The organism is Nocardia australiensis, from assembly GCF_020733705.1.
GTDB lineage: Bacteria > Actinomycetota > Actinomycetes > Mycobacteriales > Mycobacteriaceae > Nocardia > Nocardia australiensis.
In genome coordinates this window covers 228,097-285,767 of record NZ_JAJFZM010000002.1, presented here as the reverse complement: position 1 = coordinate 285,767, position 57,671 = coordinate 228,097, and the positions used below count along the sequence as shown (strand labels likewise).

Sequence of the window (57,671 nt, the reverse complement as noted above, 5' to 3'; positions counted from 1 at the left end):
GATCATCAGCCCCATGCCGATGCCCTTGGCCACCGCCTTCTTGGTCAGGATCAGCGCGGCGCCGCCGCCGAAGGCCACCAGCGCACTAGCCACCGCGGCCGTCGCGAGGACAGCGTTATCGGTAGTGGTGTCCACCGCATTCAGCAGCACGAAGAAGCCGGCGACGGCATTCACCACGATGAACAGCGCCGCTCCGGTCACCGCCATCCCGGCGATCAACGCGGTGTCGTTGCGCCGCGCCGGCGGCTCGGGCTGCCAACCAGGCGGCGGTGGGGGCATGTTCATGCCGCAACCTTTCGTCGTAGGACAACGTCGTAGTGCCCGCGCCGATAGCCCGCTGTCAACCGGATCACGACCAGCACCAGACCGGGCAGCAGAAACCATTGCGGGCGTGTGAGATTCAGCCACACGGTGTCGTTCGCGCGGGTGAACTCGACCAGAAATCGGAACACCGCATAGGCGCTGACATAGAGGGTGAACAATTCACCGGGCGCGCTGACGCGCCCACGCGCCCACACCAGCGCCGCGAACGCCGCGAGTTGAAAAGCGATCTCGTAGAGGAAACTCGGATGCATCGCCACGCCACTCACACACCCCGGGCACGAGGGCACCGTGGCGGGTGCGTGCACACCCCACGGCAGCTCCGTCGGTCGACCTGGCGCCTCGGTGAGATGGCAGCCGATGCGCCCGACCGCCATCCCCAGCGCCACCGCGGGGGCGAACAGGTCGCCGGTGCGTTGGGTGTACCCGATGATCCGCTTGGCGATCAACACACCGGCGTACGCGCCGAACAGCCCGCCGAGCACGCTGCGCGCCCCGAACATCCAGCTCTCGAGCGGGTCGAGTGTTTCCGCGATGCCCGACAGCCGCATCCCGATCGCACCGCCGACCAGCGCCCCGGTGACCGCGACGAGCGATTCCTCGCCTAATGCGCCGCGGCGCCTACATTCCAGGACGAACACGATCGCCGCGACGGCGACACCCACCGCCACGAAGAACCCGTGCGTCGGAATCCCGAAGACCAGGTTGGGCACCATGTGGTGAGACTAATCGGCGCGGGACGCACACGACATGAGTGGAACTACGCGTCGGGCAACCGAAGTCGGCTTACAGGCGGCTTCGAGCTGCCACTAGACCCGATCAGACCGCGAAGATCGGGCAGGTTGCCGATCCGCCGCGTCGCCGGACGCTGCGGTGCGTCGGTCTGCGGCGTCGCCGGTTTCGCGCAGCCGCGCCCGCATCTGATCGGGTGTCTTACACCCGGCACCGGCGGTAAGCATGCCCTGGTAGCTCGCGACGGTACCGACGACTATCGGTGACGCACTGGAGGTGCCGCTGAAGAAGTCGCTGTACCAGAGGTTTTCAGCGGCGCCACCCTACAGGTCACCGTAACCGGTGCTGGTCATCTCACGGCCCCCCTCTGCACGTCGATGCGCGAACCGTAGTTGAAGAAGGCGAGACGCGACCGCGCCGGACCGGCCTGTGGGGTCCAACGGCGGGAAAAGTCACGCTGAGCCAGTGAGATGACGAGTGACGCGGTGCGCACCTCGACCGGAGACCAGGAATGATCGTGGGTCCGGTCGAGGCGCCGGCATCGGTCGCCGCGGGTTCTTGCTGGCAGTCAGCCCTCGGCTACTCGAGGTCCTAAGCTTCTGGGATTAGATCCGCTACCACGGGATCAAGCGCGAGTTTCCGTGTCTATTTTCGGTATTCGCGGAATGTGGCACGCAGGTCGTCGACGATGAGGTCCGGTTCCTCCATCGCCGCGAAGTGACCGCCTCGATCGAATTCCGTCCACCGCACGATGTTGTGGTTCCGCTCAGCGATGCGGCGGACGGGGATGCCGAGGTCCTGCGGCAACACCGCCACAGCGACCGGCACATCGGTCTCCGGCTCGGGCCTCCCCCACGTCGCGGCGCCCTCGTAGTAGTAGCGCGCCGACGAGCCCGCGGTGCCGTTGAGCCAATAGATCATGACGTTGGTCAGCATCGCGTCACGATCGACGGCGTCTTCGGGCACGTCGGTCGAGTCGGTCCAGTCCTTGAATCGTTCGACGATCCACGCCAGCTGACCTACCGGGGAATCGGCTAGCGCGTAGGACAGCGTCTGCGGGCGAGTGGCCTGCAACATCGCATACGCGCCGAGTTCGTACTGTGCGCGCTGAGCCTGCTGCAGTGCGCGCTTCTCGGCAGGATTGTCGAAGTCGGCCGTCTCAGGAGTGACGGTGGCCGAGGCGATCATCGTCACGTGCAGCGCCACGACGTGCTCGGGATCGATCACCGCCAGTTCACGCGAGATGGCCGCGCCGGTGTCTTCCCCGTGTGCGGCGTAGCGGTCATAGCCGAGCCGCTGCATCAGTTCGGCCCAGGCCCGCGCGGCCCGGCTCGTCGACCAGCCGACCGCGGGCCCGGACAATCCGAATCCGGGGATCGTCGGCACGACAACATCGAACGCGTCCTCGGCACGGCCGCCGTGCGCAACCGGATCGGTCAACGGACCGATCACGTCGAGGAACTCCACGATCGATCCCGGCCACCCGTGGGTGAGGATCAACGGCATGGCGCCGGGCACCGCGGACCGGACATGGATGAAGTGCACATCGTGACCGTCGATTTCGGTGCGGAACTGGGGGAACGCGTTGAGTCGAGCCTCCTGCGCCCGCCAGTCGTAGGTGGTCCGCCAGTACCGCGCCAGCTCCTGGGTGTAGTCGAGCGGAATGCCCTGCGCCCAGCCGACTCCGGTGACTCCGTCCGGCCAGCGGGTCTCCTCCAGTCGCCGATGCAGATCGTCGAGCTGGACTTGGGGGACGTCGATACGGAAGGGAGTGATCTCTGCGCTCATGAGAACGACATTATCGAGTGGCTAGGACAACCACCGCCCTAGCTCTGCGGAAGAATACGCAGAATGTTCGAAACTTCGGCTCGCCTCCTCGAACTCCTGGCGCTCCTGCAGACACCCCGTGTATGGACCGGCGCCGACCTGGCCGAACGCCTCGAGGTCGATGCACGAACCATCCGCCGCGACATCGACAAGCTGCGGAATCTCGGCTACCCCGTGCACGCGGTCGCCGGAGCGGCCGGCTATCGCCTGGGCGCGGGAACCAAGCTGCCCCCGCTGCTCTTGAACGACGATGAGGCGGTCGCCGTCGTGGTCGGGTTGCGCACCGCGGCGGGCGGAACGATCACCGGCATCGAGGAGAGTTCGCTGCGGGCACTCGCGAAGCTGGAGCAGATCCTCCCGGCCCGGTTGCGTCACCGAGTTTCGGCGCTCCAGGCGGCGACCGTCAGCTTGCCGGCAGGCACGCCGTCCGTGGACGCGGACGTCCTCACCACGATCGCCGCCGCGATCCGCGACCACGAACAGCTCCGCTTCGACTACCGCACCCACGACGGTTCCGAGATCCAGCGGGCGGCCGAACCGCATCGGCTCGTGCACACCGGGCGGCACTGGTATCTGGTCGGCTGGGACGTCGAGAAGAAGAATTGGCGCACCTACCGTGTCGACCGCCTCCGCCCGCGCATCCCCAACGGGCCACGATTCACCCCGCGCGAGGCGCCTGAGGTCGACCTGGGCGGCTGGGTGTCCCGCGGGGTCAGCACCGCCCCCTATCGCTACCAGGTGCGCATCACCCTCGAGGTATCGGCCGCCGTCGCGGCGGACCGCATCCCGCCAACCGTCGGTGTCATCGAGGCGATCGACGATGGGCACTGTCTGCTGCACACCGGCTCGAACTCACTCGACGAAATAGCCGTCTACACCGGACTTTTCGGCTTTGGATTCCACGTGCATGAACCACCCGAACTCATCGACCACCTACGCGCGCTGGCGCACCGCGTCACCGCGGCCATCACGCCCCGCGACGACGCACCCGGTTCGGCTGACCGCCCATCATGATCCGCACCCCGACGAAGCGTGGGCCGAAAACGATCTGTGCCCCAACCACAAGCCACTCTGGGCGTCATCGCGAATCCGCGGTCGATGGCGTATCGGATTGCTGAGTAGTCGTCGGGCCACTATTCGATCGCAATGTACCCCTCTGGTCGGATCGTCCGGCGAAGTTGAATCGCGTTCCGGGACGGTGCAATTCGAGAAGAATGATGTCCCCGCGCCCAATGCGTCCGCGGCGGTGCGGATCGCGGCCGCCAGCTCAGTTGGGCGACACCGGAACTCGGCCCGCCTCAGGTACGCCGACCACGGTGCCACGCCAGCGGGTAACGGTCAGGATCTCGAGCGCGCCCATCACGATCAGGCACCCGCCGGCAACTTTCGCCATGTTCTCCAGCGAGTCGTAAGGAACGACGATCAGCGCGATTCCGAGCACCACAGTGAACAGGCCGAAGAGTTCTTGTTTGCCGGCTTCGAGCTGCTCGTCGGTCCACACCGCGACGGTCGCCTGCACGACCCCACGAATCGTCCAGCCGAGTCCGACCCACATACCGAGCAACAGCACCAAATCGCCGCTGGTAAAACACAACAGAGCCAAGAACCACGAGAGCACCCCGCTGACGAACACCAGGATGCGCAGCGCCATCGCGAAGCGCGCGCTGACCGCGACGATGACCTGAAGCACCCCACTGAGCACCAGATACAGCCCGAACAGCAACCCAGCGATATCCACCGATTTGTGTGGCCACATCGCGATGATCGCACCAAGTACCACTGTGCAGCCACCGACCATCACCGCCGCAGGCCGGGCCCTTCGGGTAGGCACGCCGCTACGCCCCGCGCTCTCGTTTTCGAGCATAGCGACATGATATGACCACAACACGCGGATAACCCGAGGTTTGCCTTACATGCCGTGTCGGCGATGCCGTGTCACCGAACAGGCGCTCGGAGTCCGGAAGTCAGGAACACCCCGCGCGTCTCGCCGCCGCCAGGTAGGTGCCACGGAGCCGTGAGCCTTCTCGGCTGGCTGAGTCGAGCGGTTGGTGGTTGCAGAATGCGAGCAGGATGTCGGGGATGAGGACAGGTCCGCGTGGAGTAGTGCTAAAGATGCATGCATGCATGATGCGACGAATGATCGGCCGCTGGTCCACCACGTCGAGTTATGGATGGACGACTTGGCCCTCGCCGAACAACAGTGGGGGCCCGTACTGACCGCCCTCGGCTGCACACCGTTCCAGCGTTGGGCGAACGGCCGCAGCTGGCGGCTGGGTGGCAGCTATGTGGTGATCGAGCAGTCGCCCGCGCTCCGGGCAGGTGGCCACGACCGGCTCAGGGCCGGGATCAACCACTTGGCGCTGCGGACCTCCGAGCCGGCACAGGGCGCCGAGTTGCCTTCGGTGGCACTCGCGGCCGGCTGGCAGGAGCGGACCGACACCGGGCGGGCACTGCACCTGGTCGACGGCCAGGGTTTCGAACTCGAACTCGTCTACGACGAAGCCGAGCCCCCCGCCCCGACATCCGCACCCGTGAATCCCGCCGGATAGCGGCCCACCTCGGACTGACGAGGCGGCAACGGCGGCTCCTGCAAGACCGGTCCCGGCCTTGCAGCGAGCAACCTCCGACACGCCGACCAACCTCATCAGCAGCCAAGCCAAGCATCAACCACCCCAACACGCAGCCGGAACCACCGAATCACCCGCTACCAGGCGACATCTCGAACTTCGTTGGATTTTCGGCGATTACTACCGGGACCCCGGTAAGAACCCGCCGACGGCGAACTGGCCGAGAAGATTCCGCCGACGCAGCAAAAGTGACCGGTTGTTCTCGCAGTTTCGCCCGCGCCGCAGTCACACAACGGTCGCGAGAGAGTCACCATGCCACGCGGACCCGTCTATCTGAGTGTCGAGCAAACGGTCAATGGCATATCACCGGCGAACGCCGAGAGGGCTCCATGATGCGCTAATTGTAAGTCTGTCGGTGCGGCAGATCGATGTCAGTCGGGTGCGGGTGTGTGTGACGCGGATGTGCCTCTGGATTCGGCGAGTAGCGCGTCGAGCTGGAGTTCGGCGCGCTCGGCGCGGGTGAGGGTTTGGGCGCGCGCCTCGTTCAACGCCTCGATGCGGTGTGCGGCTTCGGTTCTCGCCTTCTCGATAGTTGCCGTTGCCTCGGCGCGTACCGCGCCAAGCTCGACCGCAGTCGCGCGGCGCGTGTCAACCAGTTCGGCGCGAGCCGCGTCGAGTTCGGCTCGCACCCTGCGCCATTCGGCACGTGCCTCGTTAGCTGCTTCGAGTCGTTCGGCCGCCGCCTGCTCGGCCCGCTCGGCCACACGCTCGGCATCGGCGGCGCGTTGTGCGGTGAGATCGCGTTCGGAATGCGCTGTGGCCACTCGCGCGGCAGCCTCTCGCCCGGCATGCGCGATCTCGTTATCCGCGCGCTGCTGAGCCTGCTTTATCTGGTCGGCCGCCTCCTGCCGTATCCGCTCGACCTCCTCAGCGGTCTCGCGTCGCACCGTGCGGACCTCGGCCTCCGCCTCGCGGCGCGCTGCGAACACATCGTCAGCCGCTTGACGTGTGGCTCGCTCCACTTCACGCAAGGCGTCGTCGCGGGCGACATCCGCCGCGCCGACCAGTCTTTCGGCGTGCTCGGCCGAATTCGCCGCGTCTTCGGCAACCGATTCCGCGTCCGTTCTGGCTTCCTCAGCATCGCGGCGTGCCTGCTCGGATGCCACCGCCGCTATCTCGGCCTCGGCGATCCGGCGCGCGGCATCCGCCTGCACGGCTTGGACCTGCGCTTCGGCAATGGACGGGTCGGCCAGCGTGGACAGCTCGGCGACGGCGGAATTGAGGGTCGCACCCAATTGATCTGCTAGTCCACGGAATTGGGTGAGCAGTTCATCGGCGCGCAGTCGGGCTACTGTCACCGGCCCCTGTTGCGTCACAGTGACGGTAGCGGCCGAACTCTCGGACTCCTGCTGCTGCCGTTGACGTTCCCGCCAAGCGCGCCATCGCGTGTGCTCGGGATGGTCGCAGTACTCCGAGGGGCGACCGGGCCCGTTCCCGCGAACGCTGGGTCGGGAGCAGCCCGGATAGTTACATGCAGTGGACACCTTCGTATCGTAGCGTTGTTTTCGTCATTTCCAACGTATTAACACGAAACGAAACCTGCAGCGCCCCAGGAAAGCTCGCACATAGCGTCGCCGCGCTGACCGCCGATAAGTGAACCTTATCGGCGGTCAGATCCCGGAGCCTCACTGAAACTCGGCGCCTTCGTTTCGTTTACGTTTGGTCACAGTGCACGTAACGTAACTACAACGGAACTACGTGAAAAGTGGGCAGCCTGGTACTGTCCTGTCTCATGCGAAGGGGACTGCCCCGGCTTCGGTTGACTCCTGACCTGAAGAGACCATTCGGTCTCTTCCGTGAGAGGATGCACGACCATGCCGAAGCCTTACCCCGAAGAATTCCGTCGTGATGTCGTCGCCGTGGCCCGTAAAGGACAGTCCACGTTGCGGCAGGTCGCGAAGGATTTCGGGATATCGGAAAGCTGCCTGGCGAACTGGTTGAAACAGGCCGACATAGAAGAAGGCAGCCGTCCCGGCGTCACCAAAGCCGACACCGAAGAGCTGCGTGAGCTGCGTAAACGGTTGAAGTTGGTGGAGCAGGAAAACGAGATCCTGCGCAGGGCGGCGGCGTTCTTCGCCCGCGAGCTGCCCCCAAAATGAAATACCCGCTGGTCCTCGACCTTGCCGACGACGGGATTCCCGTCGCGGTGACCTGCCGGGTGTTGGGTTTCTCCAAACAAGCTTTCTATAAATGGTGTAAAAACCCTGTCTCGCAACGAGATCGGGATGACGCACACTTGATCGACGCCGCACTCGGCATTCACGCCGACGATCCGGAATTCGGCTACCGATTCATCGCCGACGAACTCGCCGACCTCGGCTACGAGGCCGGGGAGAACCGGATCCAGCGGCTGTGCTCGCTGCACGGTATCTTCAGCTGCTTCGCTAAGAAGCCCGGCCTCACCAACCGGCCGGGCCCTCCGGTGCACGAGGACCTCGTCGCCCGGGATTTCACCGCCCAGCGGCCCAACCAGGTCTGGTTGACCGACATTTCCGAGCACCGTACCGACGAAGGCAAGCTCTACATCTGCGCAGTCAAGGACGTGTGGTCCAACCGGATCGTCGGCTACAGCATCGACGAACGAATGACCGCATCGCTGGCGGTGGCGGCGCTACGCAACGCCATCGCCCTGCGGTCGCCGGTCGACACGATCGTCCATTCCGACCGCGGCAGCCAATTCCGCTCCAGGAAATTCTGCAAACTATTGTCCAACAACGGGTTACGCGGCTCCATGGGCCGGGTAGCCGCATGCGCGGACAACGCCGCCATGGAATCGTGGTGCGCGCTGCTGCAACATAACGTACTCGACAGAAAGCGTTGGGCCACAAGAGAAGAACTCCGGCTGGCTATGGTCGTCTGGATCGAACGGACCTACCACCGACGCCGCCGCCAACGGGGCCTCGCACGACTGACCCCGATCGAGTATGAAACCCTGAACCAGGCCCTACTCGCGGCCTGAAACCCCCATTACCCGCGAGTCAACTGATCTCGGGGCAGTCCCAGCAGAGGTCGAACGTAGGTGAGCGAGACGTCACTGACTCACCGTCCACGCGCCGTCGACGGTGAGCAGTTGACCGCTGATATAGGACGCCAACGGCGACAGTAGAAACAGGATCGTCCATGCCATCTCTGCTGGATCGCCCATGCGGCCGAGAGGGATTCGGTTGATGACCTTCGTGCCTGCCTCGGAGTCGATGAAGCCGCTCATCCGAGGTGTGTCGGTCATTCCCGGCGCGATTGCGTTTGCTCGAAGCCGTTGCGCATGGTGGACGGCGAGGTGGCGGACGTAGCCCAACAAGGCGGCCTTGCTGGTTGCATACCAGTCGTTATCGGTGCCGATGCGAGTGCCGACGACCGATGCGGTCATTACCGTGGCCGCGTCCGCGGGAGGTCCGACCGCCATCCAGTCCGCGGTCAGTCCGCGAACACTGCCGACGCTGATTCGCACTGCGTCGTCGAAGTTGAGGTCAATATGCGAGGAGGGTCCTGCGTTGTTCACGAGGTATCGAGGGACGCCGAGGCTTGCAGCGGTATCGGATAACGCGGCCTGACGACTTGATTCGTCTGTGACATCGACTAGTTGGGTGTGTACGCGGGACGCGAAGGGATGTTGTTTGGACGAGGCATGTAGCTGTGTGAGGCCGTCGCTGTCTCGATCCCATGCGGACACGTTCAGTCCAAGGGCCGCCGCAAATAGGGCGGTTGCGCGGCCGATGCCGCTGGCTGCGCCAGTGACGATGATGGCGTCATCGGGCTCGAAGCCCAACGCTATGGCGGACGGATCAGTCAGCGGAGGCATGCGGGGTCCTTTCGCGCAGTTCGCGTTTCGCGATCTTTCCCGAGGGGTTGCGGGGCAGGTCGTCGACGAACTCGATTTCGCGCGGCACTTTGTAGTTGGCGAGTCGTTCGCGACACCAGGCGATGAGTGTGTCCGCATTCGCAGGGGACGAGTTCGTGACGATCCAGGCTTTGCCCACTGCCCCTAGCCTCGGGTCGTCGATTCCGATCACCGCGCAATCGTGGACGCTGGGGTGCTCGTGCAGGACGCTTTCGATCTCCGCTGGGTAGACGTTGAAACCGCCAGCAATGTACATGTCTTTGACGCGATCGGTGATGGTGAGGCACCCATGTTCGTCGATGTGCCCGACGTCGCCGGTGTGCAGCCATCCGGCGTTGTCGATGGCGGCTTGGGTCGCTTCTGGGTTCTCGAAGTAGCCGACCATCACGTACCGGCCACGCAACAGAACCTCACCGTCGTCTCCCACGGGTAGCTCGGCGCCGTCGTTGTCGACGACGCAGATTTCGATACCGGGTATGGCGGGGCCGGTCGTTGTTGCCATGTGCTCGGGGTTTTCGTTCGGCCGCGATTGGGTCGCCACCACGCATTCGGTCAATCCGTAGGCTTGCGCGATGGTGTCGATACCGAGGACGTCTCGCATGTCACGGAATAACGACGGGGGCACCGAGGCGGCCCCTGCGATCGAAAATCGCAGGGAACTCAGGTCGTATGCTGCGCGGTCGCGGTGATTGATCAGCGACAGGAACATCGTCGGAACACCAGGGAGTACGGTGATTTTTTCCTGATCGATGAGTCGGAGCAGTTCAGTGGGTTCGAACTTGGCGACCGGGTAAATCGTGCATGCCGCGCTGAGCGCGGCGATGATTCCTGCTTTGTATCCGAAGGCGTGGAAGTACGGATTGACAGTGGCGTACCGGTCGTTCGGGGTGAGTCCGGCGCCGTGTGCCCACGCGGCAGCGACCCCAGTGGTTTGGAAATGGGTACTCATCACGCCCTTGGGAATCCCAGTGGTTCCCGACGTGAACAGGATGTCACTGAGAGAGTCCGGAGTGACAGTCTCGATGAGTGCGGTGATGTCCGACGGGGCGTGGCGGTCAGCGCCGCGGAGGAACTCGCTCCAGCCGAGGGTGGCGTGGTGACCTTGCGATCGAGTGTCGACGATCGTCGACAATGCCGGGAGAGCGCCGGCGGGGTCGAGGGCGTCGCCGTCGCACGCCTCGAGCAGCATCGTCGAGTAGTCAGTGCCGAGGAAGCCGTCGGCGAGTACGACGAGTTTTGCGCGCGAGCGTTGCAGGATGGTTCGAACCTCGGCGCCGCGATAGCGGGTGTTGAGGGGCACGGGAACTACGCCGACGAGGTGGGCGCCGAGTAGCGACACGATGAACTCGACGCTATTGGGCAGCCAAATGCCCACGCGGTCTCCGGAAGCGACGCCACGATCGAGGTAGGCACCCGCGATACGACGCGCCGCGGCAAGGAGTTGGGAGTGGGTCAGCGTGATGCTGTCGTCGGCGACGGCGACCGCGTCCGGGCATTGCGCGGCGTTCCTGTGCAGGATGGCCGGAATGGTTGATGCGGTCTGCATTACGCGCTCCTAACGCCGATCATCATCGCTACAAAGGTGGGGCCGTGTCCGGACACGGGATGGCGGGGATTGCGCGGCGGCTTCATTCCTCTCTCGACCTACCCAGGTAGACCTCTTGCAGAAGTGTGCTGTTGCGGTACTTGTCGGGAGGGCCGGAGGAGACTACGCGGCCGGAGTCGAGTACAACCACGGAATCGGCGACCTCGAGCGCGCTGTCGACGAGCTGCTCGACCACAATGACGGCGAGGCCGTCGTCCCGCAGGGTGGTTGCGGTCGCGAAGACTTCAGCTTGAATCGCCGGCGCCAGTCCGGCGGAAGGTTCATCGAGCAACAGGATCTGCGGTCGCGCGGCTAGGGCCTGCGCGATAGCGAGCATCTGTTGCTGACCACCTGAGAGTCCACCGGCCTTGTCGGACCGCTTGTCATGAAGGATCGGGAACCGTTGATAGGCCGTTGCGAGCGCTTCCTTGCGGTCACGTGACCGCAGCGACCAACCTTTGGCGGAGTAGGTTCCCAGTAGCAGATTCTCTTCGACCGTTCGTCCGCGAAAGACTCGCTTTCCCTCCTGGACGAGCGCGATACCGGCCGCGGCGCGTCGGTGGGCGGGCATGGTCGTGACATCGCGATCGTCGATCAGTACACATCCTGAACGCACTGTGGGCAGCAGGCCGGCAATGCCCGCCATGAGTGAGGTCTTGCCTGCCCCGTTGCGGCCGAGAACGACACAGAGTTCGCCCGCGGAAACAGTCAAATCTATGTCGCGGAGCACGGTGACGTCTCGGTATCCGCCAGTGAGGTGTTGCACCTTTAACGTGGTCATGCCCGATCTCCTGCTACACCGTGGCTGACACCGAGGTACTCCTGGGCGACCCGGGCGTCAGCGCGTATGACCGAGGGCGGTCCTTCCACGAGGGTCTGGCCTCTGGAGAGCACATGAATATGGTCTGCCAACCGCATGACGAGCGGGAAGTTGTGCTCGACCAAGATGATGGTTGCGCCTGCATCGCGAACCAATCCCAGCACGTGTTCCAGCCGGGTGAGGTCGGCCTCGTCGAGACCTGAGCCGACTTCATCGAGAAGCAACACCACAGGCCCCGCGGCCAGTGAACGAGCCAACTCCACCATGCGCCGGGTGCCCAGCGGCAATGAGTCGGCGTCTTTGTGCGCTGTAGTAGCTAAACCCAGTGTGTTGAGGAGTTGTTCGGCGCGCGTGGTGGCATCGCGAAGGCGTCGTCGGTAACCGGGTAACCGCAATACGGTCTGCACGAGGCTGGCCGGGTTGCCGGTGTAGGCGCCGAGGGCGACGAAGTCGACCGTTGACACACCACTGGGCATGATCGGTGTCTGGAAGGTTCGCTGGACTCCCGCGTGTGCGACGGCATCGACGCTGCGGGACGTCAGGACGGTCGTACTGGGTGCATCGCCCAGACTCACCGTGCCACTGTCGGGTTTCAGGAACCCGTTGATGATGTTGAGCACTGTGGTTTTGCCGGAGCCGTTGGTGCCTATCAGGGCCGTGATCTGGCCAGGCCGGGCGGTGAACGCGACGTCTTGGACCGCGTGGTTTCCACCGAAGGACTTCGACAGATGCTCGACGTGGACGACTCGGCCCGTTAGGGCGCCCAAACTCAATGGCGTGTCGGGAATGTCGTCGTCGGTACTTTTCCCGGGAACCGGCAAGAAGCGCGCGAGCCGGTCACGCATCAGGCCGACGATTCCGTCGGGCAAGGCGATGGCGATCACGGCGAGGAACAGTCCGTAGATGATGAGCTGGTACTGGTTGGCGGCGGTGAGCGAGTCTTCGGTGAAGTGCAGGACCGTCGCGCCCAGTATGGCGCCGTAGATCGACGTCCCGCCGCCGAGTACCGACGCCGCGAGCACGGTGATCGCGAGACCGAAGGTGAATGAGTCCGGTGCGACGAAACCGTCGAGCCAAGCGAAGAGTGCGCCGCCGAGAGCAGGGGCGACTGTGGATAGGGTGTAGACCTTCAGCTTGGTCCGATAGACCGAAAGTCCCAGTGCGCCCGCGAGTTCCGGGCTTTGTCGGAGCACCAGGAAGCTCGTTCCGTGCGGTGAGAGGATGACGTTGCGGACGATCAGGAACCATGCTGCGGTGACGAGCACGATGACGATGTAGTAGCCGTAGGCGCCGATCGGCGCGCCGACGAAGGTGGCACGGTCGACGGCCATGCCGTCTCCGCCTCCGGTCCACCGCTGGAAAATCTGGATCAGGTTGGGCACGATCAACACGAGAAAGAACGTGACCATTGCCAGGGGCCAACCTGACAAACGAAGGCTCGGCACGCCAGTGAGCAGGCCGACTGCCACGGCGACGACCAATACCACGGCAATGCCGACGAAGAGGTCGGTCTGTCCGAGCGACATTCCGGCGAAACCTGCTACGTAGGCACCAATGGCGTAGAAAGCGACCTGGCCGACGGCGAGTTCTCCGGCATAGCCCAGGACGAGGTTCAGTCCGGACACCATCAGTGCGAGAACCGCGATCAACATGATATGTCGAGCGCCGACGGCGTTGATCAGGCCGAAGTAGGGCCCGATCAGCAAGATCAGCAGCAGCGGCACCGAAAGGTAGGGCGATAGTCGTCGAAGTGTGTGCATGTCAGACCGCCCTCTGCGCCGGTGCCCCGAAGAACCCGCTGGGCTTGATCAGCAAGATGACAAGGAGCAGAACGAAGATCATGACCTGGGAGTACTCGGCTCCCAGGTAACGGGCTGCTACCGCACCGATCAGTCCGGTGACGATGCCGCCGATGAGTCCACCGAGTTGGTTGCCCGCGCCGCCGATGACCACCGCGACGATTCCGAGGACCGCGAGGGAATGTCCGAGGTTGGGGTCGGCGTAGGTGTTTCCAGCCACGAAGAGCCCGAGTCCACCCGCGATCGCGCCGGAGAGGGCGAAGGCGGCCATGCCGATGCCTTGGGCGTTGATTCCGCGAGCGGTGGCCGCATCGGAGTCTTCCGCGCTTGCCAAGGCCCCCAATCCGATCATGGTGCGCGAGGTCATCAGGTGCAGCCCGATGGCAACGAGTACTACGAGCGCCATGATCAGAAGGTCGTTGGGGCGAACGAGGCCGCCGAGCAGCTCGATCGTGTTGCCACTGAGCACGGTCTCGACCGCTTTGGGTTGGTCACCGTAAACCACGATGATGGTCCCCTCGATGACTTGGCTGATACCGATGGTGACGATGAGAGCGGTGAGGTGCCGGTGCTGGGCGATCAAACGGCGCAATGCGAAGAGTTCAATTGCCGCACTGAGCAGGGCCAGGGTGAGAGCACCCAGCAGGACCGCCACCGGCCACGGCATCCCGACTTCTACCGTCAAGACGTGCGCCACATACGTCGCCGCAGCGAGGATGAAGGCGTAGGCGAAGTTCACGATTGATGCCGACAACAACACGATGTTGTAGCCGACGGCAACCAGCGCGTACAGACTGCCCAGTACCAGGCCCTGCCAGACGGTGGTCATGAGCGCTTCCCCGGCACGTACATCCCCTGAGCGTCGAATGCGCCGGGATCGACATAGACGAACATTTGAGATGGGGCGGTAAGAAAGTGGTTCTCCGGTGTGAACCGGTAGATGTTGGGGCCCTTCGAATCTGTCACCCACGGTGTAGCGCCCGCACCGTCGACAGGGAGCTTGTACAGCGCCTTGATGAGGGATTCAGTGTCGGTCTTGCCGCCGTTGTGCGCGGCGGCGTAGCTCACCAGCTGGACCGTTGCCGCTGCAACCACGGGCATTCGCACTCCGGTCTCAGTCAACGACTGCCCTTCGGGGGTCTGTTTGACCTGCGCGATAAAGGTGCTCATTTCGGCGGGCGTTCGGCCCTCGTCGACCGTCCAGTTCGCCTGGATCACTCGCACACCCTCGAGTTGGGCCGGCGAGAAGTTGTGCACGAAGGGATAGGTGGCAGAAAGCTGCGTGGAAAAGCTCGGTATGGTCCAGCGCATACCCGCGCGGGAACGGATGATGTATTGCGCTGGGGCTCCGTACCCTTCGAAGATCAGCGCATCTGGGTGCCCGGCCTGCAACTGCGCAAGCTGGGGTGTCACATCCAGCGCGTCCGCCGGGAAGCCCACCGATTGAAAGTCCAGTCCTGCTGCCTGCAGGTCGCGGCGGTATCCGGCTTCGGTGGCTCGACCGGTGGAATCGTTGGAGTAGATCATGGCGATCTTGGTGAAGCCGTGCGAGCGTGCGACATCGACGAACGGCGGGATGTAGGCGGCCGTAGGCTCGGCGGTCCCGAAGTGGTACGGGAACTTCGCCGGATCGTTGAGCTGCGCCGCCACCGTGGCACCCATACTGAGAATGCCCGAGCGGGTCGTGATCGGGAGCAAGGACAGGGCGACCGCCGACGACCCGCCCGGATAGACCAGGCTCGGCGCGGAACCGGAGTTGATGCGCTCTTGCAGCGCACTCACCGCTTTGGTCGGATCGTTCTGGTCGTTGTTCACGTCGAGAACTACCGGTCGCCCCCCGATCCCACCCGCGGCGTTCGCCGAGTCGACCGCGACCCTCATCCCGGAGAGCAGTCCCCGGCTCAGTGCGGCCGACGCCCCGGTCAAGTCGGCAGTGAAGAACACCCGGAACGGGCCGCCCGATTCGGCCTCTTCCCCGAGTCTCGGGCCACCGCATCCAGCCACCACGATCAGTGCCAGCAACGCCGTTATACCGGTCGAGCTGCGCAAACAGCGAACCATCCAGCATGCCTTTCCTTTGCCCACCAAGTGCTTGCTTGGTGGCTACCATACACATGGGTGAACTTCGTGTTGGGAAAGCAGGAAAACAGGTCCGAGTCAGATTGTTTGCAGCCTGACGAACACAGATGTACGGCCCGGGCAGGCCGCTCAGCAGGGCGGTCGAGATCAAGTGAAAGGTATGCAAATCAGATGGATGCCCACTTACAAACGTTTTCGACCAGACTTCCCGAGAAACTGATCAGAGATGTCAAGGTGTGCGCGGCTCGTAATCAGCTCACAGTCCAGCAGATAGTCGACGAGGCGCTCCGAAGCTGGCTCGAGCTGCACGAAGAAGCCGAATCTGATTCCTCGCGATCGGCTTGACGCGAATCGCTTATACGAGCCCCGAGTAGCCAACGGTACAACAATTATCCGCGACCAGGAGAAAGTCCGTTTCGAATCGGGAACTTGGGGCCCTGGGCGGTGACGGTGATAGTCCCAACTGTCATCCGTCACTGCCCAGGGAGTTCCATTGAAGACTGCGTTCAGCGGCGACCTCGACATGGCCAACAACATTCTGGGCCACTTTGTCAGCTTTCTATCATGCCCAGAATGTGTTCTTTATTTATTGCTGGAAACCCACATTGATGAATTACAATAGCTGTTGCCAGCAGTCAATGTGATGTGTTGTCATATCTTGCGTGAGACAACAAGGGCGCCAGCTTCTCTCCATTAATGCGCCGCAGGTCGACGCCAAGGTGCAGATTCATTTCGAATCAGATGATGACTTGCGTGATTATCTTTCAGAGCCTTTCGCTAGTCGTGGATTCCCGCATGTCGATGTTTCTTGGTACGCACCACCCTGGCCGAAGTACGTCGATCGGTCGCACATTGTTGATCGCGGCACACACCCCCACCCGGGATCCGATCCAGGTACCGTCGGTGCCGAAATTATCACCGCCCTCGGCAACGACTACGCCATCCTGCATCCCGCGAGCGCGGCCACGCTGCTCCCGGACTGGCATCTAGGGTCAGCGATCCTTGCGGCGACCAACCGCATGCTGGTCGAACGCTGGCTGGATGCCGGCGAGTACTGCGAGCATTTCCGCGGCACCATCCGTGTCAACACCCGCGACATCGAGGGCGCCGTCGCCGAGATCGACCGGTGGGCTGACCATCCTCGGGTCGCACAGGTGGGTATTGCGCTGCAATCTCTCGACCCCTTCGGAGCTGCCCGGTTCAAGCCCTTGTGGAGGGCGGCCTGCGATCACGACCTCCCCGTGGCGATCGCCATCGAATCGGGTATGGGTACGACCCACCCGTCGACCCCCTCCGGGCCCCCGCGAACTTTCCGCCACCACTTCCTGTATCAACCTCTGGCATTCGTGTGGCACCTGCTGAACATGATCGCCGAGGGTGTCTTCGAGGAGTTCCCGGACCTCGAGATCGTCTTCACCGACGGCGGCGCTGACATGATGACGCCGATTCTCTGGCGTTTCGACACCTTCGGCCGGCCACATCTGGACCAGACTCCCTGGGCTCCGCAACTACCGAGCCGCTATGTCGGCGACCACGTCTATTTCGTCCACGGCCTCCTCGACGGCCCGACGCACTCATCGATGGCGGCGGAATGGCTACGCATGACCGGTAAGGAGCATCACGTGCTCTACGGATCAAGTTATCCCGCATGGCACATGGTCACTCCCGACCGGCTTCCAGACGGGTGGACCGCAGCTCAAAGTGCCCGGGTGGCTGGAGGTACCGCTGCACGCTTGTACGGCCTACCGGCCATCGACCGGCGAGGCGACGGCATATCGGCTCGCGGCACCGAACCGAATGGAGCCCACCGGTGACGACGATCAGCGAGCGATCCACGCCCCCGCCCACCGCACTCACCCCGGTGCGGGTAGTCGACAACGATGTGCACCCGACACCGAGACTCGGGGAGTTCGATCAGTTCCTGGCTCCGGCGTTCCGAGAGCTCTACACGACCAGAAACCAGCTGGCGGGCAACCCCATCTACTACGACCCGCCGGACTACAACCGGAGTCAGGCAATGCGCACCGACGCCTTCCCCGACGACGGCAACTGCGCCGGATCTGATCCCGGCTTGCTGTTCGAACAGCTCATCCGTGGAGCGGGATCAGATATCGCGATACTGGCCCCGCTCATCACCGTCGGGCACACCGAGCAAGAAACCCAATACATCTGCGAAGGCCTCAATAGATGGCTCGAAGCATGCTGGCTGCACGACTCGACCAACTGGCACGGTCGCTACAAGGGATCAATCTCAGCTGCCGTTGATGACCCCATTGCCGCCGCCACCGAGATCGAACGCTGGGGCGATGATCCACGCATGGTGCAGGTCCTCATCAATGCCGAGCCCAAACCCGCGTGGGGCCACCCCCGATACGATGCCGTCTGGCAGGCAGCGGTGAACCACGGACTTCCCGTCGCTTGCCATCTCAACCGCGGCCAACATCATGACCTGCCGATGTCGCCGGTGGGATTCATGACCTACAACCACGACATGATGGTCGGCTACTCGATGCTCGCAGCCAACCAAGTCGTCAGCCTCATCTTCGACGGGGTCTTCGATAGATTCCCCACGCTCCAAATCGTGCTCATCGAACACGGATTCAACTGGATACTGCCGCTGCTGTGGCGCATGGACGCCGCGTTCGACATGAATTTCAAGGGACCCGAACCCCTGCCGCGCCGCCGCCCCTCGGAGTACGTCTACGACAACATCTGGTTCACCACACAACCGTTGGACTATCCCGACGACAAGATCGAACTTGCCAACGCGCTGGAGTGGATGGGCGCTGACCGCCTGCTGATGTACTCGTCTGACTACCCCCACTGGACCTTCGACGACCCTCAGTGGCTCGCCAAACACCTGCCGGCACGATGGCGCGAGCAGATCATGGCAACCAACGCGTTGAACGTTTTTCGGCTTCCGAAGCACCTTCCCGCCATCGCGAATCAGCGAAGGCCGATCTGATGACCACCACACCGGCTGTCCCTATCCACGGTCGCGAGCACGTCGTCGGATTGGCAGAAGAGCTACCGCCAGGCCACCGAATCATCGCGCCGATCGGGCGTCACGGGGTCGGCGTCTACAACATCGCCGGGCGGCTACACGCAATCGCCAACTACTGCCCCCACGAGGGAGGTCCACTGTGCCTAGGGCGCACCCGAGGTGTCACCCAAGCCCGCCCCGAGGCCCCCGGCGGTGCCGTCGAGGTGCGAGACGGTGAATTCGTCTACTGCCCGTGGCATCAGTGGGGCTTCGAAATCGCCACCGGCGAACCCGTCGTCGAACCAGGCGTATCTGTACCCGTCTACGCCGTCCGGATCGATGACGGCAAGATCATCGTTACGGCATAGGACGCCATCGACATGCAGCAATCCGAAGCACCACAACGGCTCAGCTTGCCCCGTGTATTGAGCACGACGCTGCGGTATGACAACGTTCGCGATCGCATCCTTTCAGGCGATCAACACCGCGAGTCTCACGACGCCTATCTCGCACACGGCGGATATGCACCCTTGGCGACGCGTGCAGCACTGCTCGAAGAGATCGACCGGGCCTGCATACGTGGCCGCGGCGGAGCCGGGTACCCCCTCGCCAAGAAACTCGCCGCGGTCCAGCGGTCATCGGGTGAAGTCATCGTCGTGGCCAACGGTGAAGAGGGCGAGCCGTCATCGGTGAAAGACCGTTGGCTACTGGCCCATCGGCCTTCACTCGTCATCGACGGCCTGTCGATCGCCGCCGCTCTGAGCGGAGCGGACACGGGATACATCTATGTCTCGGATCCAGAATGCGAGGCCAGTGTGGTGGAAGCCCGCACCGACTTTGCCCGTTCGACGACGCGACCCGACCTCGACCTGGAAGTGGTGCGGGTTCAGCGTACGTATGTTGCCGGTGAGGAGACAGCAGTCATCCGCGCGCTAGAGGGCGGACCGGCCCTACCCGCCGACAAGCCGCCCCGCCCGACCGAGAGCGGCGTTCACGAACGTCCGACAGTAGTGAGCAACGTCGAAACCCTTGCTCAACTCGCCTTGCTCAACACCCTGGGCCTCGAAGACTACGCATCCGTGGGCACCACAGCCGATGCCGGAACCCTACTGCTGACACTGACCACCCGAAGCGAAGCGCACCTCTGCGAAGTGCCGTTCGGCACCACACTGTCCGACGTTCTAGGAGCGATCGGATTGAACGCCACGAATTCCCCGGGACTGATTGTCGGGGGGTACTTCGGAGGCCTGCACACGCCGGCGATCCTCGGCACCCCGCTCGGGTACGCCGACCTGGCAGCGCGCGGCGCCGGCCTCGGATGCGGCGCGGTGAGCCTGCTCGACGCGGAGGAATGCCCCATAGCCGTCGCCAGCGCGATCATGGATTTCTTTGCAGAGCAGAACGCGGCACAGTGCGGCTCCTGCTTCAACGGCACCGCAGCGATGAGCCAGACGTTGCGCGCCCTGACCAACGGACAGGCAACCCACGGAGATGTCGACATCCTGCGGCGATGGTCCCGGGAACTACGCGGGCGCGGCGCCTGCGGCACGCTCGACGGCGCGACCACGGTCGCTGCCACGCTACTTCACCAGTTCGACACCCTGATCATCCAACACCTCGGCAGCGTTTGTGGCGCATGCGAATCCACCCGCGACGACTATCAGCCGGCGCCGTTCGCAGTAAGTCTCGCCCCCTGCGAACTGGCAGTCCACCTCTGACGAAGGCCACCACCCATGCGCATCAAACTCGACAAGACCATCTGCGATGGTTTCGGCCCGTGTGCAACGCATGCGCCGGAGGTCTTCTCACTCGACGACTGGGGCTACGCAGCGACCCGCAACGGTCGGCCGATCAGTGCCGACCACCGCGACGGCGTCCGCCGGGCCATCCTGGACTGCCCCGTCCACGCGATAAGCGAATTACCAGCTTCCACACAGTCGTCGCGTGCTAACAGCAGCAACGACTCCGCTGCGCACCGCCGGACATGGTCGCGCACATGGGATTCCACCGCCGAAGGTTGGGAACGCTTCGCCGCTGTCAACGACGAATTCTTCTCCGCCCACAGTCATCCCGACAAAGCCAAGGCGGTCGGGTTGCCAGGCGCGGTGGGCATGGGCAATTTACGGTTCCAGTATCAAAACGCCATGCTTGACTGCTGCGTTCCTCCCGACCTGCAAGTTGCCCGGTATCAGTGTCGTCTCACCGAACTCGACATCCTAGGTGACAGGCTCACAGCCTGGGCCGTACCAGAACCCATGGACGACGCCACCGCCGCGATCGTGGTCAGGATGGGCGTCCGCAACCAACGCGACGAAGAATGTGCGCCCGGGAGAGCGATTCTCACGCCCAGCGGCGCGCGGCCGTCAGAAGCCGCCGATCAAGGCACCCGGCCACCTGAGCCTGATGCCGCAACCGCCCGCCAACTCGGTATCGAACACTGGTTGCACCGCACCTCCGATCCCATTCACAGCTGGCCCATCGGAGCGAATGACGTCATGCGGTGGCGCATTGCGATCGCATGGGCCGCCCGCGACATCAACGCCGAATGGACACACTCACCGGCCGTTCCACGCCTGTTCAATCCATTCGCATGGAACCCGCACTACCGGCCCGCAGAGTTTCCGTGGATGCCGGCCGTAGGGGAAACACCAGGCACGCGGGTCCTCAACGGCGGCATCGATGTTCATTTCTACACCCCGATGGAGATCGGCGACACCGTGACCTGTAGCGCACGGCTGCTCGACTGCCGCATACGAAGCGGATCACTCGGGGAGATGCTGATCCTCACCGACGAACAGCGGTGGACAAATCCTGCCGGCGCCCTCATCAACAAGATCATCAGATCGACGATCTATTACTGATCAATCCACAGTGCAAGACATTTCAACACTCCACTGGCCAGCACCACCACTTCAACGAAAGACGGAGACCACCACATGTGCGGAATCGCAGGCATCGTCGACTTCGGCGCGACTGAACAACAATTGCGCACCCTCCTGCCCCGGATGGCCACCACGATGATCAATCGCGGTCCTGACGCAGCCGACAGCTGGATAGCCGACAACATCGCACTCGGACACACCCGCAACTCCGTCATCGACGTCGAGGGCGGAACCCAACCGATGATCGCCACCGACATCAACGGTCATCCGATCGCGGTCATCGACTACGTCGGAGAGGTCTACAACTTCCGCGACCTCGCGACCGAACTAGCCGCTCACGGTCACCGGCTGAACACGACGTCCGACACAGAAGTCGTCCTCCACGCCTATCTCGAATGGGGCAACCATTTCGTCGAACACTTGGACGGAATCTTCGGCTTCGTGATCTGGGACATCAGGAGCCAAACGCTGATCCTCACCCGCGACTTCATCGGCGTGAAGCCGCTCTACTACGCGTTCATCGGCGGCGGCATCGTCTTCGGGTCCGAACCCAAAGCCCTCATCGCCCATCCCGAGGTCAGCAGCGAGGTCGACCCCGCAGGCTTCCGCGCCATGATGACCTACGGCCGCCCACCGGGAACTACCACGTTCGCCGACCTGCATGTCGTCAAACCCGGCCACCTCATGACCTTCTCCAAAAACGGTATGACCGAGACACGATACTGGTCGATCCCGGTCGCCACCCACGACGACGACCTCGACACAACCATCGCCACCGTTCGATCGCTCGCGCGGTCAGCGGTGCGCCGCCAATGCGTCTCCGACGTGCCTTGGGGAGTGTTGCTGTCCGGAGGCCTCGACTCCAGCATGACCGCCGCCTGCGCGGCCGATGCATTCGGACCGGGACTTCCCTCCTTCACCCTGGACTTCGACGGTCACCTCGACCGCTTCCAGCCGACGCACCTACGGCCCGCCTCCGACCTGCCCTTCGCACAGGAAATGTCTCAGCACCTGAGTACCAGAGCACGCACCGTCGTTCTGGACAGCGCAGACCTGTCCAACCCGGTCGACCGAGCCGCGGTACTCCGCGCATGGGACGAGCCGATCGCCTACGGCGACTCCGATGTGTCGCTCTACCAGTTCTGCCGTGAGGTCAAAACAGATGCCACCATGGTGATCTCCGGAGAAGGTGCCGACGAACTATTCCTCGGATACGACTGGCTACAGAACGACACCCTCGACGACAGCACACTGCCGTGGTTCGAAACCGGAATCGAGGTCAGCGGCGCAGCGTCTCTGCTCGACGCCGACCTACTCAAGTTCATCGATGTTGAAGGCCACGCGCGCAAGGACGCCCAACTAGTACGCGACAGCATCGAACACTTGCCACAAGAGACCCCGGCCGACCGGCGCAATCGAGTCCGTATGCACCTGGCCCTCACCCGTTTCATCCCGCAACAGCTCGATCGCATGGATCGCATGAGCATGGCCTCCGCGCTAGAGGTGCGGGTCCCACTGCTCGACCGGAAGCTGGTCGAGTACGCCGTCAATATCCCTTGGGCGATGCAAACATTCGATGGTCGGGAGAAATCGATCCTACGGGCCGCGGCCGCGGACCTGGTTTCTCCGGGAGTTATCCAACGACGCAAGTCCAACTATCCGATGACCCAGGACCCGCAGTACGCACAGCTCCTCGAGAAACAGTTCGTCGATGTCGTCTCCGGGGGCTCACCTGTCACCGACCTGATGGACGCGCACGTTCTCGACAACCTCCGCTCCACCGATCGCGATCTCTCGGCCACCTACGGAAGCACACAGCTCGAACAGGTCCTACGACTCGACCTGTGGCTGCGGTCCGGCGTGAAACTTCGCGGATTCTGAGAAGGGGCGCTATCAGCCATGTGTGGCACCACCGGACTATTCATCGGCTGCGAGCGGGCACCAACCTGTGCCCGCCGCCTCATCCTCGACTCACTGACCGTAGAACCAGATGTCGCCGAGAACCACCCGTATCGAAGCCCGTTCGCCACGTGGCACGACCGAGCCTCCGTGCGCCGAGCGCCGCGACGCGTCGTCCAGCGACCCTCCGCAGACGCGTTCTACTTCGACCCTGAACTGGTTCCCGTCGCCACGCACCCACTGGTCGCTCGCCTACCGCGTCAGAATATCGACGAGTTGCTCATTCGACATCTCTACCGGTATCTACGGTTCACCGAGTATCTCGAGACGCTTGTCGTCAACCACACCGCGCTCGGTTTGGCAATGGGTACCGTGCTGCCCGGCCTTCCCCGCCAGATGCGTGACGACGCCTACCACGTGTACTGCGACGAGGCATACCACGCACAGTTTTCCGCCGACCTGATCAATCAGGTCGAACAACTCAGTGGGGTAGACGCCCCGCAGACCGAAACGCCACATTTCATGGTGGCATTCGAGCAGCTGGTCGCAACGCACGAACCCGCTGACAGACCCCTACTCGAGCTGCTTTTCGTCATCGTTTCCGAAACCCTTATCACCGGAACTCTGGCCTCAGTGCCCGCCAACGCCAATATGCCCGCGGCCGTCACTCAGGCGGTCCGCGATCATGCCATCGACGAAGGTCGTCACCACACCTACTTCGGGAACTTGTTGTCCCTGGTGTGGGCAGCGATGCCGCCAGATCAAATCAGCCGTGTCGGCCCAGCCATTCCCAAACTGATCCGCTGCTTCCTGGCGCCCGCAACTGAAGTCGTCGCTCGAGATCTCATGCAGGTCGGTGTAACTGGCCCCGGAAGCGTCCAGGTAATCGCCGATACCTTTCGTCCGGACCTGGTCGACGACCAGATCAGAATTGCAGCGCACCAAACTATCCGACACTTCAAGAGGGCCGGGGCGCTCGACGCTGCCATCGTGGAAGACTGCCTGCACCGCGACGGATTTCTATAATCGCCATGAGCACCACTCTGGCGCCAGCCAACGCATGGCCGACCAAGCTGCTCTTCGTGCCGCCGGGACTCATATTCGGCTCGTGGGCAATCCGTATCCCCGACATCGCGCACGCCGCGCACGTCACCACGTCTACAGTCGGCGCGGCGCTCCTCGTTCTCGCCCTCGGCACGCTCCTCGGCATGCCGGCCGCCAGCGCCGCACTGACGAGATTCAACACCAAGCCAGTCGCGGCGACAGTCCTTGCCTGCACCGCCGCGTCTTCCCTACTGCTCGGTGGGGCCGGCAGCGCCGCGACGCTCTTCATCGCGGCCTTCTTACTCGGCATCACCAGCGGCATCTACAGCGTCACAATCAACACGGCCGCCGCACACGCCGAAGATCGGCTCAGTCGGCCGGTTCTCACTGGCTGCTACGCGGCGTACAGCCTGGCCACCCTGGCCGCATCCATAATCGCCGGCCTTGCGGTGGGGGCCGCACTGAACCCCCTAGCCCACCTGCTGGTCGTCAACACCGTTACGCTCGTCGCCCTCGCGGGTGTCTTTCTCATTGATAATGCACCCCGCCCCGACGCCTTCCGGATTCCACGCCCGACCTCGCGAAAAGTATGGGTCGCCGCCGCAATCGGGTTCGCCGCATTGTTCGGTGAAGGGGTCATCACCGACTGGAGCGCGTACTTCCTGCGCGCTGAAATTCTTGGCTCCGCAGATGCGCGGCAGGCGTGGGGATACACCTCATTCGCCATCTGCATGGTCATCGGCCGGTCACTCGGGGCGACCCTCATCGCACGCATTGGCGAGAGACGACTTCTTCTGGCGGCCGTCGTCCTCGGCGTTGTCGGCGGAACGGCAGTAGCCGCATCACCCAACCTGTCGGTCGCCCTCATCGGCTATGCGAGTGCCGGACTGGGTCTTGCCAACCTGTACCCAATGACCATCTCGCTCGCCGCGAGAGCAGCAGCAGCACATCGTCAGGACGCGATCACCTCCGTCTCCTCGATTGGGTACCTCGGCCTGCTCCTAGGGCCCGCCACAGTAGGCCTCTGTAGCTCCGTCATCACCCTGCGCGGAGCTCTCCTGCTGCCACCGCTCATGCTCTGCGCGGTCGCCCTATGCATCGGGACCCTCGTATCTCACCGCCGCCGGTAACTGCGCCGTCGGAGGCGTTCAGTACCTTCAGTCTTGCTCACACGGTCGCACTCATCTGAGTGAACGTCTGAGATCTCGGTGCTGCGATGGCATGGTCGGGACCGATCGAGGTGTCGTGCGGATCTGAAGGTCGGAAGGCCAGGTGAGTGCAGGTCGGCAACGATCTGGGTGCTGGGTAGCGAATTCTGTTGCAACAGAACGGTATTAGTGTCGGCGCGGCACGCCCGGAACATGAAGAACTCCTGGTAGATCAATGGTTGTCGAGACCAGATGCACCAGGAGTTCGTGTGCCAGTTTGCCTACCTGCCTATGTTCGTCGTGCCCGGCCCATATCGGCGCGTCCGCCGATCAGGCACAGTCCTGCCCGGCATATCCATCGTCGTGCACCGACCAGCAGTGGACGGCGCTCGAGCCGTTGCTGCCACCGCCTGGCAACACCACGGGCAGTCTGCGATATCCAACGTGGACGTCTCGCTAGATCTGCTGCTCTGCTGCAGACCGACTGTGGGATGCCCTGAAGGTGGTTGTGTTGTCAGCGCGAAGCGAGAGGCTCGGGTGCTTCGGTGTCTTGTTGAGGGTGGGTAGCGGTGTTCTTCGGGCCGGCGGTGAGGATGAAGAGGAACAGGGCACCTATGACGGCTGTGCCGACCCACATGGCCTGCTGCCAGCCGTCGAGGAACGCCTGCTGCGCGGCGTGGACCACTTGCTGTGCGTGGGAGCCTGCGGTGTTTGCGGTTTCGACGGCATTGGCGATGCCCTCGCGTGCGATATCCGCAGTGTCCGCCGGGATGCCGTCGAGCTTGCCGTCGATGGAGTTGCGATAGCCGCTGGCAACCAGCGCACCGAGCAGGGCGACACCGAGTGCGGTGCCGAACTCGCGGGTGACGTCGTTGAGGGCGGAAGCGACGCCCTGTTTCTCCTGCGGCAGGGAGCTGGTGATGGCCTGTGTGGAGGGCGTCATCGCCAGGCCCATGCCGATGCCCATGGCGATGATGCCGGGCAGGATGGACAGGTAGCCGCCCTCGACGGAGGCGAACCCGGCCATTTGCGCCAGGCCGACGCCGCCCACTGCGATGCCGATCGCCATGGTCGTACGAGCACCGATGCGCTCGGCCAGCTTGGGGGCCAGGCCGGAGGTCATCATCATCGCCACTGCCATGGGCATCTGCGCGAGCGTGGCCAGCAGACCCGACCACCCGAGCACTGCTTGGAAGAACGGGAACAGGACCACCGCGATACCGGCTTGGACACCGAATACCACCAGCAGTGTGATCGAGCCGCCGGTCAGGCCACGCTCACCGAAGAGACGGACATCCAGCAGCGCGGCATCGTGGCGTCGTAGTTCCCACGCCACGAACCCGGCGGTGGCGATGATACCCACGGTGAGACTGATCAGTGTCGCTGGTGCGGTCCAGCCTCGTTCAGGGCCTTCTTGCAGGACGAAGATGAGACCGACGACGGCGACCACGGAGATCAGCGCCCCAACGGTATCGAAGGCGTGGGCCATACGGTCACGGGAGTTGGGCACGGCTTTGAGCGCGGTCGCGAGAGCTGCGATGACCAGCGTCACCGGAAGGACGAACAGCCAGCGCCAGTCGGCGATGTCGACGAGCAGCGCGGACAAGAACATGCCCAGGATGCCGCCGCCTCCGGCGACGCCGGTCCACACGCCGATCGCTTTACCACGCTGTTCTTCAGGGAAGGTCGAGGTGATCACCGCAAGGGTAATGGGCATGATCATCGCCGCGCCGATGCCGGCGAGCACCCGCGCCCCGAGCATGACCTCGGCGTTCGGCGCCAAACCCGCCGCGATATTGGCGACGCCGAAAACGGCCAGGCCAGCGATGAGCATGGGTTTGCGGCCGAGCCGGTCACCGATGGCGCCGAGCGGAAGCAGCAGAGCAGCGAGGGTGAGGGTGTAGATGTTGACGATCCACAGGATCGTGTTCTGCGAGGCGCTGAACTCGACAGCCATCTGGGTCTGGGCGACGTTGAGCCCGGACACCGAGGCGATTACAGCCATCAACGCGATGGAAACCGCGATCAGGATGGTGCGCAGCTGACCTGCATCCGGTGTGCCACCGTCGGTGACGGGGACCGAGGGCACGGGTTGGCTGATATTCATGGGGTTCCTCTCGAAAAGGGCATACCGAAGTCGGTTCCGGGGGCAGCGCCCGGTCAACCGGAGACTGGGCAATCGGTACGGACCCGCGCGACGAATGCGAGCCCGAACTCCTCAGGCCGTGGCCCGCGTCGCGGCCAGGGCCGCGTCGGTGTCCGCAGTGGCGAGCACGGCGTTGATGTGTGCACCGGCCAGTGCGCCGGCCGCTGCGGATGCGCCGACCTGGGCGGTCAGGTCTGTAGCGTTGCCGGCCACCCACACGCCGGGCACATCGGTGGTTCCGGCCATTGCGGAGGAGAACCGGCGGCCCATGTGGTCGGGCAGGTCCTCCATCGGCAACCCGAGTTCTTCCAGACCTGCGGTACGGGCCTGCATGCCGGTGGCAACCGCGAGGACCCGACGGGCGACGACCTGGCCGTCGGTCAACCGGACGCCGGCGAGGGTGCCGTCGACAGCGGTGACGACCTCGGCCACCGGCGTGTCGACGACGGTGATATCGCGGGCGGCGAAACGTGCGCGGGTGTCCTCGTCGAGGTCGGTGCCGCCGGTGAAATAGACCAGGTCCCCGGTGAGCTGGCGGAACAGCAGCGCATGATGGATCGAACCCGGCCCGGTGGCGATGATGCCGATGGGCTCGTCGCGGACCTCCCACCCGTGGCAATACGGGCAGTGCACCACACTGTGGCCCCAGTGCTGCGCCAGGCCAGGGATCTCGGGCAATACATCGCGCAGACCAGTGGCCACCAACAGACGGCGCGCGGTCACCGTGCGGCCGTCGGTCAGCGCGACGGAGAACCGCAGGTCACCGTCGGTAGAGGGGGTGGCAGGAGCGGCGGAAGCCACCGTCGCGTATACGACCCGGCCGCCGTAGTGACGTACCTGCTGCCGCCCTCGCTCGAGCAATTGCGCCGGCGGGGTACCGTCCAGCACGAGAAAGCCGTGCATGGCTTCGGCGGGCGCGTTGCGAGGGTCGCCGCTGTCGATCACGACAACCGAACGACGCGATCGGGCCAACATCAGCGCCCCGTTGAGTCCTGCGGCTCCCCCGCCGATCACCACGACGTCGATCTGGTCGGGCAGTGTGTCGGAGGTATAGGTGAAGGCGGACTCCGCCATATCGCAACCTTTCGTGCCTGGTCCAGCGGTTCTGGACGTCTGCGAGCGACCCTAACCTCACCTTGCAGAGCAGGCATAGAATGTTGCTTATGACGCAAGAAAATGGTGAATTGGACAGCCTCGTACGCAAACGCATCCGCGCTCTACGTGTGGCACAGGGTTGGTCCCTGGAAGAGCTGGCCGCCCGCGCGCATCTGAGCCAGTCCAGCCTCTCCCGCATCGAGAACGGCAAGCGTCGACTCGCGCTCGATCAGCTGGTCACCCTCGCCCGCGCGCTGGACACCACGCTGGATCAGCTGGTGGAGACCGCCGCCGACGATGTCGTCATCAGCCCGATGATCGACGCCGCACGCGGACTCATGCGCTGGTCGATCAAGAGCGAACCGGGTATGAGCGTCATGCGTCAACGCGTGACGCAACCACCACCGGACAATCCCGCGCGCATGCGCGCCCACCCCGGCCGGGAGTGGCTGGTCGTCCTGTCCGGCACCGCGATCCTGATGTTGGGCCACCAGCGCTTCCGGGTCGAGACCAATCAGGCCGCTGAGTTTCCCACCATGCTGCCGCACGCCATCGGTGCCGAAGGCGGTCCGTGTGAAATCCTCGGCATCTTCGACCGCGACGCCCGCCGGGGCCACCAACGCGACGGCGAAGGAGAGCGAAACGACGACTGCGCCTCGAACGGCTCCTGCGCCTGACTGCGGCAGTCACCACTTGCGCATGCGGCACCCTCGATCCTCCACTTCTTGCAGATACCGCAAGAATACTTGCCTATTTGGCATGGAGTTCTAGCGTGGTGGACATGACTCACACGTACTCGAGCCGCACCCACCACGCGTCTGCCCCTGTCTCGAACGACGCCGGCCAGACCGAGATCCTCGATTTGGACGCGGAAGTCCTCGCGGAGTCCACCGCCGCCATCGCCGCATGGCTGCCCCTCCAGGCAGCTCCGCGCTCGGTCGTGGACCTGGGCGCCGGCACCGGCGCCGGCACGTTCACCCTTCTCACGCACTTCCCTGACGCGCATGTCACGGCCGTCGACTCCTCGATCGAACACCTGCGACGACTGCGCAACAAGGCCTGCGCCACGGGGGTACTCGAGCGCGTGGACACCGTCGCGGCAGACCTCGACGCTCCGGACTGGCCCGACCTCGGCGTGCCCGACCTGGTCTGGGCTTCAGCCTCGATGCACCATTTGGCCGACCCCGTTCGGGCGCTGACCAAGGTCCACGACGCACTCGAGCCGGGCGGCCTGTTCGCTGTCGTCGAGCTAGCCGGGCTGCCGCGGTTCCTGCCGGAGACCGCCCCCACCGACCAGCCCGGCCTCGAGGAACGCTGCCACGCCACGACCTCCCACTTCCACGCCGAGCATGTGCCCCATCGTGGCGCCGACTGGGGTCCGATGCTGACCTCCGCAGGATTCGCTATTGAAAGCACACGCACCTTCACGGTCAGCATCGCGGGCTCGCGCAATCCAGGCGTCGGCCGCTACGCGCTCGCCGTCCTGCGGCGGTTACACCACCGCGTCGCCGACACAATTTCTCCCGAGGACCTCGCTGCGCTCGACCGACTGCTCGACACCGACAGCGAACACAGCATCCTTCGCCGCGACGACCTCGTCCTGCGCACCCAGCGCACAGTCTGGGCGGCACGCCGCACCAACTGACGCGTCCACATCAGCAACCCGATATGTCCGGTCCGTGGGAGCCGGTGAAAAGACCATCACACTGAACGGCTGTGCAGGCGGGCCGATCGCTACTCTTCGGTGAACCGTGAGTAGTTTTGTGGCGCCGATGGTTTCGTCGCCAGCTGCAATCACATCTCGGCTGCCACCGACCGGACTGCCTTTCACCCAGACAAATGAACACGTCCAGATCCCTTGCCGCCATGCGCCCCATTCGCAACCCGGTCCAGCGCGCACGCGCATGAACAGCAGGCACCCTCCCGGCTGTCAACAGAGCGGGCGACCGTTGCTCCGGTTGCGGCCCCGACACCTGACCGTCGCTGCCGCGCCCGCGTGTCTCACTCGAACCGCTATCGCCAGTACGGCGTCTCACTCGATCGGCTCCGTCCGAAGGACCACGTGAACTACAGTGCACGTGGGGATTTCGCGCGCATATCAGTGCGGGAAGGGTCGCGTTGGCAGCGATGGCCGAGCAACCATCCGTGAAGATCGACCCATCCCGGTTCGATCTCGGGTTCGTATGCCCGGACGGAAGCGATTACCGGCGACGGGGGCTTGCGCACTGCTGGAACAAGAGGTTCGAGTACGCGCAGCCGGTCCGGGCCTTCGTATCCGTCTTCCATCGTGGCGACCAGGCTGCGCCATTCGGTGTGGAAGGGGAAGGATCGGGAGTCTGTCGCATCTGGTCCGGGCCGCAGCCGCTACCGCCATCCTCGACGGCACCGAGAAAATCGATCTGAAACTGCTGAAATCGGTGGTGATCGACTATCACGCGGAATCGGGCACCAGCCAGCCCGGCGGCTCGGACGCACCACAATGAAGAACAAGCTGCCCGACCCCGTCTGCGAACTGCGCCGAACCGGTGCGGCTCTGCCGCGCGTTGTGGCACCACTGCCCGCGGAGCTGGTCAGCTCCTATATCCACCGCCTGGCCGACGCGAACCTGCTCAACGCCGCAGACCTCCACACCACGATTACCGGGGACCGACGTACCCGCGCCGCACCCCGGATCACAATCCTGGCCCGCCTCAGCAGTTTCCCCGAGAACACCCTGCGCCACGCACTTCCAGAACTCCGCACCGACGACCACGAGAAATGGCCCCTGTCGCGCAAGATCCCGGGTTGCACCCTGTGCGCAACCGCACGCGGAGCCACACGCCCCTTCCGTGTCTGGCAACGCGGACCAGAGGACGTCGTGTGCCGTCGGCACCGCCGGTGGATCGCCGGTGCCGAAGACGGCTGGCGCGACGACGAGCAACTTTCCGTGGCCGACCAGCCCGAGATACTCCAAGCGCACCGCCTACACCTGCGACTGATCCGCAACCACGGCCGGCCGAACACCACTATCGCGTTCAACCAAGCGACCTGGATCCTCGATGAATGGCGCAAGACCGAGGAGTACGACTACTACTCCAGCCTGGGCTTCGAACATCGAATCAGCACATTCCTCGGACCCGACTGGCAACAGCTGACAATAGGTTCGACCGTCACCGTCGCCGCACGCTACCCGCGGCAAGTCGCGCTAACCCGACTTCTGGTGTCCCCCTTCTGGAAAGAACATGCACTCCGCGACCAGCTGCAAGCTGGGCGGCCCCACCCGGAACACAGGCTGCAAGCCGCCACCGCGATAGGCGAGTATCGCCGCACCATCGATATGTGGGGCCCGATTCCGCTCGATCTTGCCCGGGCACTCATGGTGACCTACCTACTGCTCGACGGCCCGCACTTACGAACGTTCCTCGACGAACTCCGGAGGACTGTCGAACCCCGGTACAGGTGGGATCCCATCCCCGCCAAACCCGTCAGAGCAGACCTCCTCGGTGCCGAGAAGTTCGATCCGCTCGTCCAGTGGGTACAGGACGAGATCCACGACCGACTCCATCCCGGACAGCAGCAATGGGAATACCTCGCAGAAGTTCTAGGCTGATAACGCAATTCAAATGAGATGCCGCTGAACACGAAAGATGATGCACCTCAAATGAGACAACGACTCGATCTGCTGTTATCGGAGCAGTCCAAACAAATCGCTCCTGGCAACAGGTGGCTCATTTCAACTGCTCTTCCCAGTTCAGGCGCTCAAGCCGTGGATCATTTGGCATGAGACAGGACATCCTCCGTGGACGGGCTGCGGTTCGTCGTCCCCGTCCGCACCATCAACGCGGCGCCGTCGCCGAAGTACTTCGGGTCCAAGCGGGGCATCACCTGGCTCAACGCCGTCAACGACCAGGTCGCGGGCATCGGGCAGATGGTCGTCCCCGGCACCCCGCGCGACTCCCTGCACATCCTGGACGCGCTGCTGAACCTGGACGGCGGCGTGAAGCCGGAGATGGTGGCCACCGACAACGCCTCCTACTCCGACATGGTGTTCGGCCTGTTCAAGATCCTCGGATACAACTTCAGCCCGCGGTTTCGCGACTTGGACGACCAGCGGTTCTGGCGGGCAACGATGCCCGGCGTCGAGACCGGCACGTACGGCGCGGTGGAGGACTCGGCCCGCAACCGTGTGAACCTGAACAAGGTGATCACGCACTGGCCGGACATGCTGAAGGTCGCCGGTTCCCTGGTCACCAACCAGGCCCGCGCCTACGACCTGCTGCGGATGTTCGGACGCGAGGGCGCCCGACGCCGCTGGGCGCGGCGTTCGCGGAGTACGGGCGGATCGCGAAGACCGAGCACCTGCTGCGTGTGGACGACCCGGTGGACGACACCTACCGCCGTCAGATGAACCGGCAGCTCACCGTGCACCGCCTCCACCCCGGCCGCTGGCGCCCTGCGCCCGCTGCGTGACCCGGACGCGCCGGAACTCGATGAGGACGACGACGGTGAGACGGCGTGAACGTCAGCAAGCGGCATGCCCGCTGATCAGCGGGCATGGTCGGCCTCGATGCCCGCGAGGATGAGGTCGATGCCGACAAGGAATTGCGCGCGGTCGTCGTGATCGAGCCCGTGGTCCGCGACCGCCCGGGTGAAGGGGAACTCCTGCGGGCTGAGCTGCTTCCATATCGCCGCCACGGCGTCCATGTAGACGTCGCGGTCGGCTTCTGGGCCAAGGCTGCGTGCGAGGGCGAGGTTCGCGGCGTTCTGGCCAGCGGCACCGAGGATGTAGTGCATCAGGGCGGAGGTCGCGGTGAACCAGTTGCTCGCGGGAACACCCAGCGCATACACCTGTCGGCCGATGGCCTCGAAGATGCGGGTCGTCACCAGGCCTGCGGGGTTGTGGGAGATCTGGGCTGTCAGCTGGGGGGCCAGCCAGGGGTGCTGCTCGATCGAACGGAAGAGGCCGAGGGCGACGTCGTGTATCCGGCCCGGCAGCCCGGCCTCCGCCTCTTCGCTCAGCGCTGTGGAGACGGCGTGGTCGGTGGCCGCGGCCAGGAGTTCGCTCTTGCCCGCAACATGCCAATAGATCGCGCCGGGACCGGTGGCCAGGCGTTCGCTCAGCGCCCGGAAGGTCAGCCCGCTCTCGCCTGCCGTGTCCAGCAAACCCACTGCGGCCTCGACGATCTGCTCGCGGGTCAGGGGGGCGGGGCGCCGCTCGGGCTTCTTGCGCGTCCGTGGTGTCACGTCTTCCATTTTGACACGGCTGGAATTCCGTTCCATAGTTGCAATGGAACGGAATTCCAGCGATGGCGGCAGGATCACACCGGACGCCCCACCGCGAAAGCAGGAGGAGAAAACCATGGCGCTGCAGGACCAGCCCGCCTACATCATCAAGATGCGCGCCAAGCCTGGGCTCGGCGACAAGCTGTTCGCGCTGGCCACCGAGGGCATGGAGAAGTCGGGGTCCTCCGACCGGTTCATCATCGCCCGTGAGGACGCCGACCCCGACGCGCTGTGGAACATGGAGGTGTTCCGCAGCCGCGAGGCGAAGGACGCCTACGAGAACAGCCCTATCGCCGATGAACTGCGCGACGAGATCATCGGCCTCCTCGCCGAGCCCCCCACGCGGATCGAGGTCCACCCCTACTCCGCCCTGCCCGCCGACCCGGCCTGAGCACGGCGGGGTGCCCGGCAATCCGGCGGGCGCGGCTGCCAGCGCGTCCGATGAACCCGTGCAATCCGGGGGTTCGCGGTGGTCCGAATCCAATCAGATCCGATGGTGATTGCTGACAGGGTTTGACGACAGATAGGGTGCGATCCCCTCCAGCGCCCGAAGTTCCGCGAACTGCTCACCTACGCGCGGCCGGGCGACACCCTGCACATCTCCGAGATGTTCCGCCTCGTACGCGGCACCGGCCACATCCTCGACGTCCTCCACCGCGACCGCCTCGCGCTGCGCATCCACGACAGCGCGTTCTCCGCGATGGACCTCACCGCCCGCCACCCGCGCACCGGGGAGCTGCTGTCCACCGTGAAGTTCATGGTGCAGACCCTCGCCGCCACCGGCGAACTCCAGCGCGACCTCCAGCGGGAACTGACCTACGACGGACTGCGCGCCGCCGAACTGGACGCCGTCGAGCGGACCGCGCTCGACCACAGAATCACCGTACGGCGCGGCCAGGGCTACACCCTGCGCGTCAGTGCCGTACCAGCCGTGCACCGCCAGCTCCTCGCCCGTTGCCAGCCGCTCGACGGCGCCGAGGGCGTCCCGGCGGTCCCTGCCCAGCGCAAGGCCCGCCGGGAGTACGAGAACCGGGTCAGCACACTCACGCCCCGACCATGATCGTTCTCAGCGCCAACCGCTGTACCGATGTTCCCCGAGGCTGTAACCGTTCCCGGCTTGCCTAGCGTCTCGCCACCTACTTTTCTCATCCAACGTGCGATGCCCCACGGACATCGTGGGCGGCGCGGTGTATAGACCATCTGTTCGGCGACAAGCGATCTACCGAGGTGTCACGGCGAAAATGAAGGCAAGGAAGTCAGAACCTCCTTGCCACTCTCAGCGTCCTGACGCCCTGGATCTGATGCAGACTCATTGGATCTGATGCGTTGTTCGTGGGCCCACTACTGACACGAACGTCCGGTAATGCCGAATTGCACGTACTCGTGGTCTCGTTGCCATGAAAGATTCACGTGGGTTGGATGCCGGCGAGGATGATGTCGATGGCTCTGCTCATTGTCACCGTGTCGGTCGGCTGGGAGGCGGAGGCCTGGGCCAGTGCTCGGATGAGGAGGTAGATCTCGTCGACGCTGACCGACGCGCGGACGACGCCGGCTGCGCGGGCTCGGCTGAGAACGGTATCGACCACCGCGCGTAGTTCCTCCGATGCTGTGAGCGCCGAGGCGGGAATCCCGCCATCGGCATCCAGCAGCGTCGCCAGGGCCAGCTTGGTGGCACCCGTTTCGACCATCACCCTGACCAGGGCACACACCGCTTCGAAAGGGTCGCCTGTGTCGGCGGACTCGTTTGCCTGGCGGCGCAATTCGGCGAAGTGCGCTAACAAAGTTGCTTCCAGCAGAGCGGATTTCGTCGGGAAATGCCGAAAAACTGTCGCGATCCCAACCCCGGCGCGCCGGGCGACCTCTTCGGTGGAACCGGTCGCCCCGTGCTCGCCGAAGACCGACTCCGCCGCGGCGAGTATCTGCTTCCGATTGTGCCGCGCGTCATTCCGCACCCCGAACGCCTCCGGATAATCGAATATTGCTCATGGCTATACCGAAGTCTACACTCCGGTAGCGTAAGTGGAGTCAACACTTCGTTTAGGAGTTCTCATGCCTAACCCGAACACACCGGCCGATCTCGTTCGGGCCGTCACCGTCGGTGTCGGCCACCTGGTCAGCGGGGGTCTCGACGATCAGCAACGGGCAGTGCTGTTGGACGAGCTGTCCGGCTACTACGGCGAACGCACGGACGTTCGCCACCCGTTCAGCCCGCTGGGTGACACACCGCTGCGTACTCGGCGCGAGTTGTATGACCACTTCGCCGCAATACCGAAACGCGCCGCTGGCGAGATCGATTTCGCACCATCTGACATGACTGCTCACCAGACCGCCGATCCAGAAGTGGTAATCGCGGAGTTCAGCTACCGCGGTTCGGTCGCGGGCCGGCCATTCGAGTTGCCCTGCATCTTCGTGGTCCGCGTGCGCGACGGTGAGATCGTCGAGTCCCGCGACTACGCCCATCACATCGAAAACGCGCGTGTTTTCGGCAGGCTCGGTGACCTGGCTGCCGCCCTCGCCGACCAGACCGCACACTCCTGACCGTGTTCGGCACAGCGCCACACGAGAACGGCACCAGCGCGAACGTCGCCGATCGATTGTCGGGTGGTGCCGGAGAACCCTTTGTCGATGAAGATCCGCTCAGCCGAAGTCCGTGACATTTCAGCCCGGTTGGAAGAACTCGAGCAATCTCCGGCTGGCGTCCGGCGACATCAGCAATTCCTGCATGTCCACGGACATTCGGGCGGCAGCGCTGGTGCGTTCGAACATCTCGCGTTCGTATTCTTTGACGGCGGCGGGAAAGTTGTCCGGGTGCGCGGCTAGTGCGAGACCGAGCAGGGCGCCGTCGAGCAGCGCCATGTTGGCGCCCTCCCCACCGGCGGCATCAAGTGCGCGGCATCGCCGAGCAGCGTGACGCCTGGTGTCGACGGCCAGGTCAGGCCGACCGGGAGGGTGGTGATCGACCGTGGCAGGACCGTGTCGTCGCAGGCTGCGATCAGTGCGGTGAACTGTGAGTCCCAGCCGGTGAGCTCCTCGATCAGCCGCGCCCGGGCAGCGGCCGGGTCATCGAACGGGATTCCACTGGTGGCGAACCAGTCCGGCTGGCCGACGCGGACGGCCTGGCAGCGGTGTCGCTGCGCAAGGTCGCCGCCGCGCTGGAGGTCGGGCCGATGCGGCTGTATGGCTACATCGCCACCAAGGAGGAGTTGCTCGACCTGATGGTCGATGCGATCTATGCCCAGATCCGGCCGGCCGGAGACGGCTGGCGAGAGGTACTGCGCTCCCTTGCCGAAACCACCCGGCAGGCCGCTCATGAGCACGAATGGCTCGCTGACCTTATCGGTGGGCGGCCCCAGTTCGGGCCGCACGCGCTTGCCAGGGGGGAGGCTGTGGTGGCCGCAATGGCCGGCGTCGACGTAGACACCGTCATGCCGGTGGTCGACGCGGTCAACGCATACGTGATCGGCGCGGTGCGCCGGGAGATCACCGAGCGGCGCGCCGAGCGGGCCACCGGGATAGACGAACAGCAGTGGCAGGCCGCTTTCGGGCCTTATCTGGAGCGGACGTTCGCAACCGGCCGATTCCCCGCGCTGTCCACGGTCATACGCGATGGCGCCCACCTGGACGCCGACCAAACCTTCCGCACCGGCCTGGACTTCCTCCTCGACGGCATCCAAGCCAGCATCTCGAGCTGACGCGCGGCCCGAGGAACCAGCCGAGCGCTGCCCGTGCACCAGCGCAGCGTCGCCTGCACGGTGCGCTGATACGTCGGCCCCGACGACTTGAACTCGGCGACCAGATCGTGCAGCGTCGCCTGCGACGCCACCGGAAAGACGGTGTCGCGCACCAGCTTGTCGCCCGCGTCGACAGTGGCCTCGGCGACTTTGAAGAGCAGGTTCTCCTTGCCCGGTGACCCGCGTGAACTCCTTGATCACAGCTCGGAAACCGAAGGTGGAGTACACAACTCCGGAGTCCCGGCCGCAAAGTAGCGGCCGGGCACCGGCCGGACCATAGTCGGTGCCCAGCTGCTCGAGACTGTCAGAGTCCCCCGGCCCGGAGATCCTCGCAGCACCCGGCCTCCAGACGTGACCACTGGGCGGTGGGACGTCCGCCGGTCCGAAGCGTGTTCTCGCCGGTGTCTCCCCACAGTCGCGGCCAGCCCGCGGGTGAGTCCTCCCAGGACTCCTGCCGGCCGTAGATCGTCATATCCGACATTGTGTAGCTGTTGTCCATGACCTCGACCCCGCGCCGCGTCGTCCAATACGTCTCGAACACCCGATCGCCGCGTCGCAGATAGCACGCCAGGAGGAACGGCGAGCGACCGGCCATCAGTGCGTCACGGGAGTCGTGGATCGAGTACCAGGGGATATCCCAGCCCATGAAGTCGCGGTAGCGGCGGCTCTCCTCGTACGGGCCTTGGCAGAACGTGGCGTAGGTGATGTCGCGTGAATGCAGATAGGACAGCTCGCGAACCTGAGAGGTGTAGAACGTGCAGCCCTGGCATTGGTCGGCGGCGGGCTGGCCGGTATGCCACATGAAGAAGTAGGCGATCAGCTGGCTGCGGCCCTCGAATACCTCGAGCAATGTGACCGGCCCGTTCGGCCCGATCACCGCAACGGCCGGATCCACCTCCACCATGGGGAGCCGTCGCCGGGCGGCCGCGAGCGCATCGCCTTCGCGGGTATGGGCCTTTTCCTGAATCCGCAGCGCGTCTATCTCGGCCTGCCAGGTGGCACGGTCGACGACCGTGGGTGCGGGCACGGACGATTCGATGGTCATCGGACTTCTCCTTCGTTTCGGTGGACTTTCGCCTCACCGACGAAGGAAGCTGCCCGGGATCGACATCGGCGGTCGGAAGATCCTAATGAGTATTAGTGGGTCCGCGTGATCGATGGATCAGGCAGACTCGCTAGTGGTAGCGACCGGCGGGTGAGCACATGTGGAGCCTGGACTTCGAGTCCTGATCTGAGATGGTGCCCCCGCCGGTTCGCCGGGAGAAGGAGATCGCTGATGGGATGTCGTGCCCACCGCCGGCCGGTGTGAGCACTGATTCATTAGGTCGCCGACATTCTCCCGCGCGCTGCCGGAACTGGTTGTCCGACAACGACGAACGGGGAGCTGTGGTGCTGCTGGTCGGTGACGACTGGGCATCGGATCATCACGATGTCGAACTGATGGACGAGACCGGGAAACGGCTCGCCAAAGCCCGTCTGCCCGAAGGGATCACCGGGATCACCCGGTTGCACGCGATGATCGGTGAGTACCTCGGCGACGACGAGGACACCGAAGTACGGATCGGTATCGAAACCGATCGCGGCCCCTGGGTCGCGGCGTTGATCGCGGCCGGCTACACCGTGTACGCGGTGAACCCGCTGCAAGCCGCGAGGTTTCGGGAACGCCGCAGCGTGTCCGGTGCGAAGTCCGATGCCGCCGACGCGCACTCGCTGGCCGACATGGTTCGCACCGACGCCCACCAACTGCGGGTCGTCGCCGGTGACAGCGTCGACGCGCAGGCGGTGAAGGTAGTTGCCCGGATGCACAAGACGATGATCTGGGAACGCACCCGTCATACTCAGCGACTCAAACACGCTCTGCGGGAGTACTTCCCGGCTGCGATCGAGGCGTTCGACGACCTTGATGCCCCCGACTCCCTGGAACTGCTCGGCAAGGCCCCCGACCCGCAGACTGCTGCCCGCCTGTCGATCAACCAGGTCAAAGCGGCGTTGAAACGCGCCGGCCGCCGCGGTGACCTCGACGCGAGAGCCGCAGCGATCCGGGCGGTCCTGCGTAGTGAGCAGTTGGGCCGGGCCCCGGTGATCACCGCCGCTTACGCGGCGGGAACCAGAGCCACGATAGCGGTGCTGATGACCCTCGACGCGCAGGTGAAAGCCCTGCACAGCGAGGTCGAGGCCCATTTTGGGCGGCACCCGGACGCTGAGATCATCGGGTCCCAGCCGGGACTGGGCATGATTCTCGGGGCCCGGGTGCTCGCCGAGTTCGGAGACGACCACGCCCGCTACGCGACCGCGAAATCGCGGAAGAACTACGCCGCGACGTCCCCGATCACCCGTGCGTCGGGGAAGTCGAAGGTCGTGGTTGCCCGGTTCGTGCACCAGGACCGCCTCGTCGATGCGCTGCTCACGCAGGCGTTCTGCGCCCTGAAGGCGTCGCCGGGCGCCCGCGCCTACTACGACAAGCAGCGAGCCCGGGGCCTCAACCACAGTGCCGCACTGCGGCATGTCGCCAACCGGCTCGTCGGCATCCTCCACGGCTGCTTGAAAACCCGGACGCTCTACAACGAGACCACCGCCTGGGCGGCCCATTGTCAAGCCGCTGCGACAGCGGCTTGACAATCTAAAAGCTGGGATGTCTCAGAGTTCGCGCAGGCGGTTGGTCAGGTATCTGCGCTCGGCCTCTGTCGGCACCAGCCGCAGGGCTTCGCCATAGGCTGCCTCGGCTTCGGCCCTTCGGCCGGCGCGCCGAAGCAGGTCGGCCCGGGTCGCGGGCAGCAGGTGGTACCCGTCGAGGCGGCCCGATACGGTCAGGTCGTCGACGAGCGCCAAACCGGCCGGAATTCCGTCGGCCATCGCGACTGCCACCGCACGGTTGAGGTCCACGACCGGTGAGGGTGCCAACCGTGTCAGCTCGGCGTACAGTCTGGCGATTTGCGGCCAGTCCGTGTTCGCCGCGTCGGGTGCGGTGGCATGGCACGCGGCGATCGCGGCCTGCACCTGATAGGGCCCGGCACGTCGCAACGCCAGCGCCTCGTCGAGCTTCACCACTCCCTCATCGATCAGCACGCGGTCCCACCGGGACCGATCCTGGTTCTCGAGTGGCACCAACACACCGGCGTCGGTCCGGGTCGCACGCCGGGCCTCATGCAGCAGCATCAGAGCGAGTAGTCCGCACGGCTCGGGTTCGTGTGGCATCAGCCCGACCAGGATCCGGGTCGAACGGATCCCCTCGGCCGTCAGTGCCCGTCGCGCATCGGCATCGTCGTAGCCCTCGTTGAAGATCAGATAGAGCACCGCGAGAACGGCGGCCAGCCGCCGCGGCAGGAGTTCGGCGGGTGGGACCCGATAGGGGATGCCGGCCTCCTTGATCTTCCGCTTCGCGCGTACCAGACGTTGCGCCATCGCCGGCTCGGCGGTCAAAAAGACCCTGGCTATTTCTGCTGTGGACAGCCCGGCCAGCGTGCGCAGGGTCAGCGCCACCCGGGCCGGGAACGGCAGGGCCGGATGACAGCATGTGAAGATCAGCCGCAGTCGCTCGTCGGGAACATCGCCGACCGGCAGGATGTCGAAGTCGCGCGCCAGCACGGCGAGTTCGCGCAGTTTGGCGGCGCCCGCGGCCTCGCGGCGTAATCGATCGATCGCACGGTTGCGAGCCGTCGTTGTCAGCCAGGCGCCCGGCCGGTGTGGGATGCCAGTGCGCGGCCAGCTCACCAGTGCGGCGGCGAACGCGTCTTGCGCGCAGTCCTCGGCCACATCCCAATCCCCCGTCAACCCGATGAGGGTTGCCACGACCTGGCCCCATTCGTCCCGGTAGGCCGCCTCGACCGCCGCCCGGATCGACTCGGCGGGCGCGGTCATTCCCAGAGGGGACGGATTTCGACCCCGCCCCAGCGCGCGTAGGGATGACCGGCAGCGATGTCGATCGCTTCGTCCAGGTTCGCGCACTCGACGATCACGAAACCGCCGACGAAATCCTTGGTCTCGGCGAACGGCCCGTCCGAAACCAGGGTCTCCCCCGCCCGAACGCGGACCGTGGTCGCATCCACCACCGGACGCAAACGAGCACCGGTAACCATGCCGCCACGCCGTTCCAGGTCTGCCCGCCACGCCTGGTGCACCGGGTCCGCTTCGAGCTCCTCATTGGTCGGCGAGACAGTCTCGTCGTCACAGATCAGCAGCACGTATTTCATCTGATGAATTCTGCCCGACCCGGTGGTGAGGGTACAGACACGACGATCATTCGATTCCGGCGAAACGAGTGAACAGGCGTGCGAACTCCGCGCGTTCGCGCGGAGTCCAAGATGCGACGCGTTCGGCCACCATCGCCCGGCGGCCAGCATGCGCGGCAGCGGGCAGTCGGCAACCGGCACTCCAGCCTGTCCACGTTGCTATGCTCCGGCTTCACGGGCACCCGAATGTGCTGCGCTGCAATCGTTCACACGGTTGACTGTCGATATGACAGCTTCAGACCGACAGTAAGATCCGGCTTCCTCCATTCCACCCCTGCGACGCCGTCCCCGCGCGAACTGATCGTGGGCACCCAGACCACCGAGACAGCGCTCGGCGATATCGCATTGAACCTGAGCCGCGACAGCGGGGCGCAGGTGTCGCAGCTGCTGCCGCCCGGCGCGCGGCCGGTGCGGATCTTCGGTCCTGGCAACCGGTTACAACAGCGCCGCTGTGCACGTCGATCGACCGATGACCGCGACGGCCGGCGATGGTGGTAAGGCCGACACCCGGTCCGCGCAGGTCGATATCGAGTGGACGCACGACCACGGCCTTGCCAGGATCAGCCGATGACTCCAGATCACCAGCCTCCGTCGGTCACGCTGGTCGCGTTGCCCGGCGAAACGATCCATTCTCTTGCCGCCGGTGACCTCACCGCCGCCAACGCGACCGCGCCGGTGCTGTTGCCGCCGTTCTTCGTGGGGCCGGAGTGCATCAGGGTGTGGCAGATGCGCGCCAAGCAGATCGCGGCGGACCCAGGCGATCTCGACTGGATCACCCGCGCCGTGGTGGACGCGCGGGATGGCGTCGTCGTGGGCTGCGCCGGCTACCACGGCCCGCCCGACTCGGAGGGCATGGTGGAGATCGGCTACGCCATCGATCCCTTGTGGCGGCGCAGCGGTTACGCCAGGGCCGCATTGGAAGCACTACTGGAACGTGCCGGCCGGGAACAGTCGGTGCGGACGGTGCGCGCCACCATCCGGCCTGACAATCTCGCTTCCCGGCGGCTGATCGCCGGGTACGGCTTCGCCGAGGTGGGCGAGCAGTGGGATGACGAGGACGGCCTCGAAACGATCTTCGAAGCCGCCGCTGCCGGCTAGTTGTAGTCCGCCGCCGTTCGAGTACCCCGCCGCGGCGCCGCATCTCGGTACGGTGTTCCATCGCCGCAGCCAACATCGACGACGGAACCCAGTGCGCCCCACAGGTAGTCGGCGGCAACAGCGACGCGTCTGCCACCAGCCGGGCTCTCATCATGGACATCGGGGTGACCAGGTCGGCAGCTGTCCACAGACTTCCACGACAACCGCCACGCGACGATCGCCACCGACCGAACCTTCGCGACCGGTCCCGCGGCACGCATGCGAACTCGACGTCGGGCCTATCGGTCACAACCACAAATCTCCGCCGCGCCGGGTACGGTATCTCGCGATGAGCGCATCCCCGGACTCCGCTGCCACCGATATCGCCGTGCCGGATGTGGTACGCACCGAATTACGGCGAGGTGTGCGCAGCGTGCTGGTCGATACCGTCGCGCTGCGGCTGGTGCGTGAGCGATTCGACGATGAACAGGCGGGGGCACTGGCCCGGTACCTGGAAGCGTCACAGTCGCCGAATACAGTGCGCGCGTATCGATCCGACTGGATCGCATGGTCGGCGTGGTGTTCGGCGGAAGCACGGCAGGCGCTGCCGGCGGACGCTTTGGATGTGGCGGTCTATCTCGCCGCAGCGGCGGATGCTCGAAAACCGTCCGGCGAGTGGGCATTCGGGCCTGCCACGCTCGAACGCAAGAGTGCGGCGATCGCGGCGGTCCACGCGGCCAACGGATTACCGTCTCCCACGCGGTCGGACGTGGTGCGGCTGACCTTGCGTGGTATCCGACGCACTCGCCGCAGTGTGCCCAAACGTAAACGGCCCGTGCTGTTGCACACTCTCGAACAGCTGCTCGACGGATTGCCGCCGCCGGGATGGCCGAACGAACCCGCGCGCCGCCGCGATCGATTGATCCTGCTGGTCGGCTTCGCAGGGGCCTTGCGGCGCAGTGAGATCGCGGGATTGCGGATCGGCGACGTGCGCGTCGACATCGATCACGGCACCGGTGAACCGATATTGCTGCTCCAACTCCCCTCCACGAAGACCGACCCCACCGGCGCCGCCGGCCAGCGAGTGGCGCTGCCGCGCGGTAGCCGTCCGCAGACCTGCCCGGTCTGCGCGTTCGCCGACTGGATCGCTTTGCGCGAAAGGCATTGCGGCGGAGGGATTGCCGAACTACGCAGCTGGATCGAAGACCACCGCGGACAGATATCGACCGAGATCCATCGCTGCCACGGATTTACCGGCGACACTCGCGCGGCACCGGACGCTCCCCTGTTCCCCTCGGTTACGCGCCACGGCGGACTGGGTGACACCACCATTTCCGGCCGTGCCGTGGCGGAACTGGTGAAACGATATGCCGCCCGCGCCGGGCTCGACCCCACGCTGTTCTCCGGGCATTCGCTGCGTGCCGGGTTCGCCACCCAGGCCGCGCTGGGCGGCGCCAGCGACCGCGAAATCATGCGGCAGGGACGCTGGTCGAATCCACGCACGGTGCACGGTTACATCCGCACCGCGAATCCCCTCGAGGACAACGCGGTAACCAAGCTCGGCTTGTAAGCGCCCCTACAGTCCCTCGAAGGGATACGGGGGTTGCCCGTGTGGCAGCGGCGGAGTCGGCATGTCGTACCGCTCTGACAGAGTGCTCGCCCATGAGTTGGAAACCGTTGTTGTCACGCTGGAGTCAGGAGTGGATCCGCAGCCGCGAACCCGGCCAGGAGGATCCGGAGATCCTGCGCGCCGGTTGGCTCGGGTTCGCCCCGGCAACCGAGGACGCGGTCGCGGCGGCCGAGGTGCGGATCGGGCGGACGCTGCCGCCGTCTTACCGCGAATTCCTGCTGACGACCGATGGCTGGCGGCACGCCGGGGATTTCGTCGACCGCATGCGGGACACTTCCGACATCGACTGGTTGCGTGACATCGAACCGTTCTGGGAAGCGGACTGGAAGGACCTCTGCTACGAGAATCCGGCCCCCGAGAACGGCAATCCACTGGGCCGCGGACTGCTGATCTCGCGCGAGGCCGATGCCGGGATCCTGTTCCTCGATCCAGGTGATGTCGACGCGGCCGGGGAATGGGCCGCCTACAATCTGTTCGCCTGGAGTGAAGGCCCCACACGGTACCCGTCGTTCGCCGGGCTGATGGAAGACCTCTACGCCTCGTTTCACAGCCTCAACCATCCCGAGGGCGAGACCAGCGAAAGCTGGGACGTCACGGTCGAGCAGGCCCGTCGCGCCGCACTCTCCGGTGCGGTGGACACGGCGGCGCAAGCGCTGGAGCAGGCCGAGAAGTTCGGCCGTGACCGCGCCACCGTGCTGCGGGCGCAACTACAGCTGTTCCTCGCACGCGACAGCATGTACACCAGGCAGTCGCTGAGCCGGTGGGTGGGTTCGGCATCGGAATCCGCGGATTTTCCCGACGATCCGCTGTTCACCGCGGAACTGCTGCCGGTACTGTTCGCCGACCACATCGCGAACGCGCACCCGAACCAAGGAACGGTCCTGCAATCGGCGATGTACGACGAGCGCACACATCTCGTCATCGGCGAGTATCAGGCCAGGCTGCGGCGCTACGGTCCCTCCTTCGATTTCGGGAATCCGGAATTCGATGCCCTGATCCGGCAGGCGCTGCGCGAGCATGCCAACGATTCGGACGCGCTGTGGGAAGCGGTCTGCGCGGCGCTGGTGCGGTGGCGACCGCGTACACCCGACCACATCGCGCCGATCGTGCTGCTGGCCGACCCGATCCTGGCCGAGACGCTCACCCCCGAGCGTGGCCGCGCACTGCTGTCACAACCGAGAGGGTGACCGACATGGAATTCCCGAGTCGTCACGATGTGGCGATAGCGTTGATCATCGATGCCTGCGGCGACCTCCACGACTTTCCCGACGGCGATGTCCTGGTGGCGACGGAAACCGAGACCGACGAGTCCGGGTACACCGTCAATATCAGCCGGATCGCCTGCCGGGCTTGCGGAATGATCAAGGTGTCCAGGTGGCGGGAACCTGGCCCCACCGAACAGGCCCGAGGTTTCATCGTGCTGGGCCAATATGAGTACCCCCAGCCGGGAGATGTCCCCGGCATCGTCGACCGCGCGCGAGAGATCACCGACGCGGAGTACGCGAAATACCTTGCCACACACGGCTTCGGCGACATTCCCTCCTACTACGCTCCGGATCGGCGCGCGACCACCGAACGGTACGATTTTGTGCTGCGCATCCGCGCCGGTCAGTTCTTCCTGCTCGAACGGCCGAGTAAGATCGGCGAAATCCTCCCGATCCCACCGTATGCCACCTCCACCGATCTGATCGACGCTGTCCCCGGCGCGGCCCTGTGCTGGGCGCCCGTCGACGACGGCGAGATCGCGGTAACCGTTGTCACGGCGCCCGAAGACCCCGGCCCCGACCGCTCCTACCCGCGCATCGCCGAGTTGAGCTGCCGATTCCACAGCGGCGGCATCTACCTGTGTGAACTTGCGGGCCGCAACCACGAACTGCCGCCGCTGCCCGCAGGCTACGGCGACTACCGGCTGCGCTTGCATACGAGCGATTCCGGTTGCCTGCTGCAGATTTGGAGTCAGCCCCGCACGAAACCCCTGGTCCACCCGGCGATGTGACTGCTCCCGATCGAGCGCTCATCGCTGATGGCTCCGGTTCCACACCGATCTCGAGTGCCGCAGAATAATGAATACCGCACGGCCGCAATACCGCTACATCACCAGTACGTCTTGTAAGCGTCCTATAAGGATGAATTGCATTTGATTGCAACGCTGCACGTTGCCGCGATGAAGGCTACGACGCAGGTCCAGAGTAGTTCGCTACCTACCGGGTTCCGCAGAAACCGTGCCCCACCTGGCCGATTCCCTCGTCCTTCCACAAACAAGACGCAACAATGTTGTGTTTGGCAACACCATAGAGAGAGCTGATCTTCCCGCCGCGGCGCACCTGATGCTCGCCGATGGAGTCGTGCACCTGGACCCAGAACACGCAGTGTTCGGTGCGCCCACCTTCCCGAGCCCATTCCAGGTCATCTGTCACCCGTGCTGGTCGTCGAACATCTCGGCGGCACGCCGGGTGTCCATGTATTCGCGCACTCGATGGATCACGCCACCCGATAGTTCGAAAATGAAGCAGTAGTCATTGTCGTAGTGTCGCCCGTTCATCAGGGTTGCACGCATTCGTTCCTCGACAACTACGGTGCAGCCATCCGCAACGACAGACCGGAAGTCCACCTTCCGGTCTGCCACGAATACCGCCGGGAATTCGATCGTCAGAAATCGCACGATGCGGTCCCGGCCGATCAAGTGATGGGTCCCTCCGAGCGCACGGGCTGTCGCGTTGCCCGGTGGCGCGAGCCATTCCGCGTCGGCTGCGAAGACTGCGGCGATCCGGTCGGGGTCCTGAGCGGCGAACTCGTTCCAGGCCCGCAGAATCAGTGCTTTGCTCGTCTGTGCATCCATACGTCCAATCGTCGCGATCGCTCGACGATCGGGCACGCCATATTCGGACACGTTCGAGCGGAGACGTCCGGATGTGTCTGGTCCTCGAGGCCGAGTGCCATACAGACTTCCGATATGGAACTGATCCAGGGCGTTGTCACAACGGGCATTTACTGCCTGCCGCCGTGTCCGGGGCGCCCATTGCCCTCGAACGTCGTGTCGTTCCCGTCTGCGGCGGCAGCCGAGGCCGCGGGCTTTCGCGCTTGCCACCGTTGTCGGCCGTACCGTAGCGACGGCAGGGCGGCGGCCGGTACATCCGTGTTGGTTTGTCGCGCAATCGATCTGATCGCGGCGGGCGCATTGGACGACGGCGCCGAGGCTGAGCTCGCGGCGAAGTTGGCGGTGTCGCAGCGACATCTGCGCCGGATCTTCATACAGCAGGTCGGCGTCACTCCCGACCAGCTTGCCCGGTCGCGGCGTGCGCATTTCGCCCGGCGCTTGTTGGACGACACCGACCTTGCGGTGTCGGATGTCGCCTTCGCCGCGGGCTTCGGCAGCTTGCGCCAGTTCAACCGAGTGATGGCTGCGACCTTCCGATCCACACCGCATGAACTTCGCGCACTGCGGCGACGCACGGATCGGCTGATCGCTGATGGTGGACTCGCGCTGCGCGTACCACTTGCCGAGCCAGGGCAATTCGACCGACGGCTGCGGAATCTCGCCATCGAGGCCATCCCGGGGCTCGAGATCGCGAGGGCTAGGCATTACCGGCGCACGGTGACCTTGGACGGCGATCCAGGAGTGATCGAGATCGGTGCCGGCAGCCGGTCGGATGTACGGCTGACGGTACATCTCCCTCGCATCGAAGGGCTCATTCACCTGGTGGCGCACATCCAACGACTACTGGCCGGCGACGCTTGGGATCCTTACGAGGTGGGTATTCGTACCATCGTGGCGGACCACGTCGGCCCGGCCGCGGCACCCGGCGTTCTCGGTGAGACCGTCACCAGATATGGCACGCCCATTGAGGGGTTGCGGCAAGTTGGCCTGACCCACCTCTTCCCTACTCCGGCCGGTCTGGCCACCGCCGACCTCGAGGACACCGGGCTCGGCGACGCCGGCACGCAGGCCGTCCGCGACTACAGCTCCTCGCTAAGGGAATAGCGCATCAATCGAATACGGGTACTTCGCCAGCCTTCCACGTCACCGCTCTCCGTCTTTCGCCGGGCCCCGTTCATTCAGCGCCGCAAGGGAATCCACATACCGCACCAAGAGACGGGCCAGCTCCAGACGGTCGTGCTCCGACCAGTCTGCGGTGATGTAGTCATAGGCCTCACGCTGGCGTTTGCGGAAACGGGCCATCAGGTCGTGGCCGCTATCGCTATCGACGCGGACCTTTCGGACTCGGTTGGCGGTCGATGTTCCTGATCAATATCGTGCTCGGCGAGCTGGCCATCGTGCCGGCTGCCCGGCTACTGCCCCGCCACGCACGACACCGAATTTAGAGTGTGGGTCACGTGGACGCGCCCCTCGTGGTGCTCTTCGGAGCCAGCGCGGTTGGGCGAGGCGGTCAACCGGCGTCCAGCTGTTTCCAGGTCTTCCGCTTCTCCTCACCGGTGTTCTGTGGTTGACCCGCTTCATGATTGATCGGTAACTTCCCAATGGGAAACAATGACCGCGAAGTGCGTGAGTCACCTCTCGGACGGAAGGAGCGGTGAGTGCCGACGTACACGGCATCCCAGAAGCGGGCACAGGCACACGCAGATTACGACGCTTTCCTGGCGGGCTGTCCCAGCCGCCAGTTATTCAACCGGATCTCCGACAAGTGGGTCGCGCTGATCCTGGCCGCGCTCGGCGGCGACGGCCCCGGGAACGACAGTATCGGCGAGCCGCAGTCGATGCGGTACTCCGAACTGTCGCGTCGGCTGGCCGGTGCCAGCCAGAAGATGCTCACTCAGACACTGCGTTCCCTCGAACGCGACGGCCTGCTCACCCGCACCGTGACCCCGACCGTGCCGACGACAGTCACCTACGAACTGACCGACCTCGGCCGCTCGCTGCACGACCTGATGCGCGGTATCAAACACTGGGCCGAGGCGCATATGGACGAGGTACTTGCCAACCGCGACGACTACGACACCCGTATCGCCTGACGCTTCACTCTCGGTGATCGCGGGACAGCCGGACAACACGAACACGGGCTGATGTGCCAGGTTTCAGGCGGTCAGCAGCAGCGTCGCGACGATCAGTGCGGCCTTTTCATCTGTTCGACGTGATCAGCCCGTCGGGGCGGATGCCGCGACAGGGCTTCTCTCCCGAGTGGCGTCGAATTCGTCTGCATTCGGACGACTGTCAGGGCTTACAAGTGGTGGTCACGACGTCTGTGATCGACGCCGAACCTGACCTGCCTGGCCAGTTGGTCAGGGCTCGAGCACGTAACGACCGCGCAGCCCGCCCTCAGCCACGGCCCGGTGGGCGTCGGCTGCCTGGGCCAACGGCACGACTGCATGTACTCGGGCCGACAACCGGCCGGACGCTGCGCGGGTCAGCAGCTGCCCCAATCGCGGACCGTCAGAGTGCATCACCAGCGCGTTCACTGTGATCCCACGCTCGGCCGCAGGCACCAGGTTGGGCCGGACACCGACGAAGGCTCCGCCATCGCGGACCGAGGCCAGGCCCCACACCTGTTGCGAGGTGGTATCGACGACCGCATCCCAGCCCGGCTCGGCGTGCGTGACGAAGTCGGCCCCGAGACCGCGCACGAACCCCTCATCCGCGGCTCGGGCCAAACCGGTTACCTGCCAGCCGCGATCGGACGCGAGCGAGGCCACGTTCGCCCCGATCGCCCCGGCCGCGCCAGTCACCAGCAGCCGGTTGCTGTCGGCGGGCGCGTCACCGAGCAAGTCGACTATCTGCGCCGCACCCAGCCCGTTGAGCGGCACCGTCGATGCCGCGGCCAGGTCGAACCCGTCGGGTACCACGGCAATATCGGCGGCGGGCACGATGAGCTGTTCGGCGTAGGTGCCGAAGTCGCGGTCGAAACCGACGACCACGCCGGCGACCCGGGTGCCGACAGCCAGGTCGACTCCGGGGCCGGCGGCGTGCACGGTGCCGGCGAAGTCCCAGCCCAGGCCCGTGTGGTCGGGCTGATTGATCATGCCCAGGCTATGGAACAAGCCCCCCACGACTCCGAGGTCGGTGGGGTTGACCGGCGCGGCGGCGACCGCGACCAGAACCTCGCCGGGGCCGGGCTCGGCGACGGGAACATCGATGATCTCGATCGAGTCGGGCCCATTCGGGGTGCGGACGACAGCGGCTCGGAACGTTGACGTGCTCATGGCTCACTTCTCTTCACATGTGTTCTGTGGTTGACCTGCTCCATGATTGACGGGCAACTTTCCAACGGGAAGAAGGCACTTTGAAGTGCGTAGGCCACCTCCCGGTGGAAGGCCACGTGCCAACCACCGTTCGCGGTCGGACATGCCGGGGTCGGCAGCAACCCCTCGCGCAGCGCCCCTCCAGGTCGGTGCAATCGGTCGGATACCGGCGCGCACCGCCGGACGGCGAGCGCGCCGTACCCTTTTGCACTGCAACGAGATTCGGGCTACTCGAATGATCAGACCAGCAGTCTGGTCAGCATCTCCAGAGTTGCCTGCACGCGACCCACCCGTTGCGGGCCAGGCGAATCCGGTCGTCACCGATGCTGCTGTCGAAGGGCTGGCGCGCCCGATGCGTGTCCAGCACCGCGGCGGCGCCGTATCGTCCCGATCAGGGAAACCAGCTGCGCGGCAACAGCACTGCAACGATTCCCGCTGCTCGCCGGGCCGCTGTTGACCCGCAAACTGAACCTCGACCTGATCGCGGAGCACTACGACGATTTGCTGCGGCTGGCCGGGTCGCTGAAGTTCGGGCACGCGACTGCGTCGCTGCTGGTAGGGAAGCTCTCGGCGTCGGGGCGGCAGAACTCCCTCGCGGCGGCGTTGAAAGAGTATGGGGCGCTTCGCCGTACGATCTACGCCGCCCGCTATTTGTCGGATCCGGACTATCGGCGCAAGATCGCTCGCCAGCTCAACAGGGGCGAATCGGTCCACACGCTCAAACGCGACCTGCTCTACGCCCACGAGGGCATGATCCGCGCCCGGCATCTCGAGGACCAGACCGAACAAATGTGGTGCCTGACACTGGCCACGAATGCGGTGATCGCCTGGACGACAGAATATTTCGGACTCGCTGTGGAGCAGATGCGACGTCAGGGCCGCCGGGTGGACGACGAGGTACCGGCTCACGTGTCCCCGGCGCACAGCGAGAACATCAACTTCTTCGGTGCCATCGAGGTCGACATCGACGCCGAGCTGGCCCAGCTCGGGCCGACCGGGTACCGGCCACTACGCGTCCGCGACACCCTGTGCTGATCGGGGTCCAAAACATCCGCGAGAGCCGCCACCTCATCTGGGGTGCTCGACCTCGATCCGCCGGCGCGGTGCCGACCACCCGGCTGGACCTGAACCCCCGCGTTGTTCCTGGATGCCCTGTCACCTGAGAGGGGGATTTGGTTCCGATGCGTGGCAACCCCAGCGATCCGCGTGACGTTGAACTGGTCAGATCGTGTCGTCGAGCCAGTCGAAGATGCGCGCCACCGCAAGGCGAAGCGCGCCTGGGTGGCAGTGGACGTCACTCTTCCGGGCCTTCGGTGACCGTGCCGGGCTGCTCCGTGCGCTGTACGAGGCACGACTCGAACCGATCCGGGACGCCATCGAAACCGGCCCGCCACCCTTGGGGCCCGCCACCCCACCACACCAGCGCGTACCCGCCCTGCTTGACGCCGTCCTGTGCTTCAAACTCGACAACCGCCGCCTCGCGCTGGCCCTGGAGGAAAGCGGGAGCAGCAGTCCTTACCAGGCCGGGCATTACGTGCGGTGGCACGGCCTGTTCCAAACCGTACTGGAGCAGATCCCAGGCCTGCCCGACAGCGACTTCACCGCCCACGCCCTGCTCGCCGCCATCCGAGCCGACCTCGTCGAGCAACTGGCCGGACAAGAGCGCATGCCGCGCGAAAGGATACGAGCGCAACTGGCGCACTTCGCCACCAGAGTCCTGGCCTCTGCCCCGCACCGTGGGTGATCGCCGAGCCCTGATCAAGAATCGGGCAACTTCTGGGCGGGCAGGGCTTCTCGCAAACGATCGGAATGGAAACGCGGCCCGGCGCTGACGGTCGTCCCGGCAACCCAGTCCGAGCGGCCGGTGCGGATCGGCTACGCCAGAACCTCGACCGCCCGCCAAGAGCTGGCCAGCCAACTCGAAGCCCTCCGCAAAGCTCAGTGCCACAAAATCTTTCACGAGCAGATCAGCACCCGCGTCAAGGTCCGGCCCGAGCTGGAGAAGGCCCTCGCGCTGGCCCGCCAGTTCAAAGAAGCCGCGCCCCAGGTACCCGTCGTGTTCACCGTCCACGAACTCAAACGCCTGGCCCGCAACGCCGCCGAGCTGATGACACTGTCCGGCGAACTCCAGACCGGCGGCATCCAACTCGAACTACTCACCGGCATCTACGACCCCAACGGCATGGGCTCGATGTTCTTCGCAGTCCTGGCCGTCGCCGGACAGATCGAACGCAACTACATCCGCGACAAAACCCTCGAAGGCCAGCTCATCGCCGCCTCCAAAGGCAACCACGGCGGCCGGCCCAAAGTCATCGACGACGACGCACTCACCTTCGCCCTCGCCCTGAAGGACAAAGGCGACCCCGTCCCCGACATCGCCAAGAAACTCACCATCAAAAGCGGGAAACGCGCGGGCAAGCACCCCTCGGTCGCCTCCCTCTACCGGGCGTTCGCAGAAGCCGAGCAGGCCGCAACCGCCGAGCACCCGGCGTTGCGGCCCACACCCGCCCACACCCGCCCGCATCCGCCGCCCCGAGGAGTCGCTGACACCCGAGGAAGCCGACCTTCGCGAACGACTCCAAGCCCAAGTCCTCCAGCATCGACCCGACCAATAACCGCCCCAGTCGGTGATCTCAACGCCACCATCCCTGACCAGGGACTACGCCATATCCGTTGTTTTTTCAGCGATTGCTACTTTTGCCGCCAATTGCATCGGATGCGAACTCGCGACGATATGCACATCAGGCGGTTCGAGGGCGGCATAACCAGCCTCTACCAGAGGGATTCGGCTGCGCTTGCACCGATGAGGATAGACGGCCGAAGGCCCCGAAGCGGTCTGTCTGACGCAACTGCCTGCGGATTCCGCCATCACTTGCATACGATGCGACTTTCTCGCATCTGATGCGACCGATGGAGGTGGGCCGGTTTGGCGGGTTTCGGCGGTTCGGTGCCGGGTGCGGCACGGCTGCATCTGGTCGACGGGGTGTCACCGCTACGGCCGGAGGATCAGGTCTTCGAGGCAATGCTGGCGGGCTTCGCGAATCAACAGCTAGCCCGGAATCTGGCCCGCACCACGGTCGAGGGCCGCGAGCGCACGATCAAGGCGTTCGCCGGGTACGTGAATGCCTTTCCGTGGCAGTGGAGTCCGGCGATGATCGATGAATGGCTCGGTGACCTGCGGTCGCTGCGGGAGCTGAAGCGGACGACGGTCCGTTCCCATTCCGAGGCGATCCGGGCGTTCTGCGGTTTCGTCACCGACCCGCTGTATCGGTGGTCGGCGACCTGCGAGGATCGGTTCGGCACGCACCCGGTCCAGGTGGTGCAGGCAGTAGTGGTGCAACTGAACGGGATCCGGCGCTAAGCCTTCGGGATCCGGCGCTACGGATTGGTCGGTGAGCGAACCGGTTGTTTTGATTCGGAAACCGCGAGCGTGGTTGTGGCGCTGGTGGTTTTATTTGCGGCTGTGCAGGATGAGGGTGCAGCGGGATATGGCCGGTACGGTGCATTGTCCCGGGTCGAGTTGGAACGGTTTTTCCATCTGGACGACGAGGACCGCAAGCTGATCGCGGCCCGACGCCGGGATTCGAACCGGCTCGGGTTTGCCCTACAACTGGTTACTGTCCGCCATTTGGGGATGTTCCCGCCCGATCCGCTCGAGGTGCCTGCGGAGTTGGTGGAGTACCTGGCCGCTCAGCTCGATATCGCGGATCCGGCGTGCGTGAAGTCCTACACCGATCGGGACAAGACCAAACTCGAGCACGCCTGGGAGATCCAGCGCGAGTACGACCTTGTGCCCTTCGCCGAGGTCGAGGCCGAGTTGGTGGCGTGGATCGCCGATCAGGCGTGGATGACCGGCGACGGCCCGAAAGCGATCTTCGACGGCGCGGTCACGTGGCTACGGAATCGTAATTCCCTGCTGCCGCAAGGGGTGACGACCCTGGAAAGGCTGGTCGCGGCGGGCCGTCAAACCGCAGATCAGCGGTTGTGGGCGCAGCTCGGTGCCCCGCTGACCCCGGCGGATGAGCAGCTGTTGTTGGGCATGTTGGAGCCTCGGGTGGAGCACCGGCGCAAGGTCATCGATATGGAGCGGTTGCGGCGGGCGGTGTTCAAACCGTCCGGGAAGGGGCTGCTGACCGCGTTGGGGCGGTTACGCGATGTGAATGCGCTGGTACCGAGTTCGGTAGATAGCTCTGCGGTGCCGCCGCGCCGTCTGCTGGGGTTGGCCACGCTCGGGTTGTCGGGACGGGTGAGTCAGCTGCGTCGCATGCCGCGCGAGCATCTGCTGGCGGTGCTGGTCGCGACCGTCTTCACGATGCGCGCGAACGCCGTCGATGATGTGCTTGGGGTGTTCGACCAGGTGATGGTCAACGATCTGATCTCCAAGGCCGAACGCCAATCCAAAGACGAGAAACTGCGCCGCTACCCGCGGGTCTCGCGCACCGCGGGCAAGCTCGCATCGGCAGTGCGCGTGCTCCTGGAAATGACCGAGGTCGACGCGCAGATGCCGATTCAGTTGGTGTGGGATCTGATCGAAAACGCGGTCACCAAGGCCGAACTGCGAGCGGCGATCGCCACGGTCGAGGAACTGGTCCCGGCTTCGGACGCCGAGCTCGACGGGCAACGGCTCGAGGAGCTCGCCGGCCGGGTGAACACGGTCCGGATGTTCTTGCCGTCGTTGATGCGCACGGTCGAGTTCGGTGCGACCGGGGACGGGAAAGCGGTGCTCACCGCCATGCACACCATCGCGGACCTGCTGACCGCGCCGTGCGCTCGCGGCGCCTCGGTGCGCTGGTTCGATGCGCGGCGTGTGGATCACGATCTGGCCGGCGGGGGCTGGCAGCGCCTGGTGTACCCGTCCGAGCGGCCGGAAGGGACTGTCGATCGGGCGGCGTACACGTTGTGCGTGCTCGAGCAGTTCCACCGGAACCTGAAGTACCGCAACATCTTCGCCGAGCACTCCTCGAAATGGCGTGATCCTCGAGCCCATCTGTCGTCAGGGGTGGTGTGGGAGCAGGCGCGCGGTGCGGGCATGAACGCCCTGGGTCTCCCGGAGAATCCGCATGCGATGCTCACCGAGCACGCCAGCACCCTGGACACCGCGTATCGGGAGTTGATCGCCCGCCTGGGCGACGACGCCCCCGCCAGCGTCGATGAAGAGGGGAAACTGCACGTCGCGGCTCTGACCGCTCTCCCGGACCCGCCCAGTCTGATCGATCTGCGCAGACGGATCGATGCCATGCTGCCCCGGGTGGATCTGCCGGAGCTGGTGATGGAAGTGATGTCCTGGTACCCGGAGTTCACCGAAGCGTTCACTCACGTCTCGGGCAACCCCGCCCGCGTCGCGGACCTGAATGTGTCGGTCGCGGCCGTGTTGTGCGCGCACGCGATGAACGTCGGATTCAAACCCGTTGTCTCCCTGGGCGTCGAGGCGCTGACCAGAGACCGGCTCCAGCATGTCGATCAGCACTATCTGCGCTTGGAAACTCTCGCCGCCGCCAACACGGTGCTCGTGCAGGCTCAAGCGCGGATCCCGTTGGCGCAGTTGTGGGGTGGCGGGCTGGTCGCGAGCGTGGACGGGATGCGGTTCGTGGTCCCGGTCCGCACCCACCATGCCAAACCCAACCCAAAATATTTCGGCAGGAAGAAAGGGGCGACCTGGTTGAACATGCTTTCGGACCAGGCCGCGGGCCTGTCGGCGATGGTGCTCTCGGGCACCCCACGCGATTCGCTGTACGCGGTGGACGTGGTGCTGCGCCAGCACGGCGGGACGATCCCCGAACAAATCATCACAGATACGGGGTCTTATTCCGACATTGTCTTTGGAATCCTGCATTTGCTGGGTCGCAAGTACCGACCGCAGCTGGCGAATCTTCCTGATCAGCGGTTGTGGCGCATCGACTCGGCCGCGGACTACGGCCCCTTGAACAAGGCCGCACGGGGGCGTATCGACACCGGCAAGATCGCCGAACATTGGGAAGACATGTGCCGTCTGGCGGTGTCGATGCACGCCGGTGAGGTCTCCGCGCACGAGGTCACCCGCATGATCTCCCGCGACGGTAACCCCACCAGCCTCGGGCAGGCGGTGGCTCACTACGGGCGCATTCCCAAGACGCTGCATATCCTGCGCTTGGCCGATGACGAACCGTACCGGCGCGAAGGCAAAGCCCAATCCAACCTCACCGAGGGCCGTCACGACCTGGGGCGGCGAATCTTCCACGGCCGCAAGGGCGAGCTCATGCGCGCCTACTACGACGGCATGGAAGACCAGCTCTCCGCACTCGGTCTTGTCCTGAATTGCGTCGTTCTGTGGAATTCCTCGTACATGAGCCGGGCCCTGGATGCGCTACGCGCGCAGGACTATCCGGTGCGCGAGGAGGACGCCGCGCGCCTGTCCCCGTTCGTGCGCGAACATATCGGACTGGCCGGACATTACAGTTTCCACCTGCCGGACCTGGGCGGTGTTCACCGGCCGCTACGTGATCCTGACACCGCGGAAGACTGACGGCCGGTGCCCACCACCGGCCGTGCCCCTCGTCTCCGCGACACACGTAAAAAGACCGACGGCCGAGATTCACGCCGTGGACGCGCCACCCGCCGCGCGGCGGAACCTCCTCGCGAGGCGATCGAACGCCACCGCGAGCGCGTCTCCGTCGATTACCTCGATGTCGACGTCGAGCTGGGCCAACGACAGCGCGAGCCGGTCCGGGTCGTTGGAACCCAGC

Annotated in this window: 51 protein-coding genes and 3 pseudogenes (2 of these 54 only partly in view); 32 read left to right on the top strand and 22 right to left on the bottom strand. The window is 64.9% G+C overall.

Going from position 1 to position 57,671, the window contains the following annotated elements:
- From LKE06_RS16065 to LKE06_RS16055, 3 genes are all read right to left on the bottom strand, one after another.
- Nucleotides 1–285: the 5' portion of a hypothetical protein gene (locus LKE06_RS16065; RefSeq protein WP_227999814.1), read on the bottom strand. It extends 81 nt beyond the left edge of the window; 285 of the gene's 366 nt are visible here — the first part of the coding sequence; its start codon is at nucleotides 283–285; its stop codon lies off the left edge, out of view.
- A complete protein-coding gene (locus tag LKE06_RS16060; RefSeq protein ID WP_227999812.1) occupies nucleotides 282–1,037 on the bottom strand; it encodes a prolipoprotein diacylglyceryl transferase in 756 nt (251 codons plus the stop codon). Before LKE06_RS16060 ends, LKE06_RS16065 begins: the two co-directional genes overlap by 4 nt.
- A 661-nt stretch (nucleotides 1,038–1,698) precedes the next feature.
- Nucleotides 1,699–2,841 (bottom strand): epoxide hydrolase family protein, encoded by a 1,143-nt coding sequence (locus LKE06_RS16055; RefSeq protein WP_227999810.1) that lies wholly within the window; start codon nucleotides 2,839–2,841, stop codon nucleotides 1,699–1,701.
- A gap of 63 nt (nucleotides 2,842–2,904) precedes the next feature.
- Between LKE06_RS16055 and LKE06_RS16050 the strand changes: the two genes are divergently transcribed.
- Nucleotides 2,905–3,894, top strand: a complete 990-nt coding sequence (locus tag LKE06_RS16050; RefSeq protein WP_227999808.1) for a helix-turn-helix transcriptional regulator — start codon at nucleotides 2,905–2,907, stop codon at nucleotides 3,892–3,894.
- A 253-nt stretch (nucleotides 3,895–4,147) separates the two neighbouring features.
- Here the strand turns inward: LKE06_RS16050 and LKE06_RS16045 are convergent, their stop codons facing one another.
- On the bottom strand, nucleotides 4,148–4,744 hold the full coding sequence (locus tag LKE06_RS16045; RefSeq protein ID WP_227999806.1) for an HdeD family acid-resistance protein: 597 nt from the start codon (nucleotides 4,742–4,744) through the stop codon (nucleotides 4,148–4,150).
- 256 nt (nucleotides 4,745–5,000) lie between these two features.
- Here LKE06_RS16045 and LKE06_RS16040 point away from each other — a divergent pair, with 256 nt between their 5' ends.
- On the top strand, nucleotides 5,001–5,429 hold the full coding sequence (locus LKE06_RS16040; RefSeq protein WP_227999805.1) for a VOC family protein: 429 nt from the start codon (nucleotides 5,001–5,003) through the stop codon (nucleotides 5,427–5,429).
- Between the two features lie 449 nt (nucleotides 5,430–5,878).
- Here the strand turns inward: LKE06_RS16040 and LKE06_RS16035 are convergent, their stop codons facing one another.
- Complete coding sequence (locus LKE06_RS16035) at nucleotides 5,879–6,991, bottom strand: coiled-coil domain-containing protein (RefSeq protein ID WP_227999804.1); 1,113 nt, start codon at nucleotides 6,989–6,991, stop codon at nucleotides 5,879–5,881.
- A 330-nt stretch (nucleotides 6,992–7,321) separates the two neighbouring features.
- Here LKE06_RS16035 and LKE06_RS16030 point away from each other — a divergent pair.
- A protein-coding gene (locus LKE06_RS16030; protein WP_372477370.1) for an IS3 family transposase occupies nucleotides 7,322–8,466 on the top strand; the annotation gives its coding sequence in 2 pieces (ribosomal slippage) (nucleotides 7,322–7,589 and nucleotides 7,589–8,466; 1,146 coding nt in all).
- 72 nt (nucleotides 8,467–8,538) lie between these two features.
- Here the strand turns inward: LKE06_RS16030 and LKE06_RS16025 are convergent.
- From LKE06_RS16025 to LKE06_RS16000, 6 genes are all read right to left on the bottom strand, one after another.
- Entirely contained in the window at nucleotides 8,539–9,306 is a 768-nt protein-coding gene (locus LKE06_RS16025; RefSeq protein ID WP_227999802.1) for an SDR family NAD(P)-dependent oxidoreductase, read from the bottom strand.
- Complete coding sequence (locus LKE06_RS16020) at nucleotides 9,290–10,891, bottom strand: AMP-binding protein (protein ID WP_227999801.1); 1,602 nt, start codon at nucleotides 10,889–10,891, stop codon at nucleotides 9,290–9,292. Before LKE06_RS16020 ends, LKE06_RS16025 begins: the two co-directional genes overlap by 17 nt.
- An 82-nt stretch (nucleotides 10,892–10,973) precedes the next feature.
- On the bottom strand, nucleotides 10,974–11,711 hold the full coding sequence (locus tag LKE06_RS16015) for an ABC transporter ATP-binding protein (protein WP_227999799.1): 738 nt from the start codon (nucleotides 11,709–11,711) through the stop codon (nucleotides 10,974–10,976).
- Complete coding sequence (locus LKE06_RS16010) at nucleotides 11,708–13,510, bottom strand: branched-chain amino acid ABC transporter ATP-binding protein/permease (protein WP_227999797.1); 1,803 nt, start codon at nucleotides 13,508–13,510, stop codon at nucleotides 11,708–11,710. Before LKE06_RS16010 ends, LKE06_RS16015 begins: the two co-directional genes overlap by 4 nt.
- A gap of 1 nt (nucleotide 13,511) precedes the next feature.
- Nucleotides 13,512–14,378: a branched-chain amino acid ABC transporter permease gene (locus tag LKE06_RS16005; protein WP_227999796.1), complete on the bottom strand. Its 867-nt coding sequence runs from the start codon at nucleotides 14,376–14,378 to the stop codon at nucleotides 13,512–13,514.
- A complete protein-coding gene (locus LKE06_RS16000; protein ID WP_227999794.1) occupies nucleotides 14,375–15,598 on the bottom strand; it encodes an ABC transporter substrate-binding protein in 1,224 nt (407 codons plus the stop codon). Before LKE06_RS16000 ends, LKE06_RS16005 begins: the two co-directional genes overlap by 4 nt.
- A 692-nt stretch (nucleotides 15,599–16,290) precedes the next feature.
- On the opposite strand from LKE06_RS16000, the gene LKE06_RS15995 reads away from it, so the two are divergent.
- From LKE06_RS15995 to LKE06_RS15955, 8 genes are all read left to right on the top strand, one after another.
- Complete coding sequence (locus LKE06_RS15995) at nucleotides 16,291–17,442, top strand: amidohydrolase family protein (RefSeq protein WP_227999793.1); 1,152 nt, start codon at nucleotides 16,291–16,293, stop codon at nucleotides 17,440–17,442.
- The gene (locus LKE06_RS15990; protein WP_227999792.1) at nucleotides 17,439–18,593 is read left to right on the top strand and encodes an amidohydrolase family protein; all 1,155 of its coding nucleotides are present in this window, start codon (nucleotides 17,439–17,441) and stop codon (nucleotides 18,591–18,593) included. Before LKE06_RS15995 ends, LKE06_RS15990 begins: the two co-directional genes overlap by 4 nt.
- Nucleotides 18,593–18,979 (top strand): Rieske (2Fe-2S) protein, encoded by a 387-nt coding sequence (locus tag LKE06_RS15985; protein WP_227999790.1) that lies wholly within the window; start codon nucleotides 18,593–18,595, stop codon nucleotides 18,977–18,979. Before LKE06_RS15990 ends, LKE06_RS15985 begins: the two co-directional genes overlap by 1 nt.
- Nucleotides 18,980–19,141: 162 nt before the next feature.
- Nucleotides 19,142–20,329: an NADH-ubiquinone oxidoreductase-F iron-sulfur binding region domain-containing protein gene (locus LKE06_RS15980; RefSeq protein ID WP_227999788.1), complete on the top strand. Its 1,188-nt coding sequence runs from the start codon at nucleotides 19,142–19,144 to the stop codon at nucleotides 20,327–20,329.
- Between the two features lie 15 nt (nucleotides 20,330–20,344).
- On the top strand, nucleotides 20,345–21,472 hold the full coding sequence (locus LKE06_RS15970) for a ferredoxin (protein ID WP_372477369.1): 1,128 nt from the start codon (nucleotides 20,345–20,347) through the stop codon (nucleotides 21,470–21,472).
- A gap of 75 nt (nucleotides 21,473–21,547) precedes the next feature.
- Nucleotides 21,548–23,374, top strand: a complete 1,827-nt coding sequence (asnB, locus tag LKE06_RS15965) for an asparagine synthase (glutamine-hydrolyzing) (protein ID WP_227999782.1) — start codon at nucleotides 21,548–21,550, stop codon at nucleotides 23,372–23,374.
- 18 nt (nucleotides 23,375–23,392) lie between these two features.
- A complete protein-coding gene (locus tag LKE06_RS15960) occupies nucleotides 23,393–24,418 on the top strand; it encodes a diiron oxygenase (RefSeq protein ID WP_227999781.1) in 1,026 nt (341 codons plus the stop codon).
- Nucleotides 24,419–24,423: 5 nt separating this feature from the next.
- Nucleotides 24,424–25,566 (top strand): MFS transporter, encoded by a 1,143-nt coding sequence (locus LKE06_RS15955; RefSeq protein WP_227999779.1) that lies wholly within the window; start codon nucleotides 24,424–24,426, stop codon nucleotides 25,564–25,566.
- A 532-nt stretch (nucleotides 25,567–26,098) separates the two neighbouring features.
- On the opposite strand, the gene LKE06_RS15950 is transcribed toward LKE06_RS15955, so the two are convergent.
- Both LKE06_RS15950 and LKE06_RS15945 read right to left on the bottom strand, forming a co-directional pair.
- Nucleotides 26,099–27,691 (bottom strand): MFS transporter, encoded by a 1,593-nt coding sequence (locus LKE06_RS15950; protein WP_227999778.1) that lies wholly within the window; start codon nucleotides 27,689–27,691, stop codon nucleotides 26,099–26,101.
- A gap of 111 nt (nucleotides 27,692–27,802) precedes the next feature.
- Nucleotides 27,803–28,804, bottom strand: a complete 1,002-nt coding sequence (locus LKE06_RS15945) for an NAD(P)/FAD-dependent oxidoreductase (protein WP_227999777.1) — start codon at nucleotides 28,802–28,804, stop codon at nucleotides 27,803–27,805.
- An 89-nt stretch (nucleotides 28,805–28,893) separates the two neighbouring features.
- Here LKE06_RS15945 and LKE06_RS15940 point away from each other — a divergent pair, with 89 nt between their 5' ends.
- The 4 genes and pseudogenes from LKE06_RS15940 to LKE06_RS15925 all read left to right on the top strand — a co-directional run.
- Entirely contained in the window at nucleotides 28,894–29,502 is a 609-nt protein-coding gene (locus LKE06_RS15940) for a helix-turn-helix domain-containing protein (RefSeq protein WP_227999776.1), read from the top strand.
- 104 nt (nucleotides 29,503–29,606) lie between these two features.
- Nucleotides 29,607–30,470 carry a class I SAM-dependent methyltransferase gene (locus tag LKE06_RS15935; protein WP_227999772.1) on the top strand — a complete coding sequence of 288 codons (864 nt, stop codon included), beginning with the start codon at nucleotides 29,607–29,609 and terminating at the stop codon, nucleotides 30,468–30,470.
- A gap of 834 nt (nucleotides 30,471–31,304) precedes the next feature.
- Nucleotides 31,305–32,414: a TniQ family protein gene (locus LKE06_RS15930; RefSeq protein ID WP_227999770.1), complete on the top strand. Its 1,110-nt coding sequence runs from the start codon at nucleotides 31,305–31,307 to the stop codon at nucleotides 32,412–32,414.
- Nucleotides 32,415–32,597: 183 nt separating this feature from the next.
- Nucleotides 32,598–33,238, top strand: a pseudogene (locus LKE06_RS15925) (Tn3 family transposase); the annotation flags it as partial.
- 111 nt (nucleotides 33,239–33,349) lie between these two features.
- On the opposite strand, the gene LKE06_RS15920 reads toward LKE06_RS15925, so the two are convergent.
- Nucleotides 33,350–34,057 carry a TetR/AcrR family transcriptional regulator gene (locus LKE06_RS15920; protein WP_228000639.1) on the bottom strand — a complete coding sequence of 236 codons (708 nt, stop codon included), beginning with the start codon at nucleotides 34,055–34,057 and terminating at the stop codon, nucleotides 33,350–33,352.
- 34 nt (nucleotides 34,058–34,091) lie between these two features.
- Between LKE06_RS15920 and LKE06_RS15915 the strand changes: the two genes are divergently transcribed.
- Together LKE06_RS15915 and LKE06_RS15910 are read left to right on the top strand one after the other, a co-directional pair.
- Nucleotides 34,092–34,478, top strand: a complete 387-nt coding sequence (locus tag LKE06_RS15915) for a putative quinol monooxygenase (protein ID WP_227999769.1) — start codon at nucleotides 34,092–34,094, stop codon at nucleotides 34,476–34,478.
- A gap of 132 nt (nucleotides 34,479–34,610) precedes the next feature.
- Nucleotides 34,611–35,147 (top strand): recombinase family protein, encoded by a 537-nt coding sequence (locus LKE06_RS15910; protein ID WP_228000638.1) that lies wholly within the window; start codon nucleotides 34,611–34,613, stop codon nucleotides 35,145–35,147.
- 346 nt (nucleotides 35,148–35,493) lie between these two features.
- Here the strand turns inward: LKE06_RS15910 and LKE06_RS15905 are convergent, their stop codons facing one another.
- Entirely contained in the window at nucleotides 35,494–36,039 is a 546-nt protein-coding gene (locus tag LKE06_RS15905; protein WP_227999767.1) for a TetR/AcrR family transcriptional regulator, read from the bottom strand.
- Between the two features lie 97 nt (nucleotides 36,040–36,136).
- Between LKE06_RS15905 and LKE06_RS15900 the strand changes: the two genes are divergently transcribed.
- Complete coding sequence (locus tag LKE06_RS15900) at nucleotides 36,137–36,625, top strand: nuclear transport factor 2 family protein (RefSeq protein ID WP_227999765.1); 489 nt, start codon at nucleotides 36,137–36,139, stop codon at nucleotides 36,623–36,625.
- 120 nt (nucleotides 36,626–36,745) lie between these two features.
- On the opposite strand, the gene LKE06_RS15895 is transcribed toward LKE06_RS15900, so the two are convergent.
- Entirely contained in the window at nucleotides 36,746–36,943 is a 198-nt protein-coding gene (locus tag LKE06_RS15895) for a hypothetical protein (protein ID WP_227999763.1), read from the bottom strand.
- A gap of 269 nt (nucleotides 36,944–37,212) precedes the next feature.
- Between LKE06_RS15895 and LKE06_RS15890 the strand changes: the two genes are divergently transcribed.
- Nucleotides 37,213–37,779 (top strand): TetR/AcrR family transcriptional regulator C-terminal domain-containing protein, encoded by a 567-nt coding sequence (locus LKE06_RS15890; RefSeq protein WP_227999762.1) that lies wholly within the window; start codon nucleotides 37,213–37,215, stop codon nucleotides 37,777–37,779.
- Nucleotides 37,780–38,122: 343 nt separating this feature from the next.
- Here LKE06_RS15890 and LKE06_RS15885 read toward each other — a convergent pair whose 3' ends face one another.
- Nucleotides 38,123–38,863 (bottom strand): DUF899 family protein, encoded by a 741-nt coding sequence (locus LKE06_RS15885; RefSeq protein ID WP_227999760.1) that lies wholly within the window; start codon nucleotides 38,861–38,863, stop codon nucleotides 38,123–38,125.
- Between the two features lie 344 nt (nucleotides 38,864–39,207).
- On the opposite strand from LKE06_RS15885, the gene LKE06_RS15880 reads away from it, so the two are divergent.
- On the top strand, nucleotides 39,208–40,434 hold the full coding sequence (locus LKE06_RS15880) for an IS110 family RNA-guided transposase (protein WP_227999440.1): 1,227 nt from the start codon (nucleotides 39,208–39,210) through the stop codon (nucleotides 40,432–40,434).
- 21 nt (nucleotides 40,435–40,455) lie between these two features.
- Here LKE06_RS15880 and LKE06_RS15875 read toward each other — a convergent pair whose 3' ends face one another.
- Together LKE06_RS15875 and LKE06_RS15870 are read right to left on the bottom strand one after the other, a co-directional pair.
- A complete protein-coding gene (locus LKE06_RS15875) occupies nucleotides 40,456–41,676 on the bottom strand; it encodes an RNA polymerase sigma factor (protein ID WP_227999758.1) in 1,221 nt (406 codons plus the stop codon).
- Nucleotides 41,673–42,008, bottom strand: coding sequence for a YciI family protein (locus tag LKE06_RS15870; protein ID WP_227999756.1), 336 nt, complete (start codon nucleotides 42,006–42,008; stop codon nucleotides 41,673–41,675). The genes LKE06_RS15875 and LKE06_RS15870 overlap by 4 nt, the downstream gene beginning before the upstream one ends.
- A gap of 606 nt (nucleotides 42,009–42,614) precedes the next feature.
- Here LKE06_RS15870 and LKE06_RS15865 point away from each other — a divergent pair.
- The 4 genes from LKE06_RS15865 to LKE06_RS15850 all read left to right on the top strand — a co-directional run bounded on the left by LKE06_RS15865 (nucleotide 42,615) and on the right by LKE06_RS15850 (nucleotide 46,750).
- On the top strand, nucleotides 42,615–43,145 hold the full coding sequence (locus LKE06_RS15865; protein WP_227999754.1) for a GNAT family N-acetyltransferase: 531 nt from the start codon (nucleotides 42,615–42,617) through the stop codon (nucleotides 43,143–43,145).
- A 328-nt stretch (nucleotides 43,146–43,473) separates the two neighbouring features.
- On the top strand, nucleotides 43,474–44,694 hold the full coding sequence (locus LKE06_RS15860; protein ID WP_227999752.1) for a site-specific integrase: 1,221 nt from the start codon (nucleotides 43,474–43,476) through the stop codon (nucleotides 44,692–44,694).
- 92 nt (nucleotides 44,695–44,786) lie between these two features.
- On the top strand, nucleotides 44,787–45,941 hold the full coding sequence (locus LKE06_RS15855; RefSeq protein WP_227999750.1) for an SMI1/KNR4 family protein: 1,155 nt from the start codon (nucleotides 44,787–44,789) through the stop codon (nucleotides 45,939–45,941).
- Nucleotides 45,942–45,946: 5 nt separating this feature from the next.
- Nucleotides 45,947–46,750, top strand: a complete 804-nt coding sequence (locus tag LKE06_RS15850) for a hypothetical protein (protein ID WP_227999748.1) — start codon at nucleotides 45,947–45,949, stop codon at nucleotides 46,748–46,750.
- A 417-nt stretch (nucleotides 46,751–47,167) separates the two neighbouring features.
- Here the strand turns inward: LKE06_RS15850 and LKE06_RS15845 are convergent, their stop codons facing one another.
- Complete coding sequence (locus tag LKE06_RS15845) at nucleotides 47,168–47,593, bottom strand: nuclear transport factor 2 family protein (protein WP_227999746.1); 426 nt, start codon at nucleotides 47,591–47,593, stop codon at nucleotides 47,168–47,170.
- A gap of 114 nt (nucleotides 47,594–47,707) precedes the next feature.
- Here LKE06_RS15845 and LKE06_RS33205 point away from each other — a divergent pair.
- From LKE06_RS33205 to LKE06_RS15830, 3 genes and pseudogenes are all read left to right on the top strand, one after another.
- A pseudogene (locus tag LKE06_RS33205) lies at nucleotides 47,708–47,842 on the top strand (Ada metal-binding domain-containing protein); the annotation flags it as partial.
- A gap of 48 nt (nucleotides 47,843–47,890) precedes the next feature.
- Entirely contained in the window at nucleotides 47,891–48,736 is an 846-nt protein-coding gene (locus tag LKE06_RS15835; protein WP_228000637.1) for a helix-turn-helix domain-containing protein, read from the top strand.
- Between the two features lie 554 nt (nucleotides 48,737–49,290).
- Nucleotides 49,291–49,725 (top strand): winged helix-turn-helix transcriptional regulator, encoded by a 435-nt coding sequence (locus LKE06_RS15830; RefSeq protein WP_227999743.1) that lies wholly within the window; start codon nucleotides 49,291–49,293, stop codon nucleotides 49,723–49,725.
- Between the two features lie 267 nt (nucleotides 49,726–49,992).
- Here the strand turns inward: LKE06_RS15830 and LKE06_RS15825 are convergent, their stop codons facing one another.
- Nucleotides 49,993–50,910, bottom strand: a complete 918-nt coding sequence (locus tag LKE06_RS15825; protein WP_227999741.1) for an NADP-dependent oxidoreductase — start codon at nucleotides 50,908–50,910, stop codon at nucleotides 49,993–49,995.
- 480 nt (nucleotides 50,911–51,390) lie between these two features.
- On the opposite strand from LKE06_RS15825, the pseudogene LKE06_RS15820 reads away from it, so the two are divergent.
- From LKE06_RS15820 to LKE06_RS15800, 5 genes and pseudogenes are all read left to right on the top strand, one after another.
- Nucleotides 51,391–51,984 (top strand): annotated as a pseudogene (locus LKE06_RS15820) (Tn3 family transposase); the annotation flags it as partial.
- A 214-nt stretch (nucleotides 51,985–52,198) separates the two neighbouring features.
- Nucleotides 52,199–52,693 (top strand): TetR/AcrR family transcriptional regulator, encoded by a 495-nt coding sequence (locus tag LKE06_RS15815; protein WP_227999735.1) that lies wholly within the window; start codon nucleotides 52,199–52,201, stop codon nucleotides 52,691–52,693.
- Between the two features lie 120 nt (nucleotides 52,694–52,813).
- The gene (locus LKE06_RS15810; protein ID WP_227999732.1) at nucleotides 52,814–53,851 is read left to right on the top strand and encodes a recombinase family protein; all 1,038 of its coding nucleotides are present in this window, start codon (nucleotides 52,814–52,816) and stop codon (nucleotides 53,849–53,851) included.
- Nucleotides 53,852–53,875: 24 nt separating this feature from the next.
- Nucleotides 53,876–54,310, top strand: coding sequence for a site-specific integrase (locus tag LKE06_RS15805; RefSeq protein WP_227999730.1), 435 nt, complete (start codon nucleotides 53,876–53,878; stop codon nucleotides 54,308–54,310).
- A gap of 102 nt (nucleotides 54,311–54,412) precedes the next feature.
- Complete coding sequence (locus tag LKE06_RS15800; protein ID WP_227999729.1) at nucleotides 54,413–57,451, top strand: Tn3 family transposase; 3,039 nt, start codon at nucleotides 54,413–54,415, stop codon at nucleotides 57,449–57,451.
- A gap of 69 nt (nucleotides 57,452–57,520) precedes the next feature.
- Here LKE06_RS15800 and LKE06_RS15795 read toward each other — a convergent pair whose 3' ends face one another.
- On the bottom strand, nucleotides 57,521–57,671 hold the 3' portion of the coding sequence (locus tag LKE06_RS15795) for a helix-turn-helix transcriptional regulator (protein ID WP_372477387.1). It continues 812 nt past the right edge of the window; 151 of the gene's 963 nt are visible here — the last part of the coding sequence; its start codon lies beyond the right edge, outside the window; its stop codon occupies nucleotides 57,521–57,523.

Excerpts from the sequence above, each read along its gene's own strand:
- LKE06_RS16060 (WP_227999812.1), bottom strand. The coding sequence starts at position 1,037 with ATGGTGCCCAACCTGGTCTTCGGGATTCCGACGCACGGGTTCTTCGTG.
- LKE06_RS16055 (WP_227999810.1), bottom strand. The coding sequence starts at position 2,841 with ATGAGCGCAGAGATCACTCCCTTCCGTATCGACGTCCCCCAAGTCCAG.
- LKE06_RS16050 (WP_227999808.1), top strand. The coding sequence starts at position 2,905 with ATGTTCGAAACTTCGGCTCGCCTCCTCGAACTCCTGGCGCTCCTGCAG.
- LKE06_RS16045 (WP_227999806.1), bottom strand. The coding sequence starts at position 4,744 with ATGCTCGAAAACGAGAGCGCGGGGCGTAGCGGCGTGCCTACCCGAAGG.
- LKE06_RS16040 (WP_227999805.1), top strand. The coding sequence starts at position 5,001 with ATGCATGATGCGACGAATGATCGGCCGCTGGTCCACCACGTCGAGTTA.
- LKE06_RS16025 (WP_227999802.1), bottom strand. The coding sequence starts at position 9,306 with ATGCCTCCGCTGACTGATCCGTCCGCCATAGCGTTGGGCTTCGAGCCC.
- LKE06_RS16020 (WP_227999801.1), bottom strand. The coding sequence starts at position 10,891 with ATGCAGACCGCATCAACCATTCCGGCCATCCTGCACAGGAACGCCGCG.
- LKE06_RS16015 (WP_227999799.1), bottom strand. The coding sequence starts at position 11,711 with ATGACCACGTTAAAGGTGCAACACCTCACTGGCGGATACCGAGACGTC.
- LKE06_RS16010 (WP_227999797.1), bottom strand. The coding sequence starts at position 13,510 with ATGCACACACTTCGACGACTATCGCCCTACCTTTCGGTGCCGCTGCTG.
- LKE06_RS16005 (WP_227999796.1), bottom strand. The coding sequence starts at position 14,378 with ATGACCACCGTCTGGCAGGGCCTGGTACTGGGCAGTCTGTACGCGCTG.
- LKE06_RS15985 (WP_227999790.1), top strand. The coding sequence starts at position 18,593 with ATGACCACCACACCGGCTGTCCCTATCCACGGTCGCGAGCACGTCGTC.
- LKE06_RS15970 (WP_372477369.1), top strand. The coding sequence starts at position 20,345 with ATGCGCATCAAACTCGACAAGACCATCTGCGATGGTTTCGGCCCGTGT.
- asnB (WP_227999782.1), top strand. The coding sequence starts at position 21,548 with ATGTGCGGAATCGCAGGCATCGTCGACTTCGGCGCGACTGAACAACAA.
- LKE06_RS15960 (WP_227999781.1), top strand. The coding sequence starts at position 23,393 with ATGTGTGGCACCACCGGACTATTCATCGGCTGCGAGCGGGCACCAACC.
- LKE06_RS15955 (WP_227999779.1), top strand. The coding sequence starts at position 24,424 with ATGAGCACCACTCTGGCGCCAGCCAACGCATGGCCGACCAAGCTGCTC.
- LKE06_RS15950 (WP_227999778.1), bottom strand. The coding sequence starts at position 27,691 with ATGAATATCAGCCAACCCGTGCCCTCGGTCCCCGTCACCGACGGTGGC.
- LKE06_RS15945 (WP_227999777.1), bottom strand. The coding sequence starts at position 28,804 with ATGGCGGAGTCCGCCTTCACCTATACCTCCGACACACTGCCCGACCAG.
- LKE06_RS15940 (WP_227999776.1), top strand. The coding sequence starts at position 28,894 with ATGACGCAAGAAAATGGTGAATTGGACAGCCTCGTACGCAAACGCATC.
- LKE06_RS15935 (WP_227999772.1), top strand. The coding sequence starts at position 29,607 with ATGACTCACACGTACTCGAGCCGCACCCACCACGCGTCTGCCCCTGTC.
- LKE06_RS15930 (WP_227999770.1), top strand. The coding sequence starts at position 31,305 with ATGAAGAACAAGCTGCCCGACCCCGTCTGCGAACTGCGCCGAACCGGT.
- LKE06_RS15920 (WP_228000639.1), bottom strand. The coding sequence starts at position 34,057 with ATGGAAGACGTGACACCACGGACGCGCAAGAAGCCCGAGCGGCGCCCC.
- LKE06_RS15915 (WP_227999769.1), top strand. The coding sequence starts at position 34,092 with ATGGAACGGAATTCCAGCGATGGCGGCAGGATCACACCGGACGCCCCA.
- LKE06_RS15900 (WP_227999765.1), top strand. The coding sequence starts at position 36,137 with ATGCCTAACCCGAACACACCGGCCGATCTCGTTCGGGCCGTCACCGTC.
- LKE06_RS15895 (WP_227999763.1), bottom strand. The coding sequence starts at position 36,943 with ATGGCGCTGCTCGACGGCGCCCTGCTCGGTCTCGCACTAGCCGCGCAC.
- LKE06_RS15885 (WP_227999760.1), bottom strand. The coding sequence starts at position 38,863 with ATGACCATCGAATCGTCCGTGCCCGCACCCACGGTCGTCGACCGTGCC.
- LKE06_RS15875 (WP_227999758.1), bottom strand. The coding sequence starts at position 41,676 with ATGACCGCGCCCGCCGAGTCGATCCGGGCGGCGGTCGAGGCGGCCTAC.
- LKE06_RS15870 (WP_227999756.1), bottom strand. The coding sequence starts at position 42,008 with ATGAAATACGTGCTGCTGATCTGTGACGACGAGACTGTCTCGCCGACC.
- LKE06_RS15865 (WP_227999754.1), top strand. The coding sequence starts at position 42,615 with ATGACTCCAGATCACCAGCCTCCGTCGGTCACGCTGGTCGCGTTGCCC.
- LKE06_RS15860 (WP_227999752.1), top strand. The coding sequence starts at position 43,474 with ATGAGCGCATCCCCGGACTCCGCTGCCACCGATATCGCCGTGCCGGAT.
- LKE06_RS15855 (WP_227999750.1), top strand. The coding sequence starts at position 44,787 with ATGAGTTGGAAACCGTTGTTGTCACGCTGGAGTCAGGAGTGGATCCGC.
- LKE06_RS15850 (WP_227999748.1), top strand. The coding sequence starts at position 45,947 with ATGGAATTCCCGAGTCGTCACGATGTGGCGATAGCGTTGATCATCGAT.
- LKE06_RS15845 (WP_227999746.1), bottom strand. The coding sequence starts at position 47,593 with ATGGATGCACAGACGAGCAAAGCACTGATTCTGCGGGCCTGGAACGAG.
- LKE06_RS15825 (WP_227999741.1), bottom strand. The coding sequence starts at position 50,910 with ATGAGCACGTCAACGTTCCGAGCCGCTGTCGTCCGCACCCCGAATGGG.
- LKE06_RS15815 (WP_227999735.1), top strand. The coding sequence starts at position 52,199 with ATGCGCGCCACCGCAAGGCGAAGCGCGCCTGGGTGGCAGTGGACGTCA.